At 70.3% G+C, this 57,671-nt stretch carries 49 protein-coding genes and 1 pseudogene (1 of these 50 running past the window's edge); 28 read left to right on the top strand and 22 right to left on the bottom strand.

The genetic code is table 11. From position 1 onward, the window contains the following. The first annotated feature begins 206 nt into the window (after positions 1 to 206). Positions 207 to 956: a transposase gene (locus ACZ619_RS20460; RefSeq protein WP_469600654.1), complete on the top strand. Its 750-nt coding sequence runs from the start codon at positions 207 to 209 to the stop codon at positions 954 to 956. A gap of 38 nt (positions 957 to 994) precedes the next feature. Here the strand turns inward: ACZ619_RS20460 and ACZ619_RS20465 are convergent, their stop codons facing one another. Next, positions 995 to 1,726 (bottom strand): hypothetical protein, encoded by a 732-nt coding sequence (locus ACZ619_RS20465; RefSeq protein ID WP_469600658.1) that lies wholly within the window; start codon positions 1,724 to 1,726, stop codon positions 995 to 997. Positions 1,727 to 2,246: 520 nt separating this feature from the next. Between ACZ619_RS20465 and ACZ619_RS20470 the strand changes: the two genes are divergently transcribed. From ACZ619_RS20470 to ACZ619_RS20550, 17 genes are all read left to right on the top strand, one after another. Continuing rightward, positions 2,247 to 2,984: an SRPBCC family protein gene (locus ACZ619_RS20470; protein ID WP_469600664.1), complete on the top strand. Its 738-nt coding sequence runs from the start codon at positions 2,247 to 2,249 to the stop codon at positions 2,982 to 2,984. Between the two features lie 5 nt (positions 2,985 to 2,989). Further along, positions 2,990 to 4,390 carry an aldehyde dehydrogenase family protein gene (locus tag ACZ619_RS20475; RefSeq protein ID WP_469601221.1) on the top strand — a complete coding sequence of 467 codons (1,401 nt, stop codon included), beginning with the start codon at positions 2,990 to 2,992 and terminating at the stop codon, positions 4,388 to 4,390. A 65-nt stretch (positions 4,391 to 4,455) separates the two neighbouring features. After that, complete coding sequence (locus ACZ619_RS20480) at positions 4,456 to 5,517, top strand: zinc-binding dehydrogenase (RefSeq protein WP_469601224.1); 1,062 nt, start codon at positions 4,456 to 4,458, stop codon at positions 5,515 to 5,517. Beyond that, on the top strand, positions 5,514 to 6,308 hold the full coding sequence (locus tag ACZ619_RS20485; protein WP_469600669.1) for an MBL fold metallo-hydrolase: 795 nt from the start codon (positions 5,514 to 5,516) through the stop codon (positions 6,306 to 6,308). Before ACZ619_RS20480 ends, ACZ619_RS20485 begins: the two co-directional genes overlap by 4 nt. 9 nt (positions 6,309 to 6,317) lie before the next feature. After that, a complete protein-coding gene (locus tag ACZ619_RS20490; protein WP_469600671.1) occupies positions 6,318 to 7,082 on the top strand; it encodes an SDR family NAD(P)-dependent oxidoreductase in 765 nt (254 codons plus the stop codon). Between the two features lie 10 nt (positions 7,083 to 7,092). After that, complete coding sequence (locus ACZ619_RS20495; protein ID WP_469600674.1) at positions 7,093 to 9,459, top strand: xanthine dehydrogenase family protein molybdopterin-binding subunit; 2,367 nt, start codon at positions 7,093 to 7,095, stop codon at positions 9,457 to 9,459. After that, positions 9,456 to 10,187, top strand: a complete 732-nt coding sequence (locus ACZ619_RS20500) for an enoyl-CoA hydratase (protein WP_469600677.1) — start codon at positions 9,456 to 9,458, stop codon at positions 10,185 to 10,187. Before ACZ619_RS20495 ends, ACZ619_RS20500 begins: the two co-directional genes overlap by 4 nt. Positions 10,188 to 10,203: 16 nt before the next feature. Next, entirely contained in the window at positions 10,204 to 11,040 is an 837-nt protein-coding gene (locus ACZ619_RS20505) for an FAD binding domain-containing protein (RefSeq protein WP_469600682.1), read from the top strand. A gap of 28 nt (positions 11,041 to 11,068) precedes the next feature. Further along, the gene (locus tag ACZ619_RS20510; protein WP_469600684.1) at positions 11,069 to 11,578 is read left to right on the top strand and encodes a (2Fe-2S)-binding protein; all 510 of its coding nucleotides are present in this window, start codon (positions 11,069 to 11,071) and stop codon (positions 11,576 to 11,578) included. 10 nt (positions 11,579 to 11,588) lie between these two features. Continuing rightward, the gene (locus tag ACZ619_RS20515; RefSeq protein ID WP_469600687.1) at positions 11,589 to 12,707 is read left to right on the top strand and encodes an XdhC family protein; all 1,119 of its coding nucleotides are present in this window, start codon (positions 11,589 to 11,591) and stop codon (positions 12,705 to 12,707) included. Between the two features lie 549 nt (positions 12,708 to 13,256). Continuing rightward, a complete protein-coding gene (locus tag ACZ619_RS20520; RefSeq protein ID WP_469600692.1) occupies positions 13,257 to 14,060 on the top strand; it encodes an SDR family NAD(P)-dependent oxidoreductase in 804 nt (267 codons plus the stop codon). Positions 14,061 to 14,099: 39 nt separating this feature from the next. Further along, complete coding sequence (locus ACZ619_RS20525) at positions 14,100 to 15,269, top strand: sulfotransferase family protein (RefSeq protein WP_469600696.1); 1,170 nt, start codon at positions 14,100 to 14,102, stop codon at positions 15,267 to 15,269. Between the two features lie 37 nt (positions 15,270 to 15,306). Continuing rightward, positions 15,307 to 16,359: a hypothetical protein gene (locus ACZ619_RS20530; protein WP_469600702.1), complete on the top strand. Its 1,053-nt coding sequence runs from the start codon at positions 15,307 to 15,309 to the stop codon at positions 16,357 to 16,359. After that, entirely contained in the window at positions 16,356 to 17,270 is a 915-nt protein-coding gene (gene cysD / locus ACZ619_RS20535) for a sulfate adenylyltransferase subunit CysD (RefSeq protein WP_469600708.1), read from the top strand. The genes ACZ619_RS20530 and cysD overlap by 4 nt, the downstream gene beginning before the upstream one ends. Continuing rightward, positions 17,270 to 18,547, top strand: coding sequence for a sulfate adenylyltransferase subunit 1 (locus ACZ619_RS20540; protein WP_469600710.1), 1,278 nt, complete (start codon positions 17,270 to 17,272; stop codon positions 18,545 to 18,547). The genes cysD and ACZ619_RS20540 overlap by 1 nt, the downstream gene beginning before the upstream one ends. 25 nt (positions 18,548 to 18,572) lie before the next feature. Further along, a complete protein-coding gene (gene cysC / locus ACZ619_RS20545) occupies positions 18,573 to 19,763 on the top strand; it encodes an adenylyl-sulfate kinase (protein WP_469600711.1) in 1,191 nt (396 codons plus the stop codon). Between the two features lie 13 nt (positions 19,764 to 19,776). Then, positions 19,777 to 20,562, top strand: coding sequence for a 3'(2'),5'-bisphosphate nucleotidase CysQ (locus ACZ619_RS20550; protein ID WP_469600713.1), 786 nt, complete (start codon positions 19,777 to 19,779; stop codon positions 20,560 to 20,562). 190 nt (positions 20,563 to 20,752) lie between these two features. Here the strand turns inward: ACZ619_RS20550 and ACZ619_RS20555 are convergent, their stop codons facing one another. From ACZ619_RS20555 to ACZ619_RS20570, 4 genes are all read right to left on the bottom strand, one after another. Next, positions 20,753 to 21,838: a hypothetical protein gene (locus tag ACZ619_RS20555; protein WP_469600716.1), complete on the bottom strand. Its 1,086-nt coding sequence runs from the start codon at positions 21,836 to 21,838 to the stop codon at positions 20,753 to 20,755. A gap of 176 nt (positions 21,839 to 22,014) precedes the next feature. Next, positions 22,015 to 22,590 (bottom strand): UGSC family (seleno)protein, encoded by a 576-nt coding sequence (locus ACZ619_RS20560; RefSeq protein WP_469600718.1) that lies wholly within the window; start codon positions 22,588 to 22,590, stop codon positions 22,015 to 22,017. 308 nt (positions 22,591 to 22,898) lie between these two features. Continuing rightward, a complete protein-coding gene (locus ACZ619_RS20565; protein WP_469600721.1) occupies positions 22,899 to 23,330 on the bottom strand; it encodes a nuclear transport factor 2 family protein in 432 nt (143 codons plus the stop codon). Between the two features lie 413 nt (positions 23,331 to 23,743). Further along, on the bottom strand, positions 23,744 to 25,297 hold the full coding sequence (locus tag ACZ619_RS20570) for a class I adenylate-forming enzyme family protein (RefSeq protein WP_469600725.1): 1,554 nt from the start codon (positions 25,295 to 25,297) through the stop codon (positions 23,744 to 23,746). Between the two features lie 227 nt (positions 25,298 to 25,524). On the opposite strand from ACZ619_RS20570, the gene ACZ619_RS20575 reads away from it, so the two are divergent. Next, entirely contained in the window at positions 25,525 to 26,154 is a 630-nt protein-coding gene (locus tag ACZ619_RS20575) for a TetR/AcrR family transcriptional regulator (protein ID WP_469600729.1), read from the top strand. Between the two features lie 619 nt (positions 26,155 to 26,773). On the opposite strand, the gene ACZ619_RS20580 is transcribed toward ACZ619_RS20575, so the two are convergent. The 14 genes from ACZ619_RS20580 to ACZ619_RS20645 form a co-directional block, all read right to left on the bottom strand. Next, a complete protein-coding gene (locus ACZ619_RS20580) occupies positions 26,774 to 26,902 on the bottom strand; it encodes a hypothetical protein (protein ID WP_469600732.1) in 129 nt (42 codons plus the stop codon). Positions 26,903 to 27,205: 303 nt separating this feature from the next. Beyond that, the gene (locus tag ACZ619_RS20585; RefSeq protein ID WP_469600734.1) at positions 27,206 to 28,588 is read right to left on the bottom strand and encodes an amidohydrolase family protein; all 1,383 of its coding nucleotides are present in this window, start codon (positions 28,586 to 28,588) and stop codon (positions 27,206 to 27,208) included. Next, positions 28,585 to 29,703, bottom strand: coding sequence for a CoA transferase (locus tag ACZ619_RS20590; protein WP_469600736.1), 1,119 nt, complete (start codon positions 29,701 to 29,703; stop codon positions 28,585 to 28,587). The genes ACZ619_RS20585 and ACZ619_RS20590 overlap by 4 nt, the downstream gene beginning before the upstream one ends. Beyond that, positions 29,696 to 30,700 carry an enoyl-CoA hydratase/isomerase family protein gene (locus ACZ619_RS20595; RefSeq protein WP_469600739.1) on the bottom strand — a complete coding sequence of 335 codons (1,005 nt, stop codon included), beginning with the start codon at positions 30,698 to 30,700 and terminating at the stop codon, positions 29,696 to 29,698. The genes ACZ619_RS20590 and ACZ619_RS20595 overlap by 8 nt, the downstream gene beginning before the upstream one ends. Before the next feature lie 71 nt (positions 30,701 to 30,771). Continuing rightward, positions 30,772 to 31,389 (bottom strand): EthD domain-containing protein, encoded by a 618-nt coding sequence (locus tag ACZ619_RS20600; RefSeq protein WP_469600742.1) that lies wholly within the window; start codon positions 31,387 to 31,389, stop codon positions 30,772 to 30,774. A gap of 11 nt (positions 31,390 to 31,400) precedes the next feature. Beyond that, the gene (locus ACZ619_RS20605) at positions 31,401 to 32,327 is read right to left on the bottom strand and encodes a cyclase family protein (protein ID WP_469600744.1); all 927 of its coding nucleotides are present in this window, start codon (positions 32,325 to 32,327) and stop codon (positions 31,401 to 31,403) included. An 85-nt stretch (positions 32,328 to 32,412) separates the two neighbouring features. Continuing rightward, positions 32,413 to 33,213, bottom strand: a complete 801-nt coding sequence (locus ACZ619_RS20610; RefSeq protein ID WP_469600747.1) for an SDR family NAD(P)-dependent oxidoreductase — start codon at positions 33,211 to 33,213, stop codon at positions 32,413 to 32,415. 109 nt (positions 33,214 to 33,322) lie between these two features. Then, positions 33,323 to 33,751 carry a nuclear transport factor 2 family protein gene (locus tag ACZ619_RS20615; RefSeq protein ID WP_469600749.1) on the bottom strand — a complete coding sequence of 143 codons (429 nt, stop codon included), beginning with the start codon at positions 33,749 to 33,751 and terminating at the stop codon, positions 33,323 to 33,325. Between the two features lie 50 nt (positions 33,752 to 33,801). Further along, complete coding sequence (gene trxB, locus ACZ619_RS20620) at positions 33,802 to 34,755, bottom strand: thioredoxin-disulfide reductase (RefSeq protein WP_469600751.1); 954 nt, start codon at positions 34,753 to 34,755, stop codon at positions 33,802 to 33,804. Positions 34,756 to 34,880: 125 nt separating this feature from the next. Then, complete coding sequence (locus tag ACZ619_RS20625) at positions 34,881 to 35,291, bottom strand: Zn-ribbon domain-containing OB-fold protein (protein WP_469600754.1); 411 nt, start codon at positions 35,289 to 35,291, stop codon at positions 34,881 to 34,883. Next, the gene (locus ACZ619_RS20630) at positions 35,288 to 36,451 is read right to left on the bottom strand and encodes a thiolase domain-containing protein (protein WP_469600756.1); all 1,164 of its coding nucleotides are present in this window, start codon (positions 36,449 to 36,451) and stop codon (positions 35,288 to 35,290) included. Before ACZ619_RS20630 ends, ACZ619_RS20625 begins: the two co-directional genes overlap by 4 nt. A gap of 345 nt (positions 36,452 to 36,796) precedes the next feature. Then, positions 36,797 to 37,882, bottom strand: coding sequence for a hypothetical protein (locus ACZ619_RS20635; RefSeq protein WP_469600759.1), 1,086 nt, complete (start codon positions 37,880 to 37,882; stop codon positions 36,797 to 36,799). A 178-nt stretch (positions 37,883 to 38,060) separates the two neighbouring features. Further along, entirely contained in the window at positions 38,061 to 38,636 is a 576-nt protein-coding gene (locus tag ACZ619_RS20640; RefSeq protein WP_469600762.1) for a UGSC family (seleno)protein, read from the bottom strand. A 625-nt stretch (positions 38,637 to 39,261) separates the two neighbouring features. Then, complete coding sequence (locus ACZ619_RS20645; RefSeq protein ID WP_469600765.1) at positions 39,262 to 39,933, bottom strand: TetR/AcrR family transcriptional regulator; 672 nt, start codon at positions 39,931 to 39,933, stop codon at positions 39,262 to 39,264. A gap of 88 nt (positions 39,934 to 40,021) precedes the next feature. On the opposite strand from ACZ619_RS20645, the gene ACZ619_RS20650 reads away from it, so the two are divergent. Genes ACZ619_RS20650 through ACZ619_RS20665 form a run of 4 tightly spaced genes read left to right on the top strand, consistent with a single transcriptional unit; the run spans position 40,022 to position 43,450 of the window. Beyond that, positions 40,022 to 40,219, top strand: coding sequence for a ferredoxin (locus ACZ619_RS20650; protein WP_469600768.1), 198 nt, complete (start codon positions 40,022 to 40,024; stop codon positions 40,217 to 40,219). Continuing rightward, on the top strand, positions 40,216 to 41,418 hold the full coding sequence (locus ACZ619_RS20655) for an NAD(P)/FAD-dependent oxidoreductase (protein ID WP_469600770.1): 1,203 nt from the start codon (positions 40,216 to 40,218) through the stop codon (positions 41,416 to 41,418). The genes ACZ619_RS20650 and ACZ619_RS20655 overlap by 4 nt, the downstream gene beginning before the upstream one ends. 35 nt (positions 41,419 to 41,453) lie before the next feature. Further along, positions 41,454 to 42,665 carry a cytochrome P450 gene (locus ACZ619_RS20660; protein WP_469600772.1) on the top strand — a complete coding sequence of 404 codons (1,212 nt, stop codon included), beginning with the start codon at positions 41,454 to 41,456 and terminating at the stop codon, positions 42,663 to 42,665. A gap of 14 nt (positions 42,666 to 42,679) precedes the next feature. Further along, complete coding sequence (locus tag ACZ619_RS20665) at positions 42,680 to 43,450, top strand: SDR family NAD(P)-dependent oxidoreductase (RefSeq protein ID WP_469600773.1); 771 nt, start codon at positions 42,680 to 42,682, stop codon at positions 43,448 to 43,450. A gap of 147 nt (positions 43,451 to 43,597) precedes the next feature. Here ACZ619_RS20665 and ACZ619_RS20670 read toward each other — a convergent pair. Next, positions 43,598 to 44,059, bottom strand: a pseudogene (locus ACZ619_RS20670) (transposase family protein); the annotation flags it as partial. A gap of 722 nt (positions 44,060 to 44,781) precedes the next feature. On the opposite strand from ACZ619_RS20670, the gene ACZ619_RS20675 reads away from it, so the two are divergent. Together ACZ619_RS20675 and ACZ619_RS20680 are read left to right on the top strand one after the other, a co-directional pair. Beyond that, positions 44,782 to 45,651: a TauD/TfdA dioxygenase family protein gene (locus tag ACZ619_RS20675; RefSeq protein ID WP_469600775.1), complete on the top strand. Its 870-nt coding sequence runs from the start codon at positions 44,782 to 44,784 to the stop codon at positions 45,649 to 45,651. Beyond that, a complete protein-coding gene (locus ACZ619_RS20680) occupies positions 45,648 to 47,465 on the top strand; it encodes a flavin-containing monooxygenase (RefSeq protein ID WP_469600777.1) in 1,818 nt (605 codons plus the stop codon). Before ACZ619_RS20675 ends, ACZ619_RS20680 begins: the two co-directional genes overlap by 4 nt. 1,142 nt (positions 47,466 to 48,607) lie before the next feature. Here ACZ619_RS20680 and ACZ619_RS20685 read toward each other — a convergent pair. Then, a complete protein-coding gene (locus tag ACZ619_RS20685; protein WP_469600780.1) occupies positions 48,608 to 49,276 on the bottom strand; it encodes a TetR/AcrR family transcriptional regulator in 669 nt (222 codons plus the stop codon). 292 nt (positions 49,277 to 49,568) lie between these two features. Then, the gene (locus ACZ619_RS20690; protein WP_469600782.1) at positions 49,569 to 51,458 is read right to left on the bottom strand and encodes a propionyl-CoA synthetase; all 1,890 of its coding nucleotides are present in this window, start codon (positions 51,456 to 51,458) and stop codon (positions 49,569 to 49,571) included. Between the two features lie 558 nt (positions 51,459 to 52,016). On the opposite strand from ACZ619_RS20690, the gene ACZ619_RS20695 reads away from it, so the two are divergent. The 3 genes in view from ACZ619_RS20695 to ACZ619_RS20705 are tightly spaced (at most 58 nt apart) and all read left to right on the top strand, a layout consistent with a single transcriptional unit that may run on beyond the window. After that, positions 52,017 to 55,052 carry a helix-turn-helix transcriptional regulator gene (locus tag ACZ619_RS20695; protein WP_469600787.1) on the top strand — a complete coding sequence of 1,012 codons (3,036 nt, stop codon included), beginning with the start codon at positions 52,017 to 52,019 and terminating at the stop codon, positions 55,050 to 55,052. Positions 55,053 to 55,110: 58 nt separating this feature from the next. Next, positions 55,111 to 55,281: a hypothetical protein gene (locus tag ACZ619_RS20700; RefSeq protein WP_469600789.1), complete on the top strand. Its 171-nt coding sequence runs from the start codon at positions 55,111 to 55,113 to the stop codon at positions 55,279 to 55,281. A 39-nt stretch (positions 55,282 to 55,320) separates the two neighbouring features. Continuing rightward, positions 55,321 to 57,671, top strand: partial view of a S8 family serine peptidase gene (locus tag ACZ619_RS20705; RefSeq protein ID WP_469600792.1) — the 5' portion only. Its footprint extends 1,162 nt past the window's final position; only the first 2,351 of its 3,513 coding nucleotides appear in the window; the start codon lies at positions 55,321 to 55,323; its stop codon lies off the right edge, out of view.

The raw sequence follows: 57,671 nt of genomic DNA on the forward strand, positions 1-57,671 counted from the left end.
CACAAGCGGCAGAGCGTTTTGAACCACACCCGGCACCCCTGGGTGGGTGAACCATACGAAGGGCTCACCACATCCCGCAGAACAACGTAGGGAGCTGTTTCAGAGGGGCCACCGATGGGGTGACGGCGTCGAGGTCGCAACGCACGAGGCACCTGCGCCGTTGAGGGAGATGTTCGAAGTCTCAACTCGTCAGCGCAGGTGCCTCGTTGATTCGCCATCCTGCCGTACTCGACCTCCCGCATGCGCTGGTCGAGTGGGTCACCATGCTCATCGTCACCCGTGAGGGTGACCGCCGCTGCAAGCTCCCTCCGCACCAGCGTGCCCTGGTCGCCCTGGTGTACCTGCGCAAGAACGAACCTCTGCCCCAGATCGCCGCGGCTTTCGGGATCTCTGTCGGTACCGCACACGCCTACACCACCGCGGTCATCGGCCTGCTCGCCGAGCGCGCCCCGGGACTGCTGAAGGTCTTGCGTGAGACCGACCCGGAGTACGTCCTGCTCGACGGAACCCTGGCGGAGTGCGACCGGGTCGGCGACAGCCGGGCCGACTACTCCGCCAAGCACCGCCTGCACGGAGTGAACCTGCAGCTGGTTACCGACCCGGCCGGCGCACTGCTGTGGATCTCGCCCGCACTGCCGGGCCGTACGCACGACCTGACCGCCGCCCGCACCCACCGGATCATCCGGATCTGCGAACGCCAAGGAGTCCCGATCCTGGCCGACTGTGCCTACATCGGCGCGGGACCGTGGGTGACCACGCCCCGGCGACGCCCGCCGGGAGGCGAGCTGTCCCCTACGCAGCGGACCGTCAACCGAGCGCTTTCCCAGGCCCGCGCAGCGGTCGAGCGCGGCCCGGCACGACTCAAACGATGGCGGATCTTCCGCAAGGCGCGTTGCAGCCCGAATCGAATGACGTCAATCGCGGCAGCCGTTCTCACTCTGGAGCGGCAACGCTGAAAGAGCTCAGTGCGTCCGCCGGACGGTCTGTCAGTCGATCAGAGCGGTGCGATCGTCCTGCTCATGGAGGTTCCCGAACGGGGGCCGCCGTGGACCGCGCCCGCCGGCCGGCGTGCCGCGCGTGCGGCTGGTAATCGCGGAGACTTGTGGACCAGGTCGACGTCGGTCACGCCGACGGCGAGACCTTCCGCACGGCCGTCACCCAGGAGCGACGGGAGTTCGTTGACCGTCCTCCATGGATGAGCCGCCGTCTCGGCCGCGTGACCGCAGGCCCACGGACGGCGGTCGAGCCCGGTACCGCCCCGGTGCGAAGCACGCGGCTTCGCGAACTGGCCGAGGCCGGCGCGCGTCTGCTCACGCGTGCAGGGGCTCAGTACGTGGAGGAACCTGGCCTCGGCCTCCTTGACGTCGCCCCTCGGGAGCCGACCGTGGCCGGTCTCGCCGTCGATCCCGAGGGGGCGAACGGGCGGATTACCGACGCCCGCGTTCGCGACGGCCTCCTCGTGGGAGCGCGCCTCGGTCGCGGAGACGCGTGCCGCGAACGGCGTCGGCGGGTCGTGATCCGGCATCGCCGTCACGAAGATGCCGGAGACGCCGACGCCGAGAACGTCGTCAACGGTGAGTGGCGTCCGCACCTTTGCCGCGAAGGTCACCTCATGTTCCGCGACCTCCACAGAGCCGGCGGGAACCCCGAGGGCCCGACCGAGCAGGTCGGTGGACGGTGCCTCGTCGCGTGTGGTGGGAGCCGGGCTGCGGTCCGAAAACGGCATGACACTCCTTCCTGCCGACGCTGCCACAGGGCCGATTAAACTGGTGTACCACATAACTCGTCGGGCGAAAAAGGGTCGTGCTCCAGGGCGCTTCACCAGGTGCCATCGCCGCGGCCCTGTAGGTGCGGGACTTCGCCGAACCGGCCGGGCAACCCGCCGGCCGCCCCGGGGAAGCCGACGACCTGCGGCCGGGCAACCTCGGACACCCCGGCGTGGAAATCCAGTCGCACGAGACCATCCCGCTTCGACACGCACCGACCTGAGGCCCGGTCAGGACCACACGCAGGGGCTGGCGGTCCGGACCAGGCCTTCCGGTTTCGCCGCGTCCGTCAACGGCATGTTCGCGGAGGGTTGCGAACTGGCGCGGATCCTCCGCGTCGACGGCCGCATTCCCGCGGGTGAGGCCCTCCGGACCGAGGAAGACCCGAGCGTGCACCGAGATTTCCCGATCCCGATGTTGGACGGCGGGTCGCGCACGCCTGTAGGCTGCTAACTAACGCTAATTAGCCTGGAGGGATGAGTGGAGCTCACCAACACCTTCACTGTGGGAGTCCCACTGGAGGAGACCTGGAGGGTCCTCACCGATCTGGAACGGATAGCCCCCTGTCTGCCCGGCGCCGCGCTGCTCGGCAAGGACGGCGAGGACTACCGGGGTGCCGTGAAGATCAAGGTCGGCCCGGTGTCCGCGACGTACCGGGGCACCGCGCGGTTCCTCACCTGCGACGGTGCCGCGCACCGCGCCGTCATCCGGGCCGAGGGCAGGGACACCGGCGGCCAGGGCAACGCGGCGGCGACCATCACCGCCGATCTCTGTGCGCAGGGTGACGGCACTCGGGTGGACGTGCTCACCGACCTCGCGCTCTCCGGACGGGTCGCCCAGTTCGGGCGTGGAGTCCTCAGCGACGTCAGCAACAAGCTGATGAAGGAGTTCGTCAACCGTCTGGAGAGCGAGCTCGCTTCCGGTGCACCGGTCGCGGCCGTCCCGGGCGCCCCCGCGTCGGCACTGGCGGACGTGGCACCGCTCGACGTGATGGACAACATGAAAGGCGTCATCGCCAAGCGCGCGATCCCGGTCGTGGTCGTGGTTCTGGCGGCCGCTGCGGGGGTGTTCCTGCTGCGCCGGAACAGCCGGCCCACGTGGCCGCGGGAGCAGCCCGGATGGGGGGCGGCTGCCGGCGGCGCGGTCCCGGTGGTCATCAACCTCACGCTTCCGACCGCGGTACATCGTCCGACGAACGAGGGGTTGGAACTGCCGTGACCGATGTGATCCGCGAGAACAACCTGTACATCGACGGCACATGGGTGCCCGGAAGCGCCGGTGAGCGAGAGGTCGAGAACCCTGCCACCGAGACGACGGCCGGTGTGGTCACCCAGGCCGGCGCACCCGAGGTGGACGCCGCCACCGCGGCCGCCGCCAGAGCGTTCCCGGCCTGGGCGGCCACCCCCGTCGCGGACCGGGTGGCCCTCCTGGGCCGATTGCACGCGGTCATCACCGAGCGGGCGGACCGCTTCGCCCACCTGGTCAACCTTGAGCAGGGTTCCCCGCTCAGGGTCGCCCGCACCCTGCACGTGGACGTACCGCTGGGCGTCATCGCCAAGACCGTCGAGGCGACGCAGGAGTTCGAGTTCCGCCGCCGACTGGGCAACTCCGTCATCCTGCGTGAGCCCACCGGCGTGGTCGCCGCGATCACCCCGTGGAACCTGCCGCTGCACCAGGTCGTCGTCAAGGTCGTACCGGCGCTCGCCGCGGGCTGCACCGTGGTGCTCAAGCCTGCCGCGCTGACCCCGTTGAGCGCCTTCGAACTCACCCGCGCCATCGAGGCCGCGGGCTTCCCGGCCGGTGTGTTCAACCTGGTCACGGGGGCAGGACACGACGTGGGGGACCGGCTCATCCGCAGCCCCGCGGTCGACCACGTGTCCTTCACCGGCTCGACCGAGGTCGGCAGGCAGGTCGCCGTCGCGGCGGCCGGGACCGTCAAGGGCGTCACGCTGGAACTCGGCGGCAAGTCGGCGAGCGTCGTACTGTCCGACGTCTCCGAGGCGTCATTGGCCAAGGCGGTCAAGGTCACGGTGGCCAACTGCTTCCTCAACGGCGGTCAGACCTGCACCGCGCTGTCCCGTCTCATCGTCCCGGCCGACCGGCTGGCCGCGGTGGAGGAACTGGCCGCGCAGGCCGCCGCGAAATACCTGCCGGGTGAACGGCTCGGCCCGCTGATCTCCGCCGGGCAGCGCAAGGAGGTGCTGAGCTTCCTGGAGCCGGGCACCGGGGGCACGGACGCGCGCAGGATCACCCGGGATCTCCCCGTGCCGGAGCAGGGACACTACGTCTCACCGGCCGTGTTCAGCAGTGTCGATCCGGCCTCGCGGCTCGCCCAGGACGAGATCTTCGGGCCGGTGCTGTCCATCATCGCCGCCGACTCCGACGACCGTGCGATCGAGCTGGCCAACGACTCGGTCTACGGGCTCGGCGGGGCTCTGTGGACGGACGACACCGACCACGCGGTGGAGTTCGCGGCCCGCCTGCGCACCGGTCAGGTCGATGTCAACGGCGCCCCGTTCAACCCCAGGGCCCCGTTCGGCGGTTACAAGCAGTCCGGGATCGGACGCGAGATAGGCGACTACGGCCTCGAAGACGTTCTGGAGATCAAGGCGGTCCAGCTGTGAGCGGAGAAACCCAGGGCTACCGGGTCGAGGTCCAGGCGGCCGTGCTGCGCGCGCCCGGCGAGCCGATGCGGGTGGAGCGCATCCGCCTGCGCGACGTCGGGCCGTCCGACATCAGGGTACGGATCGACGCCACCGGTGTGTGCCACTCCGACCTCTCCCTCGCCCGGGGCGTGCTGGCCCAGCCGATGCCGGCGGTGCTCGGACACGAGGCCTGCGGCACCGTGCTGGAGCGGGGCAGCGAGGTGACGGAGCCGGCCGTGGGCGACCGGGTCATCCTGCTGTGGATCACCCCGTGCGGCACATGTGCCCCCTGCACACGCGGCGAACCCCACCTCTGTGCCAAGGGTTCGGCGCGCGGGCAGGAGCCGTACGCCCTCGACGAGCACGGTGAGCCGGTCTACCCCGGCCTGACGGTCGGCTCCTTCGCCGAGCAGACCGTGCTGCCCGCCGCGGCCGCGGTGAGGGTTCCCGACGACATCAGCACCCGCGACGCGGCGCTGCTCGGCTGCGCGGTCACCACCGGCGTGGGGGCCGTCACCAAGACGGCAGCCGTCGCCAGGGGCTCCTCCGTGCTGGTCGTCGGCCTCGGCGGGGTCGGCCTGGCAGCCGTCCAGGGCGCCCGGCTGGCCGGTGCCGCCACCGTCATCGCGGTGGACCGCAACTCCGACAAGGCCGAACTGGCGACCAAGCTGGGCGCGGACCACTTCGTTCCCGCCGACGAGAACACCAAGAGGACCGTCAAGGACCTGACCGGCAAACAGGGCGTGGACTACGCCTTCGACTGCGTCGGCTCCGCCCGCACCATCCGCGACGCCTGGAGCATGACCCGGCGCGGCGGTACCGCCTGCGTCGTCGGCATCGGCGGCAAGGACGACACCGTCACCTTCAGCGCGCTGGAGCTGTTCCACTTCGCGCGCACCCTCGTCGGCTGCGTCGCCGGTTCACTCGACGCCCACACCGACCTGGCTCGTTACTTCGACCACGTGCGCCAGGGCCGGCTGGACCTCTCCGCCATGGTCACCGGCGGCGGCACGCTGGTGGACATCGAGCCCGCGCTCCGGGAGATGGCCGCCGGCCGCGGAATCCGTACCCTCATCACGCCCGCGGGAGCGGTGAGCGGGTCATGAGGGTCGGCGCATGGGACATCGTGCCGCTCCTGGACGGGCACGGGCGGGAGCCGGCGCGGACGTCGCTGACCAGGCCGGGCACCGCCGACCCGTGGGCCTGCCACGAGCACCTCCTCGACGGTGCGGGCAACCTGGCCCTCACCGTGGGCGGGTTCCTGCTGCGTGCCGGCGAACGAACGATCGTCGTCGACGCGGGAGTGGGCACCATCGACAACGGCCGGTACCAGGGCGGACGGTTCCCGGAGAGCCTGCGCCGGGCCGGGGTCACCCCCGAGGACGTCACCGACGTGGTCTTCACCCACCTGCACTTCGACCACGTCGGCTGGGCGACCCAGAAGGGCGAGGTGTTCTTCCCGAACGCGACATACCGTGTGCACGCCGCCGACTGGCACCACTTCCTGGACGGGGAGCAGGCGGAGGCCGGCGCGGTGCGCAAACTTTCCCCGCTGGGCGACCGGTGGTCCCTGTTCACCGAGGACGGCACCCTGGCGCCCGGCCTGGACACCAGGCACACTCCCGGGCACACCCCCGGCACGACCGTCTTCGTCGTCTCCGGCGAGGGGCAGCGGGCGCTGTTGCTCGGGGATGTCGTCCACTCGGTCGTGGAGCTCACCGAACCCGACTGGGAGGCCGTCTTCGACGTCGATCCCCGTGCTGCCAGGGCCGCCCGCCACGCCCTCGGCGACGAGGTCGTCGACCGGCCCGACGCCGTCGTCGGCGCGCACTTCCCGGACCTGCGTTTCGGACGGCTCGTCACGACGGCGGGCGAGCGCCGGTTCATCCAACTCTAGGAGTCAGCAATGGACTTGAAGCTCGCCGGGAAGACCGTACTGGTCACCGGAGCCGGCCAGGGCCTGGGCCGGGCCATCGGCCGGGCCTTCGCCGCCGAAGGCGCCGCCGTGGCCTTCCACCACAACTCCTCCGCCGCCGGGGCCGAAGCCGCCGCCAAGGAGGTCGCCACGCTCGGCGGCAGCGCCATCGCGGTCGGCGCCGACCTGCGCGACGGCACCGCCGTCCGACAGGCCGTCGACGAGGTGCGCGACCGGCTGGCGCCGATCGACATCCTGGTCAACAACGCCGCGATGACCCAGAGCAAGCCGTTCCTGGAGACCACCGAGGACGACTGGGAGCCGCAGATCGAGGTGACCGTCGCGGGCACCCTGCGCGTCACCCAGGCCGTGGCCCGGCAGATGGCGGACAACGGCGGCGGATCGATCGTCAGCCTCATGGGTGACTCCGGCCGGGTCGGTGAGTCCCGCCTGCTGGTCACGGCCACCACCCGCGCCACCACGGTCGGCCTCACCAAGTCGCTCGCCAAGGAACTCGCACGCCACAACATCCGTGCCAACGCGGTCTCCATCGCCCTGGTCCGGACCGACAGCCTCGACGCGCACACCGGGAACGCCGACGACGCCAGGATGAAGAAGATCCTCTCCGCCTATCCGCTTCGCCGGCTCGGCACCCCGGACGACGTGACTCCGACCGTACTGCTGCTCGCCTCTCCGCTGTCGTCGTGGACCACCGGCCAGGTCGTGTCGGTCAACGGCGGCTACGCGATGCCCTGACGGGGACGACATGCGAAACGAGACCCACGACTCCCCCGTTCCCGTCACCGACGCGACGGACGCTCCGGTGACGGGACGGCGTGTCCGGCGCAAGGAAGACCTGCGTCTGCTCACCGGGCACGGCCGCTACGTCTCCGACCTGCAACTGCCCCGGATGCGCCATGTGGCCTTCCTGCGCAGCCCGTACGGGCACGCCCGGATCGACCGCGTCGACGCGTCCGAAGCCCGCGGGCTGTCCGGCGTGCACGGCGTGTTCACCGGTGACATGCCGGAGTTCCAGGCGGTCGTGCTGCGCGCCCGTTCCGCTCTGCCTGGCTACGTGGAGACCGACCAGCCCGTTCTCGCCTGGGAGAGGGCGCGGTTCGCCGGAGAGGCGATCGCCGCGGTCGTCGCCGAGGACCGCTACCGTGCCGAGGACGGCATCGAGCGGATCGCCGTGGACTACGAGCCCCTGCCGGCCAGTGTGACGGCCTGGATCCCGCCCGAGGCCCCGGTCCACGAAGCGGCACCGGACAACGTCCTGCTGCTCCGCACGTTCGACACCGGCGACGTGCCGCGGCACATGGCGGCCGCCCACCTGGTGGTGGAACGTGAACTGATCACCAACCGGCACGCCGGCAACCCCATGGAGTGCCGCGCCGGGGTCGCCTTGTGGGACGCCGCCGACGACCGGCTCACCTTCTGGTCGGGCACCCAGATCCCGCACCTGGTCCGCAACATGCTCGCCGAACTTCTCGGCCTGCCCGAGGGCAACGTGCGGGTCATCGCCCCCGACGTGGGCGGCGGTTTCGGAACCAAGGCCGTGCTGTATCCCGAGGACGTCGCCCTGTGCCTGATGGCCCGGCAGATGCGGGGCTGTCCGGTGAAGTGGGTCGAGGACCGCACGGAACACCTGCTGGCCGCGACCCACGCACGGGACCACCGCTATCTCGTCAAGGCCGGTTTCTCGTCCGACGGCCGCCTGCTGGCCCTCCAGGCGGACGTCACCTGCAACGTGGGCGCCTATTCGGTCTACCCGTGGACGGCCGGCATCGAGCCCCTGATGGCCGGCGGACTGCTGTCCGGTCCGTACCGGCTGCGGCACTACCTGTGCACCGTGCGAGGCGTGTGCACGAACACCTCGCCGTCCGGGCCGTACCGGGGGGTGGCCCGGCCGGCCAGCGTGTTCGCCATGGAGAGCCTCCTCGACGGGGCTGCCCGTGAACTCGGCGTCTCCGCCTTGGAGATCCGCAGGCGCAACCTCATCCAGCCTTCCGACATCCCCTACCGCATGCCGTCCCGGCTGGTGGACGACTCCGGCTGGTACGGCGAATGCCTGGAGAAGGCGATCGAGGCGATCGGCTACGAGGCGTTCCTCAAGGAGCAGAGACACCGCCGGCAGACCGGCGGGAACCCGATCGGGCTGGGACTGGCCTGCTACAACGAACTCACCGGGCTGGGGCGCGCCGCCGCGGCCGGTCCTCGTATGCCGTTCCGCACCGGGCATGACGCGTGCACCGTCCGAGTGAACCCGGACGGCCGGGTCACCGTCCTGTCCGGGGTGACGGCACAGGGCCAGGGACTGGAGACCACACTCGCCCAGGTGGTCGCCGACGCGGTCGGTGTCCGCTACGACGACGTCGACGTGCGGATCGGCGACACCAACGAGTCGCTGTGGGGCTTCGGTGCCTTCTCCTCCCGGCAGGCCGTGATCGGCGGCGGAGCGGCACACCGCTCGGGGGTCGCGGTACGTGACAAGGCCCTGGACCTCGCCGCCAGGCTGTTCGACGTACCGGCGGAGGAACTGCGGCTGGTCCGGGGCGAAGTCCGACGGGCCGGCGAGGACAAGCCGCTCGCGCCGCTGGCGGAGATCGCCCGGATCGCCTACCTGGAATCCAACCGGTTGCCCGAGGGCGTGGAACCGGGTCTGGAGGCCACCCGGTTCTACGATCCGATCCGCGGTGCGTTCGCCGCGGGGGCGCAGGCCGTGACGCTGGAGATCGACCGTGCCACCGGCGAGTTGCGGATCCTGCGGTGGGTCTGCGTCGAGGACGCCGGACGGGTGATCAACCCGATGATCGTGGACGGTCAGATCGCCGGCGCCATGGCCCAGGGCCTGGGCGGCACGCTGTACGAACATCTCGTCTACGACGAGGCGGGCAACCTGTCCACCGGCACTCTGATGGACTATCTGATGCCCACCTCCGCCGAGGTCCCCGAGCTGACGATCGGACATGTCAGCCACCCCGCGGACAACCCGATCGGGGTACGCGGCGTGGGCGAGGGCGGCACGCTCGGCCCCAACGCGTGCGTGGCGGGCGCCATCAGCGACGCCCTCGGCATCACCGTCACCCGACTGCCCATCACCCCAGGCCGTGTATGGGAGGCCCTGCGATGATCACTGCCGAGCTGGCCGACGACGCCGTCGGTCTGATCACCCTGCGTCGGGAGGACCGCCGCAACGCGCTCGACCTGGAACACTGCCGGGCCCTGGCCGACGGAGCGGACGAACTCGTCGACAAGGACGCCCGGGTACTGGTCATCACCGGCGAGGGCACCACTTTCTGCGCGGGCGCCGACCTGGACGGTACCTACGACGACGAGTTCCGCACCGTGCTGTACCGGATGCTGCACGGCGTCTGCGCGCTGCCCGTTCCGGTGATCGCCGCCCTCAACGGCCCCGCCGTCGGCGCCGGAACCCAACTGGCGATCGCCGCGGATCTGCGGGTCGCGGCGCCGTCGGCGTTCTTCGCCGTGCCCACCGCGAAGAACGGCCTGGCGGTCGACCCGTGGACGGTGCGCCGGCTGGCGCTGCTGGCCGGCGGAGGCCCGGCCCGGGCCATGCTGCTGGGCTGTGAACGGATCGACGCCGGTCGAGCCCGGGAACTCGGGTTGGCCGACCGTGTGGGGTCGCGGGACGACGCCCTGGCGTGGGCCGCCGAGATCGCCGCCATGGCACCGCTGTCGTTGCGCTACGCCAAGCACGCACTCAACTCACTGTTCGAGGAGACGGACCCGGTGGAACAGCTGGAGGACGAGTTCACCGCCTGCTGGGGAAGCGAGGACGTCGCCGAGGCCAGACTGGCCCGGCAGGAACGCCGCGCGCCGCAGTTCCGCGGCCGTTGAGGCGGCGGGCACCACGGTGAAACCCGCTCCGTTCGACTATGTCGCCGCGACCAGCGTCGCCGAGGCCACCCGGGTCCTTGCCGGCGCAGCCGGCGACGGCAAGATCATCGCCGGCGGGCAGAGTCTGCTGCCCGTGCTCGCCCTGCGCATGTCCCGTCCGGCCGTCCTCGTCGACATCAACCGCGTCCCCGGCCTGTCGGGGATCACCCGGCTCGACGGGCAGACCGTCCGGCTGGGTGCCCTGGTGCGCCACTCCCGGCTCATGGAGCAGCCCCATCACGGGCTGCTCGCCGAGGCGGCCCGCTGGATCGGACACACCGCGATCAGATCACGCGGCACCAGCGGGGGCAGCATCGCCCACGCCGACCCGTCGGCCGAACTGCCGGTCGTGGCCACCGCTGTCGACGCGACCGTTCATGTCGCCGGCCCCGGCACCGTCCGGCAGGAGGCCGCCCGTGCGTTCTTCACCGGCGCACTGCAGAACTCGCTCGCGGAGGACGAGATGATCACCGCGGTGGACATGCCGATCCCCAGCCGCTGGGGATTTGCCGAACTCTCCCGCCGCCACGGCGACTTCGGCCTGGTCACCGTGGCAGCCGCGGAGATCCAGGGGCGCTGGAGCATCTGCGTCGGCGGAGTGAGCAGCGTCCCGTACCGGAGTGCCGAAGCCGAGGAACTGCTGAACGACGGCGCGGCCGACGCCGTCGGGAAAGCCGCAGCGGCCGTTGCCGCCGGTGTCGCCCCGTCCGGCGACCTGCATGCCTCGGCCGAGTACCGACGAGCGATGACCGCGGAATTCACCCGCCGCGCGCTGCTCCAGGCGATGACCGGCCGGCAGAGCGGAACGACCTGATGATCGGCCGCCAGAGAGGAACGACCCGATGCGCGTCACCTTCACCGTCAACGGCAATCGCCAGGCCATCGACGTCGAGCCACGCCGCACCCTCGCCGATGCGCTGCGCGAGGACCTCGGTCTCACCGGGACGCATCTCGGTTGCGAGCACGGGGTGTGCGGTGCCTGCACCGTGCTGGCGGACGGAGAACCCGTACGGGCCTGCCTGATGCTGGCTGTCCAGGCCGCGGGCAGCTCTGTCACGACCGTCGAAGGCATGCGCGGTGACGACGGCACCCTGCACCCGCTGCAGGAGGCCTTCGCCGACCACCACGGGTTGCAGTGCGGCTTCTGCACCCCCGGCATGCTGATGTCGGCCCTCGACCTGCTCCACCGCCAGAGCGATCCGGACCGCGAGCAGATCCGTACGGAACTGTCCGGCAACATCTGCCGCTGCACCGGCTACATGGGCATCGTCGACGCCGTGCAGGCGGCCGCGTGCAAGCTGCGGGAGTTCAACGGGCCGGCCGACGCTCCCACGACCGCATCCGCACCGTGACGAGGTGGCCATGCACGATCTGCTTCCCGAACTGTCCCGGTGGTTCGCCTCCGGAGAGCGATTCGCGCTCGTCACCGTCGTGAACACCTTCTCCAGCGCACCCCGGCCGCCCGGCGCCGCCATGGCGGTGTCCGCCACCCGCGGAGTGGTCGGCAGCGTCTCCGGCGGCTGCGTCGAAGGCGCGGCCTACGACCTGGCCCAAGCGGTGACCTCCTCGGGTGTCCCGGTGCTCCAGCGCTTCGGGGTGTCCGACGACGACGCGTTCGCCGTCGGACTGACGTGCGGCGGCGTCATCGACCTGTACGTCGAACCGGTGGATGCCGGGTCCTTCCCCCGGTTCCCCGCGGTGGCCGAGGCGGTGGCCCACCAGGAGCCCATCGCCGTTGCCACGTACCTGGACGGACCGGGCCCGCTTGGTCGGCACCGGCTCATCACCACCGGGGGCGCCGAAGGCAGCCTCGGTTCCGACGGGCTCGACGCCGCGGTCACCGAGGTCGGCCAGGGACTGCTGGAGGCCGGTGAGAGCCGCACGGTGTCCTTCGGGCCCGGCGGCGAGCGCATGCGACGGGACGCGACGGTGTTCATCCGGTGCTTCGCCCCACCGCCCCGGATGGTCGTCTTCGGCGCCATCGACTTCGCGGCCGCCGTCGTGCGTATCGGCAAGTACCTCGGTTACCACGTCACGGTCTGCGACGCCCGTCCGGTCTTCGCCACGCGAGCGCGGTTCCCCGACGCCGACGAGATAGTCGTCGACTGGCCGCACCGTCACCTCCTGGCCGACCCGCCGGACGAACGAACCGTACTGTGTGTCCTGACCCACGACCCGAAGTTCGACGTCCCACTCCTGGCGAAGGCGCTGCGCGGACCGGCCGCCTACATCGGAGCCATGGGGTCGCGCCGCACGCACCAGCGGCGCCTGGACGAGCTGCGCGAACGCGGCGTGACCGAGGAACAGCTGGCCCGCCTCCATTCCCCTGTCGGCCTCGATCTCGGCGGACGCACCCCGGAGGAGACAGCGATCTCCATCGCCGCTCAGATCATCGCCTGCCGCAACGGAGCGTCCGCACGCCCGTTGTCCGTGACGCCGGGCCCGATCCACCGTCGGACGACGGCCACTGCGTCCAGTTGACCTCGGACAGGTCCGGCGCCGGGCCGGCCGAGGATTCCGCGCACGATGCGCGCCCGGGGGGCGCGGCCCGATCAGGCCTGTGCAGACGCTCGCCTCGCCCTGACCTACCGCAGGAGACGGACGCGGCGGCCCCGGTGAAGCGTCGGCAGAGGCAGGACGTGGATCCGGTTTCCGTCGGCGGAGTGGCTGCCGCACGGGCCCCTTCTCCCGCGGCCCCCAGGCCGCATGGCGCATGCGGACTGCCACCGCACATCGTTCTGCGACGACCGCTCGGTGGGGGCCGAGGCCGGTGTCCCGCCGGGATCCGGTGCATCGGCCGCCCGCCCGGCCGTCCGAGGTTCCGGGATGTCCCAAAGCCCCGGGGCGGCACCGTGATTGACAGTGCCACACCACCCCCGTAAAGTAATATACTACTTTACTGGAAGCGGTTAGGGCCGTGTGCACGACAGGTTCGCCGGGATCTCCTCAGATCGTCCGTTGCGAAGTCCGCCTACGCTGAACAGTCCGAAGGAGCGCTCAGTGCCGTCGTCCCTTCCTCCATCAGAACCGTTGCGTCAAGAGTCGCAGCCGCGAAGGCCGGATCCGTTCGAGTCCTTCCGGCTCGACGGGCGTACGGCGCTCGTCACCGGTGTCGGGCCGGGGATCGGCGAACATGTCGCACGGGCGTTGTCGGCCGCCGGCGCGAACGTGGTCCTTGCCGCCCGAAGCGCCGAGCGGATCGGGCGGGTGGCGTCGGAGATCAAGGTCTCCGGCGGTCAGGCCGTCGCGGTTCCCACCGACGTCGCCGTCCCCGAGCAGCGTGAGGCCCTGGTCGCCGAGGCCCGGTCGGCGTTCGGCGGTGTGGACATCCTGTTCAACAACGCCACGGGGGGCGGGTTGCCCGCGTCCTCGACATCGCCGTCGTCGCCATGGGAGCTGGACGACGCCGTCTGGGAGACCGCTGTCGCGGTCAACCTGCGGGCGCCGTTCCACCTTGCGAAGATGCTGGTGCCGGGGATGCGGGCGCGCGGACACGGCAGCATCGTGAATCTGCTCTCCTGCGCGGCGTTCCTGCCCATCGCCGGCTCCGTCGCCTACGGCGCGACGAAGGCCGGACTCCACATGATGACCCGGCACCTCGCCAAGATCTGCGCGCCGGAGGTGCGGGTCAACGCGATCTGTCCCGGGTCGATCGCCCCCGAGGGCGAGTCCATGGCGAGATTCGCCCCGCACGTGGCGAAGAACGCCCTGCCCCGCGTGGGTCGCGCGAGCGAGGTCGTCGGCGCCGCGCTGTTCCTGGCCTCGGACGCGTCCAGCTACACGACGGGCAGCGTGCTGTTCGTCGAGGGCGGCCGGATCGGAACGATCGGGTGATCGCACCTGCACACCGTCAACGGAGAGGGAGCAGTTGAGATGACGACAAGCAGGGCCATCGACACGGCCGAGTCGCAGGACGGCGCCGTGGGCCTCGCCCTTCTGCTGGACGAGGCCGTGCAGGAGGCCGGCCTGGATGACTTCGGTGACGACTCCTTCCGCGCGGGCCTGCGCATCCTGCTCAGGGCGATCGACGAGTCCGAGCTGACCGTCGGCGACCGTGCGCGCCTGATACGGACCTGCCGGGAGCGGCTCGTCGTCCGGCTCCGGATCGTCGAGGGGGCGAAGCGGCGGGCCGAGCCCGCGGCGGACATCGTGTCACCGCTCGTGGTCACCGGCCTGCCGAGGACCGGCACCACCGCACTGGTGGACCTGCTGGCACAGGACCCCGGCACGCGGTCGCCCACGCAGTGGGAGATCAAGCACCTCTGCCAGGAGCCCGCACAGCCGTCTCAGGAGGCAGCGGCTCCGGGCGTCTGGATCCCCGACCCCACCGTGCACAACCGACAGGTCGTCGCACTGGGTCTGCACACGTACGGCAAGAACCTCCCGGCGGAATGCACGACGTTCATGGCGCTAGAGTTCCGCTGGGGCTTCGTCGAACGGCTCCCGCGCTGGACGACATGGCGCCGGACGACCACCGCGCCCAACCCGTACTGGAGCCACGAACTGGTCCTGCGGCACCTGGCCGGCGACGGCCCGGGCCCGCGCTGGGTGCTCAAGTCGCCCCACCACCTCTACATGCTGGATGCCCTCGCCGCCCGCTACCCGACGGCCCGGTTCGTCCAGACGCATCGAGACCCCGCGAAGGTCCTGCCTTCGCTCTGCGGCCTGTACGCCACCTACCGTGGCGTGGACGTCTCGGATCGCGAAGCCGCCGGCCTCATCGGGAAGGAACTGCTCGACGACTGGGCGACGGCGATGGAACACGCGCTCGCCGCACGGCTCGATCCCGATATCGAGGCACAGATGATCGACGTGTCCCAACGCGACCTGATCGACGCTCCCCTGCAGGTCGTACACACGATCTATGACGCCGCCGGGATGAAGTGGTCGGAGGCAGCGGAGAAGCAGATGCGCGCGTGGCTGAACGCACCGAGCCAGGAGTTCAGCCGGGTGAAGTTCTCCCTGGAGGACTTCGGGCTGGACCGCGAAACAGTGCTGCGGAGGTTCGAGGCCTACATGGACCGTTTCGGCAGCTTCCTCTGAGCGGGCGATGAGACGGCAGAAGGCGTCAGGAGAAGACATGGAGCTGGTGCAAGACCTGTGGGACGCGTGCCCCGATGACGTCGATCGCATACCGCACAGGTCGGAGATCGATCCCGCCTTCCGGTTCGGCGCGAACATGTGGGTCTTCGGCGAGACGGGGGCGGTCGGCCTGCCGCGGTTCGCCGTCGAGGCGGTCGCCGGCCAGTGGGAGCACGCGGGACTGCAGGCCAACGTCGTCGTTCCGGGCAGGTTCGTGCTGAACGGAGCCGGACCCGTCGACGACTTCGCCGTCGCCGATCTCCCGGACGGCGCTCGCCGGATCCTCGCCGGGCCGCTCCGGTTCGAGCAGCGCGAGCCGCTGCGGCGGTGGACGGCCGCGTGGAACGGACCGATGCGGCTGACCGACAGCACGTCGCAACGTCGTGGATCACCGCCGGAGGGCGATGCCGATGTCGTGTTCGAGATCACGGCGACGATGGCGGCCCCTCCGTGGTTCCAGGCCTCATCGCGGGTCGGCGCCGCCGGGGGCGGCCGTCTGACGCAGTTCTTCCGCAGCACGGGCGACATCGTCATCGACGGAACGGAACACTCGCTCAGCGGTACGGGGCTTCGGGTCCTGCGGACGGGCATCCGTGCCGGGGGCACGTTCGACGGCCACGTCTGGCAGGGCGCGCTGTTCCCTGACGGGTCGGCGTTCGAACTGCTCGTCTACCGTTCGGTGCCCGGCGGCCCTCCGAAGTTCTCGGGGGGCTTCGTGCTCCGGGACGGCAAGCGGACGGACGCGGTGGTGCGCGAGGTCCGGTGGCTCAGCCCGGAGCCGGACGCGGACGGCGATGTGAGCCTCGTCCTCGACACCGACGGCCGCGAGGTCCACATCAGTGGCACCGTGCACGGTGAGTCGTTCTCACCGGCCGGTGGGTCGCTGTTTCCCGGATGGACGGTGAACGGCGTGCGGCGCACCAACCGGACGGACTTCCAGCAGGCGATGGTCCGCTACGAGTGGGACGGTCAGACCGCCTACGGCCTCCTGGAACGCTCGTGCCTGCCCAGCCCGGCCCGCTCTGCCGAGAGGACGGCTCTCGTCTCATGACCCAGACCCACACCGACTACCGGCTGAGCCAGTTGGACCAGCTGGAGGCGGAGTCGATCCACATCTTCCGTGAGGTCGCCGCCGAGTTCGAGCAACCCGTGCTGATGTTCTCCGGGGGCAAGGACAGCATCGTGATGCTGCGCCTGGCGGAGAAGGCGTTCTACCCGGCGAAGATCCCGTTTCCGGTCCTCCAGGTCGACACCGGCCTGGACTTCCCCGAGGTACTCGCGACGCGCGACAACTGGGTCGGCCGGCTCGGCGTGCGGCTGCACGTCGCGAGCGTCGACGAGGCGATCGCGAAGGGCATCGTCGTCGACGACGGCAGGACCAGTCGCAACCGTCTCCAGATCGGCACTCTGCTCAACGCCCTGGAGGAGGGCGGCTACACCGCCGCCTTCGGCGGCGGCCGCCGCGACGAGGAGAAGGCACGCGCCAAGGAGCGCGTGTACTCCCACCGCGACGAGTTCGGCCAGTGGGACCCGAAGAACCAGCGTCCCGAGCTGTGGAGCCTGTACAACGGCCGCCTGCACGCGGGCGAGCACATGCGGATCTTCCCGATCTCCAACTGGACCGAGCTGGACGTCTGGGACTACATCGGCCGCGAGGGCATCGAGATCCCGAGCATCTACTTCTCCCATCGGCGCCGGGTCTTCGAGCGCGACGGGATGCTGCTGAGCGAGACCGCGCACAACCCGCTGCGCCCCGGCGAGACCGCCGAGGAGCGCACCGTCCGCTTCCGCACCGTCGGGGACATCACCCTGACCGGATGCGTCGAGAGCACCGCGAGCACCGTCCCCGAGATCATCGACGAGGTCGCGACAGCCCGCGTCACCGAGCGCGGCGCCACCCGTGGAGACGACCGCTTCAGCGCGGCGGCGATGGAGGACCGGAAGAAGGAGGGCTACTTCTGATGGCGACCGGCACCGACAGACCGGGCATGGACCTGCTGCGCTTCGCCACGGCGGGCTCGGTCGACGACGGCAAGTCGACCCTCATCGGACGGCTGCTGTACGACAGCAAGGCCATCTTCGCCGACCAGCTGGAGGCGGTCGAGCAGACCTCGAAGCAGAAAGGCTACGAGTACGTCGACCTGAGCCTGCTCACCGACGGCCTGCGCTCCGAGCGCGAGCAGGGCATCACCATCGACGTCGCCTACCGCTACTTCGCCACCCCGAACCGCAAGTTCATCATCGCCGACACCCCGGGCCACGTGCAGTACACGCGGAACATGGTGACCGGCGCCTCCACCGCCGACCTCGGCCTGGTGCTCGTCGACGCGCGGCACGGCCTGACGGAGCAGTCGCGCCGCCACGCCGTGCTGTTGTCGCTGCTGCGGGTGCCGCACCTGGTGCTCTGCATCAACAAGATGGACCTCGTCGGCTACGACCAGAACGTGCACGACGGGATCCAGCGCGAGTTCACCCGGTTCGCCACCAAGCTGAACGTACCGGACCTGGAGGTCATCCCGATCTCGGCGCTGCAGGGCGACAACGTCGTGACCCGCTCGGAGAACACGCCGTGGTACTCCGGTCCCACGCTCATGCACCACCTGGAGCATGTCCACGTGGCCTCCGACCGCAACCTGATCGACACCCGCTTCCCGGTGCAGTACGTCATCCGGCCCAAGTCCGACGACCACCACGACTACCGCGGGTACGCGGGTCAGGTGGCCGGCGGCGTGCTGAAGAAGGGCGACGAGGTCATCGTACTGCCCAGCGGCATGACCTCGAAGATCACCGGCATCGACCGCTTCGACCAGGAGATCGACCAGGCCTTCCCGCCCATGTCGGTCACCATCCGGCTCGAGGACGACGTCGACGTCTCGCGCGGCGACATGATCGCCCGGGTGAAGAACGCTCCGACCCCCACGCAGGACGTCGACGCGATGGTCTGCTGGATGACCGGCACCCCGCTCACCCCCGGGCGGAAGCTGGCCGTCAAGCACACCAACCGCACCGCGCGGGCCCTGGTCAGGGACATCCAGTACCGCCTCGACGTCAACACCCTCCACCGTGACCAGGACACCCACGAGCTCGGCCTCAACGAGATCGGCCGCGTCCGGCTGCGCACCACGGTGCCGCTGCTGGCGGACCCCTACGCCACGAACCGCACCACCGGCTCGTTCATCCTGATCGACGAGGCGACCGGCGTCACCGTCGGCGCCGGCATCGTCAACTCGGTCGGCTGACGTGGTCGCCCGGCATGTCGCGTCGGTGTCGGAGACGGAGGACCTGCGTCTGCTGGTCTGGGGGGCGTTGACGCCGAAGCGCCGCTACGTGGGCCCCGGTGCCATGACCGCACTTCACGTCGATCCGTCGGTGGCGGCCGCGGCGGTGCGGGCGGGCGTGCTCGACGTGGTCGACCTCGAAGGCGCCCCGCTGGCCACCGTGGACATCGAGAGCACCTACGACACCGGGGCGGGCCTGGTCGGGGTCGCCGGTGAGGTCAGAACGACGGTGCTGCTCGGGTCGGGTGCCTTCCGTCGGCTCCAGCTCGCCCCCGAGGAGGTCCGCGCCGAAAGGGGCGACGCCGCCTTGACGGTGGTGGTTCAGCGCCAGGTCACCGCAGGCGACCTGGCGGAGATCACGACCGCCGCTATGGGCTTACCCGTCACCCTCCTGGTCATCACCGGGGCCGGTCGCCGGCCGGCCGACCAGCCCCGGCTGATCCGCTCCGCGCTCGCGGCGGCGGCCAGGTTGTCGGGCGCGCAGGTCGTCACCGTCCCGGTCCCCCGCAGGAGCGATGCCGAGTGCGATGCCGAGGTCGTCCGCCACGTCGTCGGCAACTACGCGGCCGACGGGGTGAAGTGGCTGGCTCCGGTCGGCACGGGATCCCCGGTCGAACCCGGGCGCCCGGGCCCGGCGGGTCTGGTCCTTTTCTTCACCGGTCTGTCGGGGAGCGGCAAGTCCACCCTCGCCACGGCCGTACAGGAGTCGATCCTGGAGTCCACCGGGCGCGCCGTGACCAGCCTGGACGGCGACGTCGTGCGCCGGCATCTATCGGCCGGGCTCACGTTCTCCCGCGCGGACCGGGACGCGAACGTCAGGAGGATCGGCTGGGTCGCGGCGGAGGTCGGTCGGCACGGCGGCATCGCCGTCTGCAGCCCGATCGCGCCCTTCGACGCTGTGCGCAGAGAGGTCCGGGCGGAGGTGGCGGAGGCCGGCGGGACCCTCGTCCTGATCCACGTGGCCACGCCGCTCGAAGAGTGCGAGCGCCGCGACCGCAAAGGGCTGTACGCCAAGGCGCGGGCCGGCCTGATCCCGGACTTCACCGGGATCTCCTCGCCTTACGAGGTACCCGAGGACGCCGACATACGGGTGGACACGACCGGCATGACCCTGGAGCGGGCACGCGACCTCGTCCTCGGAGACCTCCTCGCGCGTGGCCTCCTTGCCTTCACATGAGAGGGAGTACCCCATGAACGACGTCACCGCTGCCATAGGCAGCCCTTCCGCCGTCGGCGACGACCACGCGGTCGCGACCCGGGTCGCGACCGCGGTCGGTGAGCGGCTGCTGGAGGTCCGGGACACCGCCCTGGAGGGGCGAGAACTGAAGGACCGTGGTGACCTGGCGGCCCACGAGCTGGCGGTCCGGCTTCTCGCCCGGTACCGACCGGATGACGTCGTGCTGAGTGAGGAGGGAAGGGACGACAGGGCGAGGCTGCGCGCTCGGCGGGTCTGGATCGTCGACCCGCTGGACGGTACGCGGGAGTTCTCCGAGCGTCCGCGCGACGACTGGGCGGTTCATGTGGCCCTGTGGGAGGACGGCGACCTGGTCGCGGGAGCGGTCGCCCAGCCCGCCCTGGGTGTCACCTTCGACACGGCTGAGCCGCCGCGGCTGTCCGCGGCACGGGGGACGCGGCTCAGGATCGCCGTGAGCCGGACCCGGCCCCCCGCCTTCGTCCTCCGCCTCGCCGAGGAGCTGGATGCGGAGCTGGTGCCCATGGGGTCGGCGGGTGTCAAGGTGGTCTCGGTGGTCCGTGACGTGACGGACGCCTACATCCACGGCGGTGGTCAGTACGAGTGGGACTCGGCGGCGCCCGTCGCCGTCGCGCGTGCCTCGGGACTGCACACCAGCCGGATCGACGGCTCCCCCCTCCGCTACAACCAGCCCGATGTCTACCTGCCGGACCTCGTGGTGTGCCGGTCCGAGCGGGCGTCTGTGATCCTGGAGACCATCGCCCGGGTCGGCGTCGCGGACTGATCCGGTCCTTCGCCGCCTGAGCAGGCGCGACCCGGTTCACGGCGCGAGGACGCGTGCGGCGCCACGGTGGAGCACGTGCTCGCGGGAGGTGGCGGGCGCACCGCGGACCGGGTGCGCCCGGCGAACGCCGGCCGACGCCTCATGTGCCGACGCGGAGCGGGTGGCCGCGACGCTTCCGGCAGCGGTCTTGTCAGACGTCCGTCGCGGGCTTGAACGACCGCGTGACGGGACGCTCGAACGCCCAGCCGTGACAGACGATGCCGTGAAGTCCCGACTCGCCGCCCGCGACCACGATGTTGAACCTGTCGGGGCTGTTGGTCATGGCGACCATGCCGCCCGGAAGGATGAGACTTTCGTCCGTAGCACCCAGCGGGGAATACGCTGTGCGCTCGTTCAGAGCCTTCTGGATATCCTTCGAGAACTCCCGCAGGGGCACCTGGCTCTCTCGCCAGAGGAATTCCTTGACGTCCGCGAGATCCGTGAATCCATCACGATAGATGACATCGGCCCAGTTGCCGTTGAGTACGATCGTCATCGGTGAGCAGCCCACGATGATCCACGAGCCGGCCGTGGTCCGCATGCTGTGCGCGATGGACGTCAGGAATCCCTCACCGCTCTGACTCCAGATGTCACCGATCTCCAGGATCGAGTTTGCGCTCAACGCCGTCACGCAATTCTCATCGGCACTGAAACCGTGCTGCACATGTATCGGGCCCCACGGGTTCCGCTCATCCCACTCACCGATGCACATCGAGTACCGCGCCGGCGAACCGTGGACCGACTTGCTGACCGTACGCGGGATGGAGCCCGCGATATTGATCATCACGAGTCGGAGCGCCCGCCCGATGGTCGCGTTCGCCCTGCCTCCGGGACCGAAGCACTGAAACCCGTAATTGATGCCCAGGCGATCCCGCGCCGGTCCGTTCACGACGAGGAACGGCGTAATGGGATTGCTGTTCACCGCCATGTCGGCGAGCCTGAACACCGGATCCGAGGCGGCTTCCACGGCCGCGAGCACAACCGGGAAGTAGTCCGGGCGGCAACCCGCCATCACGGCGTTCGCGGCGACGGCCTCGACCGTCGCCGTTCCTCCGCGCGGCATGAGAGTGGCCACCACCTCGTCGGCCGACCGGTCCACGGTGCCGAGCATCGCCGCCACCCGGTCGGGTGTCGGCGGGATGAGCGGCAGGCCGTCCCCGAGGTTCTCCCGCTCCGCGTATTCGTAGAAGCTTTCTGGAGAACCGTCGATCCGCAACTTGAGTTGAGCAGATGCCATGCCTTCCACCTCTCTCGGCCACCGTCCGCTCGTCGGCCGGTGGGCGGCTCTCGACCAGCCACCGCCGGTCTCACGGTGCGACTGGGCGATGGACAAGCCGCCGGGCGACGATCCGCGGCCTCCTGCGGACCCTGGCCACCGGCGGCGCCCGCCGGTGGCCAGGGTCCGCAGGAGGCCTACGAGCCGGACCGTCCCGTCAGCGCGGTTTCCACATCGCCCACGCGCTCGGCCGCGATACGCACGATCTCGTCCTCGCTCATGACCTCGTAGGCCGCCGGCAGTGCCACCACGGGCACCTGCCCCTGGCCGCGGAACTGCAGGGTCCTCTCCGCCAACGTCCGGAACCCGGCGGTCGCGACAACCGTCACCGGCATCCCCCGGGAGGCGAGTTCGGCCGCGGCGGTCGCAACGGAGGCCGTACAGGACCCGCAGTTGCCGAGGCCTACGACTGCGACGTCGGCGTTGCGCGCGATGTCGTCGTAGCGCTCGGTCAGATACGGCCTCTCGTCCTCCCACCGCTGGTGGGCTATGCCGTGGTCCGGCAGTGAAAGGTAATCCTCAAGGCTGTCGCGGAAGTAGGTCCACGATCGCCAATGACCGTGCGTCACGATCGCGACCTTCTTGCCTTTCAGGCTGTCCGGGACAGCGACCCCGACGCTGCCTTCCTGAGCCCCGGTCGTGCCGCGTGGATCGATGATGGTCAGGTACTCAAGGGGTTCCGTACCAGCGATCAGAGTCTCCGTCACGGTCATCCCGTTCACCTCTTCTTCGCCTTCGGCCGCGTATTCCTTGCCTTTTGGCCGCACATGTTTACCAACCAACCATCATTAGTGCGATTCCCGCAAGAGCGTAGGACGCCTGTTCCAGTCGGTCAATGGGACAGCCCGCCGCCCTGTGCCCGATTCTCGCGGCGGGACGGCGCGACCACCACCCATACCCGCGACAGCCCGAAATGAGCCCGGCCTGAACCCCGCGCCGGCACAAAGCCTCGACGAATCCACCCGGCATTGTCCCCCGCACCGGGATCCCGCTCCTCGGGTCACCGGCACCGGTATGGGGACTAGACGGAATGAACCCGGCGGCTGCGGAACAGCCACCGGCCGTCCACGTTGACGAGCTCGTCCCGGTAGTAGCCGGTGACGGTGATCTCGGCACGCTCACCCGGAGTCTTGACAAGCATGAAGTAGCACCGCCCGGTCACCCCTGTCGCCGTCGAGTTGATCTCGGCGTTTCCGCACCAGTGATACCCCTTGGCGCTCACGGAGTTTCCCTGCACCATCGCGCGCAAGGCCTCACGGCCCTTCCTCACCGAAGAGCGCCGGGCCAGTTCCGGGTTGTCATCCGCCGGCCCGAGCTCACCGTCCTCGGTGAAGCATTCGAGCCAGGTATCGATGTCTCGCAGATCGATCGCGAACGCGTACCTGGTGTACAGCTGTTGGATCTGGACGTAGTCCTCCAGGGTCAGCCCCGACCCTTCGGTTGCCGTATTCAAAACGCGGACTCCTTCACTGCGCGTTGTCGAAGTCGCCGGAGCGTCGACCATCCTCGCGGTCGCACCCCGGCCCGCCGGCTGGTACCACCGAGCCCCACCGCACCACGCACCACACGCCGGACCGCGCCATCCTGCGGGCCGCTCGGCACGTCGACGTGACACGCATTGTAGTACACTACTAAGCTGGTCGACCCTGTCGAGCGCGAGAGATTGCGCGGCGGGGCGGTCGACGCGGTACGGGACGACGAGAAGGCCAGTGGACCGTGTGCACCGACGTCGTGACGAGATCCACGCTCGGTTCGTCCTGCTGGGCGGCGGCGTGCCGCAGCTTTCCCGCAAAGCCCGGGTCGCCGAATCAACTCACGTCTCCTCACGCGCGATCCGTCACCCTGCCGGCCTGTGCGTCACCGCTTTCAACCGGATCGTTCGCGCAGGCGGAACCGCAGGATTTTCCCTGATCCCGTGCGGGGAACGGCATCGGTCTCGACGATGTCGGCCGGCACCTTGAAGCGCGAGAGCCGACTTCGGCAGTGCTCCAGAAGGGCCTCCCGGTCGAGTTCGCCGGGTCTGTCGAGCACGACGAACGCTATCGGCTCTTCACCCAGGTCGTCATGGTCTCGCGCGACGACGGCGGCATCCGTGACACCTTCGGCCGCCAACAGCACTTCCTCGATCTCGGCCGGGTAGATGTTCTCGCCGCCACGAATGATCAGTTCCTTGACCCGTCCGCTGATCGTCAGGAACCCGTTGCCATCCCGACGGGCCAGGTCACCGGTGCGGTACCAACCACACCGCAGGACGTCCTGAGTCGCCTCGGGCAGCCGGTGATAGCCGGCCATGACGTTGGGGCCGCTGACCCATAGCTCACCCTCCTGCCCGGTCCCGACGTCCTCGCCGGTCGACGGATCGACCAGGCGCACCGAGATGCCCGGCAGCGGCAGCCCGCAGGAACCGAGCTCGCGGCTTCCGGACAAGGAGTTCATGGTGACCATGGTGGAGGTCTCCGTGATGCCGTATCCGTCCAGGAGACGCACGCCGAAGACTTCCTCGAACTCGGCGTTGAGGGGGCCGGACATGATGGCTCCTGCGGTCACGCACGTCCGGAGTCGACCTTTGTACTCGGCCTCCGGGCGCTGCTTCGCGCCGCGGAGAAGGTACTGGAACATCGTCGGCACACCGGGGAGGACCGTGTAGCGGCCGGAGCACAGCTGATCCAGCACCCCGCTCGTGGAGAACCTCGGAAGAATCCGTTCGCTCGCTCCGACGGCGAAGACCGCGAGCACGCACAGATCAAGAGCATAGGAATGGAAGAGCGGCAGAGCGCACAGCAACTCGTCGTCGCAGGACAGTTCGACGACGGCTGCCCAGCAGGCGGCGACCACCCAGAGGCAGGAGCGCTGGGTGAGCAGCACACCCTTGGGGCGCCCGGTCGTACCCGAGGTGTAGAGCATCCATGCGACGTCGTCCAGGCCGAGGTCGTCACGCGGCTCAGCGTCGGGCTCTTGGGACACCAGGGTGTCGTACGCGAGCAGCCCCTCGCTCCCAGCGCTCTCCCCGGCCAACACGATCCGAACGGACTCGGGATCCGGACCGGCCTCCAGGAGGTCACGGACCTGCCTCAGGTGTTCCGGGTCTGTGATCACCGTCCTTGCCCCACTGTCGGTGACCATGTGAGCGAGCTCGGCAGTGGCCGCGAGCGGGTTCACACAGACACCCACCAGGCTCGCCCGGGTCAGCGCGAGGTAGCACTCGGCGACCTCCACCCGGTTGTCCATGAAGACCAGAACCCGGTCGCCCGGCGCCAACCCCCCGGCCACGAGGTGCCCGGCAAACCGACGTGTCCGCTCGGCGAGGTCCGCGTAACTGATCGAGATCCGGTCGTCCCAGAACGCCACTTTCGGCCCGTAGCGCACGGCATGGCTGGTGAGGAGCTCCGGGACGGGACGGATCAAGTCGACGTTGAGCACAGCACCCCCAGACGCTAACTAACGATAATTAGTGATGTGAATATAGGTAGGCCCCAAGCGGGACACAAGAGTCTGGAACGGCCCACTCGGTCCGGGTGGCAGCGCCGACGATTTCGGCGCGCCCCTCACGAGCGGCAGGCGGCCGCTCGGACGAGTGCGCGGCGCAGGTTGTCAAGATCATGAGGGCTGCGACCCCACCGCGCACCGTGGGCCGTAGGCTGTAACGCATGGCGATGACGCGATCCCGATCGGCCGAGTCCCGTGAGACGCGGGGCGCGGTGACTCCGGCAGCCGTGCGCGACGCGGCGCTCACCCTCTTTGCCCGGCGCGGATACCACGGCACGGCGCTGAGTGAGATCGCAGCCGAGCTCGGAGTGCGCACGCCGAGCCTCTACAATCACATGAATTCCAAGCAGGACCTGCTCGATGCGATCGTCTCGGAGACAACGGAACAGGTGTGGGCCGACTACGAGGCGGCGGCGGCGGACAGCACCGGTCCGGTGGACACACTGCGCAGTGTCGTCAGGGCGTACGCACTGCGCCACGCCCTCCATCGTCGTGAGGCGCTTGTCGTCAGCCGGGACATCTCCAGCCTTGAGGACGGGGCATATGAGCGGGTCCTCCACCTGCGCCGGCGCCACGAGGGTGCCATCCGAACCCTCATCGTCGATGGTGTGGGCGGCGGCGTGTTCCATGTCGAGAAACCCTCTCTGGCATCGTTCGGGATCCTGGAGATGTGCGTGAGCATCGCCCGCTGGTTCCGGGAGGACGGCGAGCTGTCTGCCGAAGAAGTCGCGGACCAGTACAGCGAGTTCGCCCTGCGCCTCGTCGGTTTCCATGGTGCGGACGCGCCCTGACCGGGCCACGTCCCCCTGTGAGGGTGCCTGCGATCAATCCTCCGTGGCGTTCGGAGCATGGGGAAGCGCGGTGGTGAAGTCCGCCCGCTGAACCGAGTTCAAGCGGCACGCGATCGTGCTCGTCCGGTCCTCGCCGCATCGGAACGTCACCGAGGTTGCCCGGGAGCCGGGAGTGAGCCCCGAGGGGCTGGGTCAGGCAGGACAGGACCGACCGGGGCGAGGGGCCGAAGGGCGCGCTCACGACTGATGAGCGCGAGGAGTTGCGTCGCGTTCGCCGCGAGTCGGCCGAAGCCAAGAAGGCGAACGAGGTCTTGGTGAAGGCCGAGGTCTTCTGTATCTCTTCATCGGTGCGGAGAGGGCCACGATGGCTATGGCGTCGCGTGGCTGTGCCGCGTGCCGGGCATCAACCGCTCCAGCTGTTACTCGTGGCTCGCCGCGCGGCCGGCGCCGAACGGCATTGCGCTGAGGGCGGGTTGGCCGGTCGTATGCGCGACATCCGCGGGACCACCCGCCGTCGCCGCCAGACGAAGCACGACGCCAAGGCCGCCCCGGCCCCCGGACTGCTCGGCCGCGACTTGACCGCCAGGAAGCCCGGCACGAAACCGGTCGGGGACATCACTCACCTGCCGACGATCGGGGGCTGGTGATGCCTGGCGACCAGCACCGCGCCGGACTGGTCACCGACGCCCCGCGCATGGCCGCCGGGCGCGGCGGCCTTCAGCCCGGCTGCATCAGGGACAGCGATCACGGAAGCGAGTACACGAGCAGTGAATTCCGATGCGAGACAAGGCGGTTGAACCTGCGACAGAGCAGGGGAAGAACCGGCACATATTATGATAATGCTCCAGCCGAGAGCTTCTTCGGACTGCTCAAAGCGGAGATCGGCACCACCAACTCGACTCCGACGGAGCGGAAGACGTCGGCCCGGGCGGCCTCGTGGTGCTCCCGGGAAGGAATTGAGGACGCACCGAGCCTCGCCGACGTCGTTGCCGACGGCTCGCTGTGCGCCCAGGGCGTCGGACGAGAGGCCTCTTGAGGCTTCCAGAGGTTTCTAGCGGGCGGTCCGGGGTGACACCCGCACGCCTCGGACCCAGGTGGCGACGGGGCGACACGTTTCCGGGGTGCGCAGTGTCCTGGCGAGGTCCGTCTTCAGCAGGACCAGATCGGCGGGCGCCCCGGCCCGCACCCGGCGGGCAGGACCTCCCGGGGCATCGGCGGGGCTGAGGTACCCGGCCAGCGCGACCCGCGCGGGGACGCGTTCCCCGGGACCCAGGGAACGGTTCGCGGCCGAGGCGATCACCTGCCACGGGCCGACCTCCCCGTACGGCGCGTCGCTGGAGGCGCAGACGGGGACCCCGGCGTCGCGCAGGGAGGCGTACGGATAGAGGTGCGGGAGGTCCTCGGCCTCGACCTCGCGCGCGTAGACACGGCCCCGGGTGCGAAGGAAGTCGGGCTGGGTCACCACCCGTACGCCCAGGCGCGCCATCCACTCCGCCAGCGCCGGCGGCGCGACCGACGCGTGCTCGACGCGGTCGCCGGGACGCACCCCGACCTCCTCCAGGACCGTCAGCGTCAGGACGAGCGACTCCAGCGTCACACAGTGGACGGCGACGGCCCGCCTCGTGTCGTGGACGGCGGCGACCGTGGCGGCCAGTTCGTCGAAGGCCGGCAGGTCGTGGTCGCGCAGCAGGAGTTTGCGCGGTCCGGAGGTGATCCCGGCGGGCAGGCCGACGCCTTCGGGGGCGCCGAGGACGGTGAGATGCTGGGGAAGTGCGCCCGTCGCCCGCGCGGTGGCGAGCAGGGCCAGGGCACCGGGGGTTAGGTCGGGTGTGGCGTCGGTGATTCCGGTGATGCCGTGGTCGGCCAGGCGCTGTCCGACGGGGGCCAGGTCCGGGGGGTGGTCCGGCAGCGCGGGGCGCAGCCGGGAATCGTAGCGCCACAGCCGCCCGGTCGGGACGCCGTCGTGGTCGCGCTCGACGTCGGCGCTCGTGTCCAGGACGTGTGCCACGCGCTCCAGGGCACGGGAGTTCAGCATCCACAGGGCCCCGCTGCGGTGCTGGACCCGTACGGGTACGTCGGCGATCCATCGGTCGAGCACCTGCCGGTCGAGCGGGCCCGCCACCGCGTCGTGATAGCCCGTCGCGCGGATCCAGCCGGACCGGGGCGTGGCCGTGCGCAGGGCCTCGGCCAGGGCGGCGGGGCCGTCCACGGCCTCGGGGCCGACGTCCACCGACTCCCACGCCGCGGCGAGCGCCAGGACGTGGATGTGGTGGTCGTGAAGCCCCGGCAGCAGGGCACCGCCGGCTCCGTCCACGCTCTCCTCGTCGGTCGCGGTGGCGCGCAGCCGGGGTCCGACCTCGGTGACCCGGCCGTCGGCCACGCGCACGTCGACCCGCCTGCCGTCGACCGCGACGTCCCGGATCAGCAGGCTCATCGGGGGCGCGGCCCTTCGATCGGCACGCGGCCTCCGTCGTACTCGACCCACCACTCGCCTCGGTGGTGGACGACCCGGTGGGGGACGGTGCCGTGGTCGACTGTCGCCGCGGCGGTGTGCAGCATGGACACGTCGATCAGCCGGGCCTGCGTCGACCGCAGGGCGTCGGCCGCCGCGACCGCCGCCGTCACCCCGGCGAGCGGGTCGGCGATCGCGTCCCCCACGGGCAGCAGGGCACCGGCGTCCGGAACGACCAGGCCGGCGCAGGCCGCCACGTCGTCGCCGAAGCCGACCGCGTCGTCGTGTCGTCCCCGTGCGGTGATCGAGAGCCAGGACGTGCCCGCCTCGACGGCTTCCTCGGCGAAAATGCCGAGGTGGCGCAGGGCCCTGGGCCGGGAGGACTCGACGACCAGGTCTGCCTCCCGGATGAGGTCGCGGAGCCGTCCGGTCTCGGTGGCCAGGTCGAGCACGATCCGCTCGTGACCGCCGTGGAGCAGCTCGAAGAACGCGGCCGGGCCGCGTCGGGCCCCGTCGGGCCGCTGGCGGGACTCGACCTTGACGACACGGGCGCCGCCCAGGCCGAGCAGGTGGGCGCAGAGCGGCCCGGCCCACAGGCTGCTCAGGTCCAGGACCAGCGGCTCGGCCGTGGGGGTGCGGCTGCCGAGGGCCGTGGTCACGACGCCGGGCCGACGGTTGCGTCCCGGTTCCGGAACGGCGCCGCCGGGCAGGGAGAGCAGGGCCAGGCGTTCCGCCGCCGCACGGGTGGGACGACCGGCCGCCCACGCGCCGACGGCCTGCCACGGCTCGTCGACATCGCCCTCGACGAGCGCCGGGAGCAGTTCGAGGTCCGCGGGGCGGACCAGCGACAGTCCGAGGTGTCCGTCCCCGGTCGGCAGCACGCGGAAGGCGCCACCGCACGACCAGGGGCCCTGTCGGGTGAGTCCCGCGTAGGCGGCCCGCTCTCCGAGGATCCCCGGAAGGGTCAGACCGAGGTGGGCCAGGTGCTCACGGACGACGGTGGCGGCCCGGCCGGGGGGCAGCCGCGGCGGGCCGTCGGGCCGCCCGGTCAGGGCGAAGGCGCCCGACCGGGCCCAGTCGAGGACGGGGTCAGACACGGCTGTCCACCAGACCCCAGGCCAGAGCGGTCGGTACGTCGATGCGGTCGCCGCTGAGTGCGAGATAGGCGGTGCGGTGGCGGCCGATTCGGCGGGTGAGCGAGACGGTGCCGCCGGCTCCGGGGACGAGCCCCATGGTCAGCTCGGGCAGTTGGAAGAAGGCGTCGTCGTGTGCCGTGACGCGGGCGGCGAAGGCGGGCACCTCGATTCCGGCGCCGATGCACGCGCCGTGCAGCTCGGGGACGACCCGGTCGCGCAGCCGGTGGACCAGGTGGCCGGCACTGCGTCCGAGGCGGGTCAGGTGCGCGGACACGGGGTCGGCGGCGGTGCCGAACTCGTCGAGGTCGCCGCCCGAGCAGAACGAGCGTCCGGCGCCGCGCAGCAGGACCTCCTTGACGCTGTCGTCGAGCAGGGCGACGGTGAGGGCCTCGATCAGACCGTCGCGGACCGCGCGGCCGAACGCGTTGTGCCGTTCGGGCCGGTTCAGCGTGACCTCCAGGAGCGCCGCGTCACGGTGCACCAGGACCGGCTCGGACGCGGCTCGTGGGGCGCGTGATGGCGTGGCCGCCCGCCATGCGGCGAACTCGGGTCCGGCCAGGAGGACGGAGTAGGCGAGCGACTCCGTCCGGAGCCCGTCGAGGACGTCGGCCCGGGCGTTCGCGGTCAGCAGGTCGGCCAGCGTGAGTGCCGCCCGGGGCGCCCTGGCCGTGGCCCGGGTCAGCCGTGGGAGTCCGTCGTCCACGGCCACCCAGGCCCGTCCGGGCCCGCCGGGCGCCACCGTACAGGTGAGGGCCTCCATCACCGGGGCCGCCGCGCGGCTCACCGGCCGCTCGGCGTACCCCACGGTGACGACGGTCGGCCCGGCCAGCGCCCTGAGGGCCCCGGCGATGTCGCCCGGCTCGGCCGGGGTGTCCAGGTCGACGACGGCGAGCGGCGCCTGCGCCGGATCACCGGACAGGGCCACGGCGCCGTCGGCCACGTCGCGGACGCTCAGCATCGGCCCTCCTCGGGTACGGGCCCGTACGGCCGGGTGGCCGCACGCGCGTCCCGCGATCTTCTCAGAGCAGGTCAACTCGTGGGCGGCTCGGCCGTCGGAGTGATCTGCCGGTACTCGTCCACGCTGAGGACGTCCACACCGTCGGGCACGTCGTGCGGCGCGACGCCCCAGGCCATCCGGATGACGGCGATGTCGGAGGGGAGGCTGACACGGCCTCGCTCGGCCATCACCAGTTCGCCGTACACGTGGTTGTCGACCACCTTCCGCGCGTCCACCGTATGCCTTTCGGCGGCGGCGACGCTCCGATAGAAGAGGACGGTCTTCCGCTCGGGCGACTTGGTGCCCAGCGGGGCGTCGGGGAAATCCCCGCCGACGACCGATTCCTCGCGGCATACGAATACGTGCGTCTTGGTGTGGTCGATCAGGGTCCTGTCGTCCTCGAAGACCTTACGACGATCCTCCGGCGAGTCGTAGTTCTTCGTGATGTCGAGGAAGTCCACGACATTCTCCACCCAATGCTCCGTGACGGCATTGGGGCCGTCGGTGCCCGTGACGATGTTCACCGAATAGCCGTCCATCATTCGGCACAGTTCTCGGCCCAGCACCGCGTGGTGATTCACGTAGTGATCCGCGAAGTCCTCCGGGCTTCGTCGGGTCACACGGTGGAAGAGCCAGATCATTTTCTCCATGACGACTCGTCTCAGAAGGTGGCGATCGGGTTGACCGCGCTTCCGGAGGTCTTCTCGAACCGGATCGGGGCGACCGAGATGAGGAAGTCCCACTGCTGCAGGCGTTCGGCGGTCTGCGCGCAGGCGTAGAGGTCGCAGTGGTCGATGAGCCACAGGCCCATGGCCGACTGGGCCACCGTGTGGATCGGCAGCATGATCGAGTCGTAGCCGGACGGGATGACGTCCTGGCCGGTGTCGCAGCCGACGTAGGCGACGTCACGCTCGCGCAGCCAGGGCAGGCAGGCCGCGTGCCAGCCCTGCTGGCCGCTGGTCGGCGAGAGCCGCTGGTCGGTCTCGTGCCGCATCCGGTCGTAGCCGGTCCGCAGCAGCACGGCGTCGCCGGACTGGACGGTCACCCCCTGGCGCTTCTCCGCGGCTTCGATGTCCTCCGGGAGGACGGGCTCCCCGAACTCCAGCCAGTCGACGCCGCGCGCCGCCGGGATGTCGAGCAGCACCCCCCGGGTCACCAGGCCGGCCGCGGCGACGTCGATGCTGCCGAAGGAGATGCCTCCGTCGGCGCTGACGACGTCGGTCACGTCGCGGTCGTTGTAGAGCTTGCCCTTCCAGAAGATGTGGGAGACCGCGTCGAGGTGGGTGAACGCCGAGTCGTGACAGTCGTAGCGCACGTGCTCCGCGATGCCTCCCCACTGGAGTTCCGCGGGCGGGAAGTTCTGCACCGCCGTGTCGCGCGCTGCCGACGCGGTCGCCGTCGGGACGTCCCACGCGCACGACACGCTGACCCCGTGCTTCACCGCCGCCGTGCCCCGCAGGCGCGCTTCCGGGGTGATGAGGTTCAGGGTGCCGAGCTGGTCGTCGTCGCCCCATCGTCCCCAGTTGGACAGCTCGTGGTGGAAACGCAGGACGTCGTCGGTCGTGGGCAGGTTCGGGCGGTCGTTCATGGTGATCCTCTTTCGGAGGCGCCGGTCGCGCGGGGTACGGGGATGCGTCGTGACGAGGGTGTCGGGGCGACACCGTGGACGTGGCTCAGCTCGTGCGCTGCCGTGTGGTGAGGCCACCGTCGACGGGCAGGTGGACCCCGGTGATGAACCGGGCGTCGTCGCTGGAGAGGAACAGTGCCGCGCGCGCGATGTCCGACGGTTCGCCGGCGTGCCCGAGGGGGCACTGGGGGCCGAACGGGTAGGTGTCGGGGTCGTACCCCATGTCCCGCATGGTCTGGCGGCGCAGCGGGGTGTCGATCATCCCCGGCGAGACCGTGTTGATCCGGATGCCGTCGCGGCCGTGGGCGTTCGTGATGTCGACCATCAGGCCCAGGAGCGCCGCCTTCGACGACGCGTAGGCGGCCTGCCTGCCGTCTCCGGAGCGGATCGAGGAGACCGAGCCGATATTGACGATCGATCCGCCGCCCACTTCGGTCATCACCGGGATCGCCGCCCGGCACATCATGAACGGACCCAGCGTGTTCACGGCCATCACCCGGGAGAACAGCTCCGGCGTCGTCTCCGCCACACCGACGAGCGGGGTGTAGGCGGCGTTGTTGACCAGTGTCGTGACCGTCCCGAACACGTCCACCGCCGCGACGACCGCCCGCTCGCAGGTGGCCTCGTCGGAGATGTCACCATCGACCGCGACCGCCTCGCCTCCCACGTCGGAGATCATCTTCTGGGTGGCGGCGGCGCGCTCCGCCTCCAGGTCGACACACACCACGCGCGCGCCCTCGCGGGCGAAGAGCAACGCGATGGCCTGCCCGATTCCGGTGCCCGCGTCGCTGGAGCCCGCTCCGACGACGATCGCGACCTTGCCTTTCAGCCGTCCATCAGTACCCATGTGTCATTCCTTCACGCTGAAGCAGTTGATGTCTTGGGGAAAGTTTCCCGAGCATTCCACCGGAACCGGTGGCTGCATAATGTGCACACAGCCCTGCCACCCTCACGGGTCATTCGTAGAGGGAGTGCATCAGCCGTCGCCGAAAAAGCCACACGCCGTCCAGCTTGACCAGCTCGTCCTTGAAATGGCCGACGATGGTGATCTCACCGGTTCCTTCGGGTGCCTTGAGCAGCATGAAATAGCACTCCCCCAGCACACCGGTATCCGTCGGCGTCATCACGAGATTCGTATTCCAGTGGTATCCCGGGGCGGCCGGGCTGTGCGCCATGGCGTCGCCCTGGGCGCGCAGCGCGTCATGGCCCTTGACGACCTTTCCCTGGGCGCGTCCGAGTTCGCCGTCCGCCGTGAAGCAGGCGACCCATGCGTCGATGTCCCTCAGATCGATGGCGAAGGCGTATCGCGCGTACAGCTGCTCGATCGCGTGGTAGTCCTCCGTCGGCAGGGTGCGCGACGCGGGGGACGTGGGAGATGCGGACAAGGTGGGTTCCTCTTTCGGTTTCGGCCGTGCTGTCCGGTGCGGGGCGCGCGTCACGCGCTCGCCACGACCTGCCCGGTCGGTGCGGAGCGCCCCGCCAGGTAGTGCTGGGCGTCCAGGGCCGCGGCGCATCCGGAACCGGCGGCGGTGATGGCCTGGCGGTAGGTGTGGTCGACCAGGTCGCCTGCCGCGAAGACTCCGGCCAGGTTGGTGCGGGTGCCCTCGCCGGTGAGCACATAGCCGTGGTCGTCCAGGTCGACCTGGCCGCGGACCAGTTCGCTGCGCGGTTCGTGGCCGATGGCGACGAAGAGGCCGGCGGTGGCGAGATCCCGTTCGGTACCCGTGCGGGTGTCGCGCAGCCGGATCCCGTCCACGGCGTCGCCGCCGAGGATGTCGACGACTTCGGAGTTCCAGACCCAGCGGACCTTGTCGTTGGCCTTGACCCGGTCGGCCATGATCTGGCTCGCCCGGAGCGCGTCGCGCCGGTGGATCACCGTGACCGACGACGCGTACCGGCTGAGGAAGTCGGCCTCCTCCATGGCGGTGTCGCCCCCGCCCACGACGGCGACGTCCATGTCCCGGAAGTAGGCGCCGTCGCAGGTGGCGCACCAGGAGACGCCGCGTCCCGAGAGTTCGGTCTCACGGTCGACGCCGAGATGCCGATAGGCCGAGCCCATCGCGAGGACGACCGCGTCGGCGGTGTGCTCGGTGGTCCGGGTGCGCACGGTCTTGACCGGGCCGGTGAGGTCGACCTCGACCACGTCGTCGCTCGCCAGCTCCGCGCCGAAGCGCTCGGCCTGGGCACGGAACTGCATCATGAGTTCCGGCCCCATGACCGGGTCGGAGAAGCCCGGATAGTTCTCGACCTCGGTGGTGTTCATCAGCGCGCCGCCCAGTTCCATGCCCTCGAACACCAGGGGCCTGAGGTCCGCCCGGGCGGCGTAGAGGGCGGCTGTGTAGCCCGCCGGGCCCGATCCGATGATGATGACGTTGCGGTGGTTGGTCACGGATGTCTCGTTCCATTCGATGTGCGCTGACTGGGGACCGCTTCGGGTGGTCGCGCCGGACGGTACCCGGGCCGGCCCCGGGTTCGGGCCCGGGCCGTGTCACCCGCGGGGCCGCCCGCGGGGACCTACGTGAGGCGGAAGCGCGGCAGCGCGGTGACGCCGCCCTCGGTCGGGCAGAAGACGACCTCGACCCGGCTGCCGATCCCGATCTTCGAGAAGTCGTCCGTGAGGATGTTGGTCAGGATCCGCGGGCCCTCGTCGAGTTCGACGTAGGCAAGTACGTAGGGAGCTGCGTCGGCGTAGTCGCCCTGGCCGCGGCGGTTGACCGTGTAGGTGTAGACGGTCCCGCGCCCGGACGCCTCGGTCCATTCGGTCTTGTCGCTCCAGCACACCGGACAGATCGCCCGCGGGTACCAGATCACCCCGGAGCAGTCGGCGCAGCGTTTGAGGATCAAGGTGCCCGCCCCGGCGGCGTCCCAGAAGGGCTGTGTCTCGGGGTTGATCTGCGGTTCCGGTGCGGGGAGTGCCGTGCTCACGCATCCTCCCGGCCCAGGATCAGGGTCGCACTGCCCATCCTCGTGCCCAGGGTGCCCCCGGTGCCGTGGGCCAGCGCGAACTCGCAGTCGGGCACCTGCACCTCGGTGTGCGCTTCACCGCGCAGTTGGCGGACGGCTTCGACGACCTTCGTCACGCCGCCGCGGAAACCCGGATGGTTGTTGGACAGGCCGCCGCCGTCGGTGTTCAGCGGGAGCCTTCCCCCGGGCGCCCGCAGGCCGCCCTCGGACACGAACCGGCCCCCCTCGCCCTTCGCGCAGAAGCCGAGGTCCTCGATGGTCTCCAGCACGGTGATCGTGAAGGAGTCGTAGATCGACGCGTAGTCGATGTCCGCGACGGTCACCCGGGCCTCCTCGAACGCGCGCGGACCCGACCATCTAGCGCCTGTGCAGGTCAGATCGTTTCTTCCGTTCATCGCGTACTTGGGCGACTCACCGTGCCCGAGCACCTTGACCGTCAGCCGGCCGAGGTCCCTGGCGACCTCGGGCGACACCACGACGAGGGCACCGCCCCCGTCGGTGACGACACAGCAGTCGAGCCGGTGCAGCGGGTCGCTGATCATCGGCGACTCCAGGACCTCCTCGACCGTGACCTGCCGCGGCAGCAGCGCGTGCGGGTTGAACGACGCGTGGTACGAGGACGCCACCTTGACCTCCGCCAGCTGTGCGCTCGTCGTCCCGTACTCGTACATGTGCCGCCGCGCCGCCAGCGCGTACAGGGATGTCGTGGTGAGTCCGTAGACATCCTCGAATCCGGCCTCGGGACCGTTCGAACGGGGCCGGCTGACCCCGCCGAGCGAGCGCGGCAGCCCGGCGAGCGTGATGAGGGCGACGTCGGCCTTGCCGGCGGCGATGGCCGCCGTCGCGTGGCCGACGTGACTGAGATACGAGGAGCCGCCGAACTCGGTGGAGTCCAGATATCTCAGATTCCTCAGGCCCATGTACTCGGCCATCGACACCGGACCGAATCCCGGAGCGTCGGCGGCGCAGAAGTAGGCGTCCACGTCGTTCACCGTCAGTCCGGCGTCCCGCAGAGCACCGAGCGCCACCTCAAGATGCAGCTGCGGCACGGACTTGCCGGTGATCTTCCGTTCGGGGTGCTCGTAGGCACCCGCGATATGGGCTTTCCCGCGCAGGCTCACAAGGCCCTCGGCACGAATCGGAGTGCGGTGCTCGCGGCTTCTTTCCGACGGCACCGGGATGGAATGCATCCACCACCGGGCCCGGCCACACTTCGCTGTGATGGCATAAGGTTCCTCCACGCCGCCTTCGGCAATCCCGTGGCCGAAGGCTAAACGAGCGGTGATTCGCCGGTCTAGAGGCTGTCACCAAAATAGTGGCCTACTTTTCCGCCGGTGACACGGTGTGCGCCGGACATCGACCCGCGGTCATATCCCGGTCGCCCGCACGACCGTATGCGCACCGGGCGTTTTCGAGCACGCGGAAAAGGCCGAGCCTCGGCGGCCCGGCCGATGTGGGCCGTACTCTCAGCCGGACTGCGCGAGTTCGAACGACCGGGTGACGGGGCGTTCGAACGCCCAGCCATGGCACACGACTCCGTGCAGACCCGACTCGCCGCCGGCCACGACGATCTCGAAGTTGTCGGGGCTGTTCGTCATGGCGACCATGTCGCCGGGAAGAATGAGACTCTGGTCGGTCGGACCGTCCGGCGAATACGCCTTCTTCTCGCTCAGGGCCTTCTGGATCTCTTCCGAGAAATCACCCAGCGGTACCTGGCTCTCCCTCCACAGGAACTCCCGGACGTCCGCGAGATCGGAAAATCCGTCGCCATGGATGACTTCGGCCCAGTTCCCGTTGAGCACGATCGTCATCGGCGAGCAGCCCACGATGATCCACGATCCCGCGGTGGTCCTCATACTGCGGGCGATGGAGAGAAGGAAGGACTCGCCGCTCCGACTCCAGATGTCGCCGATCTCCAGGAAGGAGTTGGCACTGAGCGCCGTCACGCAATTCTCGTCGGCCCGGAATCCGCGTTGCACGTGCAGCGGGCCCCAGGGATTTCTTTCCTCCCATTCACCGATGCACATCGAGTACCGCATGGGCGATCCGTGCACCGATTTGCTCACCAGCCCCGGGACGGCCCCCCCGAGATTGATCATCACCAGCCGCAGCGCCCGGCCGATGGTCGCGTTCGCGCGGCCACCGGGGCCGAAGCACTGGAACTGGTAGTTGACGCCCAGAGCGTCGCGGGCCGGCCCGTTCACCACCAGAAGGGGGGTGATGGGATTGCTGTTCACCGCCATGTCACCCAGCCGGAAGAGCGGATCCGACGCCGCCTCCACCGCCGCGAGCACCGCCGGGAAGTAGTCCGGGCGGCAGCCCGCCATGACCGCGTTGGCCGCGATGGCCTCGACGGTCGCCGCCGCTCCACGCGGCATCAGGACCGCGACCACGTCGTCGGCCGCCCGGTCGACGGTGCCGAGCATCGCCTCGACCCGCTCGGGCGTCGGGGGGACGAGCGGCAGACCGTCCCCCAGGTTCTCCCGCTCCGCGTAGTCGTAGAAGCTTTCGAGCGAACCGTCTATATCGAGGTGGAGCTTGGCCGATGTCACGCGCACAACCTTTCCGGACCCCGCCCGTACCGGTCGGTGGCCACATACACGGGCAGCTCGACGCCGGTGCGCCGCCCCGCTCCCACCGCGGGGCCGCAGCCGCACCTGCGCTCCGTTCACAAGTCATGCCATCGGCCGAAGTCGCCCTCGCGGCACGACTTCTCCGACGCGTACGACGCTAGGACGCCCCGCGACCGGTGAGCGCCGCCGTGACGTCGGCGACCCGCTCCCCCGCGATGCGGACCATGTCCTCTTCGCTCATGACCTCGTACGCCGCGGGCAAGGCGACGACGGGCACATGACCCTGGTTCCTGAACTCCAGGGTCTTCTCGGCCAAGGTGCGGAAACCGGCCGTCACGACCACCGTCACCGGCAGTCCCCGGGACGCGAGTTCGGCAGCCGCGGTGGCGACGGCCGCCGTGCAGGACCCGCAGTTGCCCAGCCCGAGGACCGCGGCGTCGGTACCGCTCGCGATCTCGTCGTACCGCTCGGGCAGATGCGGCCGGTCGTCCTGCCAGCGCTGGTGCGTCGCCCCGTGGCCCGGGAGCGACAGATGCTCCTCCAGGCTGTCCCGGAAGTAGGTCCACGACCGCCAGCGCCCATGGGTGACAAGGGCTACCTTCCTGCCCTTGAGGCTCCGCGGGCCCGCCGACACGGCCCCTTCGCCCTCCTCCGCCGCCGCTCCGCGCGGATCGACGATCACGAAGCGCTTGAGGGTCGCACCACCACGGCCAGGGATATCCGTCCCGATCATCCCGTTCCCTTCTTCCACGCCCGGGCCCGCGGCGCAGGGAATCCACCGCATCACCATGAGCGTGTTTACTAGTGCACTACTTACATTAACGCTGGCGTCGCGCCAGGGTCAATGACCGTGCCGACCGAGCACATGACTCAGCCTCCGCACGCTCCGCACACCCCTGTCGGCCCGGCCCGTCCATCGCACCAGGAGCCCGGGGGCGGCGTCCCGAGCCGCGCCGCGACGGGAGGACGGGCGGCACCGTATGCGGCGCCGTCTTCCATGAGGTCGTTCACAAGTGGTGCGCCGCGCGGACCGGGGAACCGGCACGTCGCCTCGGCCGCCTTCACCCCGGTGCGGTGCAGGCCCATGCCCTGGAGTGCCTCGTCCAGGTCGGCGGCGGCAGGCGACCGGACCGGGAGGGGCTGGGCCGTCGGCGCGGTGCGCAGTGCGGCGCGGAACAGGCGCAGAGGGCGGCGCCGAGCCTCGGGTGGTCATGGCGGCGAGAGCCGGAACCGCGCGCCCCGGGACGGCCAGCGCCAACACCGTGTCCACCCGCACGCCCCACCCCGGCACGGGCACTGTGGCGGATCCCGATCCCGGCCTGGTCGGCATCGGCTCCAGACCGCGCGGGTTCGCCACGTCACACCTCTCCGTCACCACCGGATGTGAGACAAGGCCTGCTTCCTGATGGACCCGGCGCGCCGGCGTCCACGCGGTAGAGAGCCGCGAGCAACGGCCATGCCAGAGCGGCCATCTCTTGAGGCGTCCGGGGGCAGCCGTGCTGGAGCCACTCGGTGGCGACGCCGAGCAGGGCGCCCGCGGTGAAGTCGGCGGGCACATCGTGGGGAGCGTTGCCGGGAGAGGTGCCCTCCTGCCCATGCTCAGGACGGGGAATGCTTCGTATACGCGCGGCGATGCGACAGCGGACGTAGTCGATGATGCGGGCGCTTCCTCGCGGGCCCAGAAGACTGCGATACAGGTTGGCGTGCTCGGCGAAGCTCTCGAAAAAGGTGCACAGCGCCGCGGTGGACCGCTGTTCCAGGCCGTTCGGCGCGTGGGGGACCACGGGGACCGTGGCGATCAGGTCATCGACCATCGTCGCGCACGCGGCCTCCGCCAGTTCGTGAACGTCCTGGTAGTGGTCGTAGAAGGTGGAGCGCCTGACGCCCGCCCGCTCTGTGACATCGGCGACGGCGAGACGCGCCAGGTCCTGTTCCTCGACGAGGTCCATCAGAGCGCGCTGCAGGGATTCCCGGGTGCGACGCACACGCCGATCCGTCACCGGTCCGTTTCCGCTCTCACTGATACGCACACCTCTAGCGTACGGTAACAGACATCTGTACGTTTACGGTCACCTGTACGTTAACGTTCGGGTGTGCCTCAGTGACGGAGGACAGCAGATGCGGGTGGAAGCCGATGTCCCGAAATGCGTGGCGTCCGGGCAGTGCGTGGTGGTGGCTCCCGAGGTCTTCGATCAGCGCGACGAGGACGGCGCGGTGGTCCTGCTCGACGAGACGCCGCCGGAGACGCTGACCGAATCCGTGACGAGAGCGATCACGGTGTGTCCGGCGGCAGCCATTCGGTCGGTGGAATCGTGAGACGTTTCGTTGTCGTCGGCGCCTCGGCGGGCGGGCTGGCCACGGCCGAGGCGTTACGCAGAATGGGCCATGACGGTCCCGTCACTCTCATCGGCGCGGAACCTCATGCGCCCTACGACCGGCCTCCGCTGTCGAAGCAGATCCTGACCGGGGAGTGGGGACCGGAGCGGTTGCCCCTGAGGCGGGAGAGCGACCTCGCGGAGCTCGGGCTCGACGTTCGGCTGGGTGTTGCCGCGAGCGGTCTGGATCTTTCAGGTCGGGTCGTCGAGCTGGCCGACGGCGAACAGGTGCCGTACGACGGCCTGGCGATCGCCACAGGTGTCCGCCCCCGCACGCTTCCCGCGGGTGAACGCCTGGCCGGGGTGCACACACTGCGCACGGTCGAGGACGCACTCGCACTGAAGGCGTGTCTTCGGCCCGGCCGCCGGCTGGTGATCGTCGGCGGAGGCTTCCTCGGATCCGAGGTCGCCGCCGTGGCGCGGCGGTTCGGAGTGGAGGTGACGCTGGTGGAAGCCGGTGCCCAGCTTCTGGCGGAGGCCGTTGGCGAGGAAGTCGGACACTTCCTCGCGCGACAGCACACCGAGCATGGCGTTCGGCTGAAGACCGGGGCGACGGTCGTCGAAGTCCTCGGCGCCGGCGACAGGGTCTCCGGTGTGGTGCTGGCAGACGGGACCTCGGTGCCGGCGGACGACCTGGTCGTGGCCATGGGATCGCTGCCCAACACCGAGTGGCTGGCTGGCAGCGGGCTCGACGTGGCGAACGGGCTGGTGTGCGACGAATACTGCGCCGCCGCCACCGGCGTCTACGGCGTGGGCGATGTGGCCCGCTGGTACAACCGGCAGTTCGGCGTCGACATGCGGATCGAGCACCGTACCAACGCGACCGAGCAGGCCCTGGCCGTGGCTCACAACCTGCTGCGTCCCGAAGCGCGGCAGCCGTTCGCCCCCGTGCCGTATTTCTGGTCCGACCAGTACGGGATGAGGATCCAGGCCTATGGCAGCCTGCGGGCGCATCACGAAGCGGCGGTCATCGACGAAGACCCTTCGAGGCCCTGCCTGCTCGTCGCGTACCGAAAGGCGGATCGACTGGTCGGTGTCCTGGGCATCGGCGTTCCGCCCAAGGCCCTGCGCGCCTGGCGAGGACTCGTCGCGGCCGGCACCGCGTGGGACGAAGCCGTGTCCGGAGCCCTCACAGCCTGATCGAACACCATGCACACGACAACATGGGAGATTTCATGTCGATCACAGCAAAAACGAGTGACCTTCCCGACTTTCCCGTCGCCCGCGATCGCGGCTGCCCCTTCGCGGCACCCGCAGAGTACGCCGACTGGCGCCAGGCGGAGGGACTGCAGCGCGTCAGGCTCTTCGAAGGCTCCACCGCCTGGGCGATCAACCGGTACGAGGACATCCGTGTCGCGCTGAGCGACCCACGCTTCAGCGCGGACCACCGGAACCCCAGTCTCCCTTCCCTCCGCCCGATCCCCGCGGACGAACCGCCCACGATGCCCCGCATGGACGACCCCGAGCACGCTCGGCTGCGGCGCATGCTGACCAAGGACTTCATGGTCAAACAGGTCAACGCGAAGCGGCCGTTGATCCAGGACGTCGCGAACCAGTTCCTCGGCGAGATGATCGACAAAGGACAGCCCGCGGACCTGTCGCACGACTTCGCGTTGCCGATCCCGTCACTGGTGATCTCCCTGCTGCTCGGTGTGCCCTACGAGGACCATGAGTTCTTCCAGCACAACAGCGATGCCGCACTCGCCCAGACCTCCACGGATCAGGAGAAGGACCAGGCGATGGGGGAACTGCTCGGCTATCTGGCCGACCTGTCGCACCGGAAGGAACGCGAACCGGCCGATGACATCATCAGCCGGCTGGTCCAGAACCAGCTGGCCGCCGGCGAGCTGACCCGCGAGGACCTCGCGATGATGGGCGTCACGCTCCTCGTCGCCGGGCACGAGACCACGGCCAAGATGATCACACTCAGCGCCATGGTGCTGATGGAGCACCCTGAGGCCAAGGCCCGCATCCGTGACACCGAGGATGCGGCCGTGATCGCCAACGCGGTCGACGAACTGCTGCGCTACACCACGCTCGCGGAGACCGCGATCTTCCGCGTGGCCCTTGAGGACGTGACCATCGCCGGACAGGTCATCCGGGCCGGGGAGGCCATCGTGGCGAACGCGTTCTCCGGCAACCGTGATCTGTCGGCCTTCGGCACCGCCGACACCCTCGACATCGACCGGGACACCAGCGGTCATCTCGCGTTCGGATACGGAGTTCACCAGTGTCTCGGACAGACACTCGCCCGAGCCGAGCTGGAGATCGCGCTGCCCACGCTGTTCCGCAGGCTGCCGGGGCTCAGGCTCGCCGTACCGATCGAGGAGGCTTCGTTCCCGTACCACATGGGCACCCCCCTCCCCGGCATCCCGGTTGCGTGGTGATGAGGGTGGGCGACATGACACGTCTCCAGGACCTGGTCGTCGTCGTGGCCGGCGCGGGAGCCGGTATCGGTGCCGCTACCGCGGCCCGGCTCGCCGCCGAGGGGGCGAGGGTCGTGGTCGGTGACCTCAACGCCACGGGCGCGAAGGAGACGGCGGACAGGATTCGGCGCACCGGGGCGGAAGCGATCGAGGTGACCTTCGACATCTCGGACGAGGCGTCGGTCAACACCTTGGTCAAGACTGCTGTCGAAGCGTACGGACGGCTTGACGGAGTACATGCCAACGCGGCTGATCTGTCGGAGGCCACGGTGGGTCGCGACACCAACGCCGTGGACATCGACCTGGCTGTGTGGGACCGCACGATGGCCGTGAATCTACGCGGATATCTGCTCGTCGCGAGGGCGGCCATTCCGGAGCTGCTCAAGTCCGGTGGCGGAGCACTTGTGTTCACTTCCTCGGCGAAGGCGTTCACGGGGGACGACTCTCTCGTGGCGTATTCGGCGAGCAAGGCGGCAATCAACGCACTGGTTCGACACATTTCCGGCCGATGGGGCAGCGAAGGAATCCGTTCGAACGCTGTCGCGCCGGGTTTTGTGCTCACCAAGGCCAATCAGATCGCCGTGAGCGACGAAGCCCAGGAGCAACTCCTCCAGATGTCGCGAAGTATCCGCAACGGCAGGCCGGACGACATCGCGGCGATGGTCGCCCATCTCATGTCGGTCGACGGTGAATGGATCAACGGCCAGACCATCGCCGTCAATGGAGGCCTTCACCTGCTCGGCTGACCACAGATGACCAGGAGAGCCCTCGACTCCACTGTCCGGACCGGAGCGGCGGCCGCCGAGCCCTCTGCTCCGGTCCGGCGAGCGACACCACGGGCCGACCGGGCCGGCGATTCCTTCCCGGTGACCTGTCGTGACGCTTCGCGATCTTCAGGCTGCACGTTCGTCTTCCAGCGGCAGGAGGAAGAGGGTGGCTCGGGCAATGCGAGTGATGGCCGCTGGGGTGGGACTGGCCCCGCGCAGGGTCTTGACGGTGACTTTCAGCAGGGCATCGTCGCGCTCGGCGACCGCGTGGACGCCACGGATCACGGCGTTGAACGCCTTGTCGGGCTCGGCGAGTTCGTTGCCCTTGGGCTTCTTGACCGGGTGGCGGAGGCCGTCGCCCACGTTCTCGTGGCCGAGGTCGGCCAGGGTGGGGATGCCCAGCGTGGCAGCGATCCGGTTCAGGGCATCGACCAGGCCGTGGGAGCGAGCGCAGGAGGTGTCGTGCCCGCGGCCCGGGCGGACCGGGCAGACCCGGCCCGGCCGGCCGTCCAGGGCGGCGATGATCCCCACGTTCCCGCCGTGGTGCGTGTGTTTTCCGGACCACCACAGGTCCGCGCCGTCGGAACCGGCGATGGACAAGCCGGGCACGCGGTCGGGGCACCGTCAGCCCTTCGGTCACGGGCCGTACTCGTCGTCCGGCAGGCTCGGTCCTATGAATTCCCGTTCCGGATCCGTCAGTTGCGCTCGCGGCAGGCCGGAAGATCTACCGGTCCCGGCCCTGCCGCGAGAACAGACCCCGCAGATTGGTCATCACCGAATACGGGTGCCATAGCGCAGTACGGACAGTGTCGGCAGGGCGGCGGAATTCACGGTTGACGCCTCCCCGGCGCCAACGGCAACTCCTCTTTCCGGCGTCCCTGTTGACAGCGACATGAACCATCAATCATTGTAGTGTACTAGATAAATCAGTCCATGGGGTCGCGTACGAGCCGAAGCGAAGGCGTCCCCAGTCGGTGGGCGAAGACAGACCTGGACACCCTCGCGACCACGCCCCGCCCCGCCCCCGCATCGACGATGTGCTGAAGGTTTCGCCGGAACTGCCGCCGCGGCGCCCCCGATCGGGATCGCGCCGACGCTGAGCGATGCCCGACTCCTCACGCCGGTGGTCATGCCACACCGCTCGGCCGCACATCCGGGCGCCGCGGACCGCGCCGTACCGATCGCGACGTCCGCCGCCTGTTCCCCGCCTTCCCGGCCGGTCCCACTCCAACAAGCGCCTGCGGGCGGCGCCGCCACTGCCACCCGCGGCGAAGTCAATGGTGAACGAGATCCACGACGAGGAGATCCACTTGATAGTCACAGCGAACGAGGCCACACCCGGTGCGGTCGTCACCCAGCTTCCCCCTGACCTGACGGCCATGGACTCCTCGGACCAGGACGTGCTGCGCGAGGCCTACGCCACCTACGCCCTGCTGGTCCTTCGCGGCCGTGAGATCACGGTCGAGGAGCAACTCGCGGTCGGCGAGACCCTGGGGGTCGTCATCGACCAGGCGGCAACCGGCCGGCGTTGGTTCAACATCACCAACCAGAACGGCGGTTACGACGGCCAACTCTGTTTCCACGCGGACTTCTCCAACTCCCATGACCTCCTCACCGGCGCCAGCCTCTACGCGAGCGTGCTTCCCGACGGCCCGACCGCGACGATCTTCGCGCACACCGGATCGGCTCTGGAGCGTCTCCCCGAGGCGCTGCGTGAGCGTATCCGCGACCGTCAGGTCCGCCACTCCGGCATCCTCGGCGCGAGGGGGGCCGATCTCCCCGTGCGTCACCAGCTGGAGAATGCCACCGATCCGCGCGCGGACCACGCTGTCGAGTACGTACACCCCCTGACCGGCAAGCCGATGCTCTTCGTCAGCGACATGCAGAGCGAACGCATCGTCGGCCTGCCCACCGAGGAGAGCACCGCGCTGCTGGACGAGCTGACCGGCTGGGTGCAGCGGCCGGAGTTCGTCTACCGCCATGTGTGGCGGTTGCACGACCTCGTGGTGTGGGACCAGATCGTCATGCAGCACAGCCGGGCCGCCGAGCACGTCACCGGTGAACGCACGCTGCGTCGGGTCTCGTTCACCCACCCTGTCTTCGCCGAGGGCTGTCAGGCGTTCTTCGACGCGATGGGCGGCCGTGCGGGCCGTTCCGGCAGCCAGAAGGTGGTCCAGTGAGGACCGGTGCGGGAGCGGGTGGAGCCCCGCGGGGGGAGACGGGCCTGACCGACGCGGAGATCGAGCGGCTGAGGCTCAGGTACGAGCAGGAGCGCGACAAGCGCCACGACCCGGAAGCCCGCCGGCGATACCGGCTGGCCGAGCCGTCGGCGCCCGAGCGGATCAACGATCCGTTCATGGAGCAGAAGGAGCGTGAACCACTCCAGGACGAGGTCGACGCCATCATGATCGGCGGCGGCTTCGCGGGGCTGGAGGCCGGTGCCCGATTGCGCGAACTCGGTCTCGCCAGGATCCGCATCATCGACAAGGCCGGCGACGTGGGCGGCACGTGGTACTGGAACCGCTACCCCGGCGCACGCTGCGACATCGATTCCTACTGTTACCTGCCGCTGCTGGAGGAAACCGGCTACATACCCAGCGAGAAGTACGTCCTCCAGTCCGAGATCTTCGAGCACTGCAGGAGGATCGCTCGGCAGTACGACCTCTATGAAGACGCCTGTTTCCATACCGCGGTGACCCGCGTCGAGTGGAGCGAGGAGTCGTCGCGGTGGATCGTGGAGACCAACCGCGGAGACCGCATGCGCACCCGCCTGCTCTTCAACGGCCCAGGTCCCCAGCAGCGCGCGCACCTGCCCCTCATCGACGGCATCGAGTCGTTCGAGGGCCACCGGTTCGTCACGAACCGCTGGGACTTCGACTACACCGAGGGCGACGTCAACGGCGGCCTCACGGCACTGGCCGACAAGCGCGTCGCCCTGATCGGGACCGGGGCGACGGCCATCCAGGCGATGCCCGTTCTCGCGCAGCACTGCGAGCAGCTCTATGTGGTCCAGCGCACTCCCTGCTCGGTGGGTCCGCGTGACAACCCGCCGACGGATCCGGAATGGTTCCGCACGCTGAAGCCAGGCTGGCAGGCCGAACGCCGCCGGAACTTCGCCGGCATCACGACGTCCGGCCTGCGGCCCGAACAAGACCTGGTCGACGACGGGTTCAGCCGCTACTTCGGCGCTGTCGCCGCTGCCGTGTCACAGGCGTCCGATCCGCAGACAGCCGGCCGGCGCGCCCAGTTGGTCGACCTGGAGACCCAGGACGCCCGTCGGCGCCATATCGAGGACGTCGTCGAGGACCCCACGCTGGCAGAGGCGCTCAAGCCGTACTTCTGGTTCTTCTGCAAACGGCCGACGTTCAGCAACACCTACTACGAGGCGTTCAACCGGCCCAACGTCGCCCTCCTCGACACCGACGGCAAGGGCCTCGACGCCATCACACCGAAGGGCATCGTCTGCGGCGGGCAGGAGTACGAGGTCGACTGCATCATCTTCTCGACCGGCTACGAGATCGCTCGTGACTACCACACGAAGGCCGGGTTCGACATCGTCGGACGCGACGGCCTCCTCCTGAGCGAGAAGTGGCTCGACGGGCCGTACACCCTGCACAGCATCCAGACCCATGATTTCCCGAACCTGTTCAACATCGGCGGAGTACAGGGAGGCTTTTACCTCAACCACGCCAACCGCATCAGCCAGGACATCGACCACGCGACGGCCATCGTCAGGGAAGCGCTGTCCAGGGGTGCCTCCGTGGTCGAGGCGACGTCGGAGGCGGAGCAGGCATGGGCAGCGGAGATCGAGCGGAACGCCGTCGACGACAGCGCCTTCCTCGAGACGTGCACGCCAGGTCAGTACAACAACGAGGGCCGGCCGCGCGACATCCCGAAGCGGAGCGGCGGCTACGGACCGGGCCCGATCGCGTGGGAGGAGGTGCTGCGGCGGTGGCGCGAGGCCGGCGGCTTCGACGGCGTCACGTTCAGCTGAGTCGTAGAGCTGTCGCTGGTGCCGGGAGACGTACTTGCCCTGCTCGATCCACGTCGCCGGTGCGGCGAGGAGAGCGTCGCTCACCTGCTTGGGCGTGCCGACCACTCGTGCGCCTTGCATGCAAGAGCACCTGCCTGCCGGTATCGGGCGGCTTGAGCCAGGGGCTCCCGGAGAACCGAATGTCGCTTGGCGGGCATCCTGCCCGCGACAGCGGCCCGCGACCGTGAGGACCACATCGGCACGTTGACTCTCGGTGAATCCCTGACCCGGCACCGGCTCGCCGGCGCGCCCGTATCGACTCACCCGGCGCCGGTGGGCGCCCACCGGCACCTACCCGGACGGTTCGAGAAGGGGCAGGCCGAGAGCTTCTTCAGAACGGCCACCGATCAGGTGACGTCCAGGGACGCGGGTCGGGCCGGCGCGGTGACAGACACCCTGCTCACCGATCGTCGATATCAGAGGCTCCGCACCCGATGGAAGGGCGGCTGAAGAAGCTCACTGACACCGTGTCGGGAACATCGAGCGCCTCGACATCGGACACCTGGACAAGCAGGCACTCCGCCCAGCGGGCTCAGGCCGACGCCGGGTCCGCGTCACGGGCCGCCCTGAGTGTGGAAAACGCCCGCCGGTACACGCGCACCGTACCGTCGAAGCCCTGCGAAGACGCCTCCTCCCGGACGCCGGCCGCGGAGACCATCGGGCTCTACCGGCCCACCGCCGAGGGAGCCGAGATCAGCGGCGACTGGTTCGACGCCCTTTCCCTGCCTTCACCCCGGGTGGCCTTCGTGGTGGGCAACGAGCACACGTCACGCCTGCGACGGAGGCGACCTCGACAGCGGCGTCCAGGGCCTGGCGAGCGACCTCGCCACCCTGTACCGCTCCGGTCAGGAACTGGACACCATCGGGCGCACCCTCCTCGCCAGCTCCGACGGCACCCGGCCCGATGACGGCATCGCCCTCCTCCTCGCCCGGACCCACGCGATCCCAGCCGACTCCACCGCACACTGGGAACTCCCCGCCGACCCGGCCATCGTCGCCGAAGCCCGAAAACTGACCACCCGGCAACTGAACATCTGGAGACTGGACGAACTCGCCTTCACCACCGAACTCGTCGTCAGCGAACTGGTGACCAACGCCCTCCGCTACGCCGGCGGCCCGATCGGCCTGCGCGTGCGGTGCAGGCCCATGTCCTGGAGCACCTCGTCCACTTCGGCGGCGGTGAGCGGCTGGAGCGGCAGGGGCTGTGCCGTCGGCACGGTGCGCAGTCCGGCGAGGAACAGGCACAGAGGGCGGCGCCAGGCCTCGGGGGTGGTCGTGGTGGCGAGAGCCGGAACGGCGCGCCCCAGGACGGCCAGCGCGAACAGCACGTCCTCGACGGTCGCATCGGAGCGGACCGTGCCCTCCTCCTGGCCGCGGCGCAGCAGGAGATCCAGGGTCTCGCGGTTGTGGGCATGCACGGCCTGCAACAGGTCGGCGTCGTTCAGGCAGGCGGCCTCATGGTCTTTCGCGCCGCGGGCGGCGGCCATGGTGGTGAAGACCGCCGTCATGTACCCGGTCAAGCCCGCCCATGCGTCCGCCGCCGCCCTGGCCTCCGTGCCGGCGGCGATCGTGCCGGTCATCTCCTGGTGGAAGACGGCGTCGATGAGGTCGGCCCGGCTGGGAAAGTGACGGTAGAGCGTCGCGTTGCCCACACCGGCCCGGCGGGCGATCATATCCAGCGGCGCCTGCAAGCCCTGCGCGGTGAAGACCTCATGCGCCGCTTCCATCAACAGTTCCCGGTTGCGCCGGGCGTCGCGCCGCAGCGTGCTCATCCTCGTCCTCCAGACCCGAGCGGGGGTGTACGCCCCGGTCCCGATGCTATCGCCGGGCCCGAGGCGTTGATCAGGTCCTGCTGTCACCAGGGCGCGAAGCGAAGATCATCACCTGCCTTCCCCGCACGCGGGTCGTTCCCCGTGCGTTCTCCGCACGGAGTCGGCCCTAACACCCGCGCGGGGCAGACGGTGTGTCACATGGGCCGAAGTCCGCCCCCGACCGTCGGGACGACGGAGAAGGCGGCGCCGTCGGCATCGATGATGGCGTGCTTGCGGCCGCTGAGCGCCGCGGTCACGGCGCCGAGCGGCGGTTTCGGAGGATCGGGGTGAGCGAGTCGAGCACCGAGGCGTCCTCGATGGTCGGCGGCACGGACTCGTCCCGGCCGTCCGCGATCCCCTTCATCGTCCGGCGCAGGATCTTGCCGGACCGCGTCTTCGGCAGAGCGGGTACGACGGCCACGTCCCGGAAGGCCGCCACCGGGCCGACGTCGCGCCGGACGGCCGCGATCAGCTCGGCCCTCAACTGGTCTTCGTCGGGCGCGACACCGGACTTGAGGACGACCAGGCCGAAGGGAACACTCCCCTTGAGCTGGTCGGGGACACCGATCACGGCGCACTCCGCGACCGCGGGATGCCCGGCCAGAGCAGCCTCGATCGCACCGGTCGACAGGCGGTGGCCGGCCACGTTGATCACGTCGTCGGTGCGGCCCATGACGAACAGGTAGCCGTCGTCGTCGAAGTACCCGGAGTCCCCGGTGTGGTAGAAGCCGGGGTAGCGGCTGAGATAGGAGTCCAGGTACCTCTCGTCGTCCTCCCACAGCGTCGGCAGCGCGCCCGGGGGCAGCGGAAGCCTGATGACGATCTCGCCCTCCTGCCCGGGCTTCACCGATTGGCCGTCGCCGTCCACCACCCGCACGTCCCACCCCGGCACGGGCACGGTCGCGGATCCCGGCTTGACCGGCATCGGCTCCAGACCGCGCGGGTTCGCCACGATCGGCCAGCCCGTCTCGGTCTGCCACCAGTGGTCGGTCACCGGAACGCCCAGCTTGTCCGAGGCCCAGTGGAGCGTCTCCGGATCGAGCCGCTCACCCGCGAGGAACAGCGAGGTCAGAGACGAGATGTCGTACTTGCCCACCTCGGCCGCGTCCGGGTCGACCTTCCTGATCGCCCGGATCGCGGTGGGCGCGGTGAAGATCGTCTTGACACCGTACTCCTGGACGATCCGCCAGAACGCGCCGGCGTCTGGCGTCCCGACCGGCTTCCCCTCGTACATGACCGTGGTGGCGCCGACCAGGAGCGGGGCGTACACGATGTAGCTGTGGCCGACCACCCAGCCGACGTCCGAGACGGTCCAGAAGACATCGCCGGCGTGGACGTCGTAGATCGCTCCCATCGACCAGGCGAGCGCGACGGCATGGCCGCCGGTGTCCCGCACCACGCCCTTGGGCTTCCCGGTCGTACCGGACGTGTAGAGGATGTACAGCGGGTCGGTGGCCGACACCGGCACCGGCTCGGCCGGCGCGGCTCCGGGCACGACGTCGTCCCAGTCGACGTAGCCGGGACCGAGATCGGCCCGGAGGGTCTCGCGCTGCAGCATCAGGGTGTGATCGGGTCGGTGGCTGCTCAGCTTCAGGGCCTCGTCGAGAACGGGCTGGTACGCCACGACCCGTGCGGGCTCGATCCCGCACGAGGCCGCCACGACCACCTTGGGACGCGCGTCCTCGATGCGCACCGCCAGTTCCTTCGGCGCGAACCCGCCGAACACCACCGAGTGCACGGCGCCGATGCGGGCGCAGGCGAGCATCGTCATCGCGGCCTCGGGCACCATCGGCATGTAGACGACGACACGGTCCCCCCGGCCGACCCCCAGGTCCCGCAGGGCACCCGCCACGCGGGCGACCTCGTGGCGCAGCTCACGGTAGGTGTACGACTTCTTCCCCGGCACCATCGCCGAGTCCCAGATCAGTGCGGTCCGGTCGCCGAATCCGTTGTCGACGTGCCGGTCAAGCGCGTTCGCGCAGGTGTTGAGCCGACCGTCGGGGAACCACCGGAAGAACGGCGCCTTCGCGTCGTCGAGCCCGCGGGGGGGCTCGACGTCCCAGTCGATCAGCCGGGCGGCCCGGAGCCAGAAGCCGTCCGGGTCCTCAAGGCTGCTCGCGTGGGTCCTCGCGTGTTCTCCCATGGACGGGTCCTGCCTTTCTGGTGGGTCCGCTCCGAACGCCCCGTGAGGATACGGGGATCATGGAGATTCGGGTACGGCTCGTGCGGGTGTCTCTGCCAGGGCTCGGAGGGGTCGGGCGCGCGGAGCGCCACGGGCGACTCGGTCGTCAGGGTGGGTGCCGCAGCGATCGCCGCCGTAGAAGGCCCAGAACATGCGGCAACGAGGATGAAGCCAGCCGACCGGGCGGCGGCCGGTCACGCGTCCCGCGCCGGCACCCGGAGCCGGTCGAGTGGACCAGGAGCCGTGGTCGGGCCGTCCGGTGCGGCCCGTCGCACCGGAAGGGTGGAGGCCGTGGAGTGTGTCGGGGTGACGACGGCTTGCACAACCACGGACCAACTTAGATTACGTCCGTAACTTTAGGCATGGACGCCCTCTGCACCGCAAGCCCCTGCCGCAGGCCGGAGAGTCCTCGAAGCGGTACGGCAGCACCGGCGGATCCCCGCCCGGAAATCGAACGGCCCTGGACAGGCGACACGGGCATGCCAAAATGGCGGAGCCGTTGGGCTGGGGCGACCAGCGGTGCGGGCATACGTCGGTCGGGTACCCGGAGGTGGCAGGTTGGCACGTCGCCCCAGTCGGAGCGCACCGCGAGGGGAGTCGACGGTTCGCCCAGCCCACTCGCAAGTCCCCCGCACCGCACCGGACTTCGCCGGCCGCTCGGACGAGCTCGCCGCCGTGCGCGGCGCGTTGGCGGAGGGGCCGGCTCTGGTCGTGGTGGCGGGCGAGGCGGGGATCGGGAAGACACGGTTCATCCGTGAAGCGGTCGCCGCGGTGCCGGGGCGGACGGCGCTGACCGCGACCTGCCCACCGCTGCCCGAGCCGTTCACCCTCGGGGCGGTGGTCGACGGGATCCGGCGGCTGTGCCCACGACCGGGCTCAGACCTGGAACTGTCCCCGTTGGCCGGTGCGTTACGGCCGTTGTTCCCCGACTGGGCCGACCTGCTGCCGTCGCCGCCCGAGGAGCTGGGCGACCCCAAGGAGACCCGGCACCGGATCCTGAGCGCCCTGACGGAACTGCTGGGGCGGCTGGGCGTCGACGTCCTGATCGTCGAGGACGCCCACTGGGCGGACCCGACGACTCTGGAATGGCTGCTCACGCTCACCGCCACCAGCAGGCCCGGCCTGTCGATCGTGGTCTCGTACCGCCCGGACGAGGTGCCGGGCGGCTCGCTCCTGCCCCGGCTGACCTCTCGGGTACCGGCCGAGGTGACGCTGGTGCGACTGGAGCTGGAGCCGCTGGACCTCGCGGGCACCCGCGAGCTGGTCGCCTCCATGTTCGACACCCCGGAGGTGTCGGCGGAGTTCGTGTCGTTCCTCCACCGGCACACCGACGGGGTCCCGCTCGCCGTCGAGGAGTGCGTCCTGCTGCTGCGCGACCGCGAGGACATCGTGCGCCGCGACGGCACCTGGATCCGGCGGGTCCTGACCGAGCTCAAGGTGCCGGCGACCCTGCGGGACTCGGTGACGGAGCGGGTGGAGCGGCTCGATGTCGAAGCACGGAGGATTCTGGAGGCCGCGGCCGTACTGGACGCGCCGTGCTCCGAGACGCTGCTGACCGAGGTGGCGGAGCTGGCATCCGAGGACGGCCGGACGGGGCTGGCGGTGGCGCTGCGGTCGGGGCTGCTGCGGGAGCAGACGCCCGGAGCGTATGTCTACCGGCACGCGCTGGACTGCCTGGCCGTGTACGGGGCGCTACCCGCGTCGGACAGGCGCCGCCTGCACGCCAGGGCGGCGGCCTGCCTGCGCCCGGCCCGGCCCGAACCCGTCGCGCGGCTGTTCCGGCACTGCCGGGAGGCGGGCGACGTCGAGGGCTGCTGCCGGTACGGGGAGGCCAGCGCCGACGTGGCGCTGGAGTCCGGTCACGACCGCGGCGCGGTCCTGACCCTGCTGAGTCTGCTCACCGTGCCGGACCTCACGACCGCCGACCGGTCCCGGCTCGTACGCAAGATGGGGAGCGCCGCGGTCTTCGGCGCCCGTGACGTCAGCGATCTCGCGGGGGCCGTGCTCGACGCCGTCCGACGAGTCCTGTCGCGCGACGATCTGCCGCGTCAGGACCGCGGTGAGATCAAGCTGTTGCTCGGCCGGCTGCTGCGGGAGATCGGCGACGAAGCCGCCGCCTTCGAGGAGATCGAGGACGGCGTCGGGCTGCTGCGGGACCGGCCCGACCTGGCCGCGACGGCGATGTCCGTCCTGGCCATGCCCCTGGTGCCGGGCTGGTCTGCCGCCCGGCACCGTGACTGGCTGGCGCGGGCGACGGCCCTGATGCCCCGGATCGAGTCGCCGTCCGACCGGCTCCGGGTGGCGACGAACCGGGCCACGGCCCTCCTCATGCTCGGCGAGGAGAGCGGGTGGCAGGCGGCGGACGAGGTCCACGACGCCGTCGGCGCATCGGCGCCGGAGCGCCGGCTGCTCGTCCGCTTCCTGTTCAACGTGGGCCAGATCGCCATCGTCTGGGGCCGCTACGGCGAGGCCCGCGCCCGGCTCACCGCGGCGACCGAACTCGTGGAGGCGACCGGCTACCGGCGGCTGCGGAACACCCTCCGGGTTCCGTTCGCCTATCTGGACTGGTGCACGGGCGACTGGGCCGGACTGGACGCCACGGTCACCGCGCTGGCCGCCGACCGGGACACAAACACCTACGCGGCACGGCTGGCCCGGCAGATCCACGCCGTACTGGCCCTCGCCCGCGGCGACCGCGGTACGGCCGCCCGGCGCACTCTGCGCGACATCGCCGACGAACTCGCCGGGGACGGTGTGTGCGAGCCGGAGACCGGTCTCGCGGCGGCCGTGCTCGCCCGGTCGTACCTGGCCGACGGCGACCACGGCGCGGCGCTGGAGGTCACCGGCCGGGTCGTGGAGCTGATCGAGCGCAAAGGCGTGTGGCTCTGGGCCGCGGACATCCTCCCCGCGCACCTCGACGCCCTGGCCGGCACCGGCCGACTCGACGACGCCACCCGGCTGCTGGGGCGGTACGCGGAGGGCATCCGCGACCGGGACGCGCCCGCCGCGGCGGCGGCGCTGGCGCTCGGCCGGGCGGTCGTCGCCGAGGCGCGCGGCGACCTGGAACCGGCCGCTGCGACCTTCGCGGCGGCGGCATCGGCCTGGGCCGCCCTGCCGCGTCCGTACGACGAGTTGCTGGCCCTGGAGAGAAGCGGCCGATGCCTGCTCGGCCGCGGCGACGCCGACCGGGCCCTCGCGCTCCTCGGCACCGTGCAGCGGCGGCTGTGGACACTGGGCGCGCGCACGGACGCGAACCGGGTGGCCCAACTGCTGCGCGAGCACGGGATGGAGGTGACCCGTGCCTGGCGCGGGGGCCCGCGCGGCTACGGACCTCGGCTCTCCCCGCGCGAACAGCAGGTCGTGGCGCTGGTCGCACAGGGAATGACCAACCGGACGGTGGCCGCGGAGTTGTTCGTCTCCCCGAAGACCGTCGCCACACAACTCAGCTCCGCGATGCGCAAGTTGGGAGTCTCGTCGCGCGCCGCCGTGGTCAGGGCCGCGGTCGAGGCCGGGGTGTTGCCGGTGGAGTCCGACAACTCGGCTCCCCGCGGCTGACTTTTCGGTCAACTGCCTGATCGCCGTGGGGCCTTGGGACCCGCCACGCTTGGGTGCCATGCGAGTCGACCCGCACGCACAACCGCAGGGCGAGGAGTCCACCGAACCCGACCCGCCCGACGTGCTCGGCGCCCCCGACATGCCCGGCGCCCCCGATGTCCCCGATGTCCCCGATGAAGAGGAGCCAGCCGTCAGCAGGCACGACGACGGCCGGTTCGAACCCCTCTGAACCGGTTCCCCCCAACCGCCGTTCTCGGAAAGGATCCTCTTGACACCCCCCACCTCAAGCCACCGCGGCAGACGCCTCGGGCGTCCCTGTTCCCGCCTGGCCGCCTCGGTCGTCGCCGCCGCCCTGACCGGAGCCCTGCTCGCCGCGGCCCCCGTCGACGCGGCGGGCACCGAGCCCGGCACAGCCACCGACCCGACGTCGATCACCCTGATCACCGGTGATGTCGTCCACGTCACCGAACTCGGCGGCGGACGGCGCAGCATACAGGTGACGGCCGGCCAGGGCCGCTCGGACGTCGTCTTCTACCAACGGCAGCATGCCGGGGACTTCAGCGTCATCCCGTCGGACGCGATGGGCCTGGTGGCCGACGGCACCCTGGACGCCCGGCTGTTCGACATCACCGCCCTCACCCGGATCGGGTACGGCGACGCCGGTACCGACTCCCTGCCCCTGATCGTGGAGCACACCGGGGCCCGTACGCCCGCGGTCCTCGCCGACGCCGACGGCGCGACCGTGCGGCACACCCTGCGGAGCATCGACGCCACCGCCGTCGAGGAACGGCACGACGACGCCGCCGCCTTCTGGTCGGACATCGTGCGCGATCCGGGTACGGCGCGCTCGGCGAAGCTGGACGGCGGGCTGGCCAAGGTGTGGCTGGACGCACCGGTCCGGATCCGCGACGACATCGGCAACGCGCAGATGGGCGTCCCGGCGGCCCGCGCGGCCGGTTACACCGGCGCGGGCGTCAAAGTGGCCGTCCTCGACTCCGGCTGGGACCACGACCACCCCGACCTCCAGGGCCGCGTGCTCGCGGAACGCAACCTGATCGACGGCTCGGACGACGCGGACGACGACAACGGCCACGGCACCCATGTGGCCGGCATCATCGCCGGCACCGGGGCCGCCTCGAACGGTCGCCACGAGGGTGTGGCGCCCGAGGCCTCGCTGCTCATCGGCAAGGTGCTCGACGCCGAGGGCAGCGGCTTCAGCTCCGACATCATCGACGGCATGGAATGGGCGGTGGCCGAGGGCGCCGACATCGTCAGCATGAGCCTCGGCAGCACCGTGCCGACCGACGGCACCGACCCGCTGGCCCAGGCGGTGGACACCCTGTCCGCGCAGTCGAGGACGCTCTTCGTGGTCGCGGCCGGGAACGCCGGCCCCGGCGCCGGCACCGTCGCGTCACCGGGCTCGGCCGACGCCGCCCTCACCGTCGGCGCGGTCGACTCCACCGGCGCCCTCGCCTCCTTCTCCAGCCGCGGGCCCCGCCTCGGGGACGGCTCGATCAAGCCGGACGTCACCGCTCCCGGCGTGAACGTGATCTCGGCCCGCGCCAAGGGCACCCCCGTCGGGGACTACGACCCGGTCGGCCCCGACGGCCCGATCGACGACGACTACACCGCGCTGTCCGGCACGTCGATGGCGACACCGGGGGCGGCGGGCGCCGTGGCCCTGCTCGCCCAGGAGCACCCGGACTGGAACGGAGTACAGCTCAAGGCCGCGATCATGAGCGCGGCCGACCCCCAGCCCGCGCAGAACGTCTACGAACAGGGCAGCGGCCTCGTCGACGTGGCCAGGGCCACCAGCCAGCCGGTGACCGCCTCCCCCGCCTCGCTGCGGGTCGGCCCGTTCGCCTGGCCGCACACCTCGCACCCGGCCGAGACCAGGACGATCACCTACCGCAACGACGGCGACGTCCCGGTGGCCCTGGGCATCCACCCGACACTGACCTCGCCCGCCGGAGCGACGGCACCCGAGGGTCTGCTGCGTCTGTCCGCCGACGAGGTGACCGTGCCGGCGCACGGCGAGTCCGCCGTGGACGTGACCGTCGACCCGTCCGCCGGCGTACCGGCGAGCGGAGGATCCTACGCATGGCGGTTCGAGGCGACGACCGCCGACGGCGCCACCCGCGTGGAGACCACGCTCGCGGCGCCGTTCGAGGAGGAGAGCTACGACTTCACCCTCACCGCGCTCGACCGCAACGGACACGCCCCGCTCGCGCCGTACCAGACCACGGTCGTCATCGACGCGCTCGACGGGACCGGCTCGACGGCGGTCGCGTCGGTCAACTCGACCACACCCGAGGTGCGCGTCCGGCTCCCCAGGGGCAGATACGGGCTCACCGCCCTCACCAGCACTGCGGACCCCGACACGAAGGAGGTCACCGACCTCACCCTCGAAGCGCGGCCGTCGGTCACCCTCGACAAGGACGTGGCGATCGAGTTCGACGCCCGCAGGGGCAGGCCGGCCTCGGTGGGCGTGCCGGACGACACGGTCGCTCCCTGGTTCCGTGAGTTCGGCGGGCAGACCACGGCGACCGACTCCACCGGCGTGCAGGAGACGTCGTCCTTCGGGGTCTTCGCCCCGGACTTCTCGACGACCGCCCTGTC

The sequence above is a fragment of the Streptomyces sp. NPDC104367 genome, from assembly GCF_055583825.1.

What these genes read in the sequence shown, in the direction of transcription:
- ACZ619_RS20465 (WP_469600658.1), bottom strand. Translation starts at nt 1,726, where the DNA reads ATGCCGTTTTCGGACCGCAGCCCGGCTCCCACCACACGCGACGAGGCA.
- ACZ619_RS20480 (WP_469601224.1), top strand. Translation starts at nt 4,456, where the DNA reads ATGCGGGTGGAGCGCATCCGCCTGCGCGACGTCGGGCCGTCCGACATC.
- ACZ619_RS20485 (WP_469600669.1), top strand. Translation starts at nt 5,514, where the DNA reads ATGAGGGTCGGCGCATGGGACATCGTGCCGCTCCTGGACGGGCACGGG.
- ACZ619_RS20490 (WP_469600671.1), top strand. Translation starts at nt 6,318, where the DNA reads ATGGACTTGAAGCTCGCCGGGAAGACCGTACTGGTCACCGGAGCCGGC.
- ACZ619_RS20495 (WP_469600674.1), top strand. Translation starts at nt 7,093, where the DNA reads ATGCGAAACGAGACCCACGACTCCCCCGTTCCCGTCACCGACGCGACG.
- ACZ619_RS20500 (WP_469600677.1), top strand. Translation starts at nt 9,456, where the DNA reads ATGATCACTGCCGAGCTGGCCGACGACGCCGTCGGTCTGATCACCCTG.
- ACZ619_RS20510 (WP_469600684.1), top strand. Translation starts at nt 11,069, where the DNA reads ATGCGCGTCACCTTCACCGTCAACGGCAATCGCCAGGCCATCGACGTC.
- ACZ619_RS20515 (WP_469600687.1), top strand. Translation starts at nt 11,589, where the DNA reads ATGCACGATCTGCTTCCCGAACTGTCCCGGTGGTTCGCCTCCGGAGAG.
- ACZ619_RS20525 (WP_469600696.1), top strand. Translation starts at nt 14,100, where the DNA reads ATGACGACAAGCAGGGCCATCGACACGGCCGAGTCGCAGGACGGCGCC.
- ACZ619_RS20530 (WP_469600702.1), top strand. Translation starts at nt 15,307, where the DNA reads ATGGAGCTGGTGCAAGACCTGTGGGACGCGTGCCCCGATGACGTCGAT.
- cysD (WP_469600708.1), top strand. Translation starts at nt 16,356, where the DNA reads ATGACCCAGACCCACACCGACTACCGGCTGAGCCAGTTGGACCAGCTG.
- ACZ619_RS20540 (WP_469600710.1), top strand. Translation starts at nt 17,270, where the DNA reads ATGGCGACCGGCACCGACAGACCGGGCATGGACCTGCTGCGCTTCGCC.
- ACZ619_RS20550 (WP_469600713.1), top strand. Translation starts at nt 19,777, where the DNA reads ATGAACGACGTCACCGCTGCCATAGGCAGCCCTTCCGCCGTCGGCGAC.
- ACZ619_RS20555 (WP_469600716.1), bottom strand. Translation starts at nt 21,838, where the DNA reads ATGGCATCTGCTCAACTCAAGTTGCGGATCGACGGTTCTCCAGAAAGC.
- ACZ619_RS20560 (WP_469600718.1), bottom strand. Translation starts at nt 22,590, where the DNA reads ATGACCGTGACGGAGACTCTGATCGCTGGTACGGAACCCCTTGAGTAC.
- ACZ619_RS20575 (WP_469600729.1), top strand. Translation starts at nt 25,525, where the DNA reads ATGGCGATGACGCGATCCCGATCGGCCGAGTCCCGTGAGACGCGGGGC.
- ACZ619_RS20585 (WP_469600734.1), bottom strand. Translation starts at nt 28,588, where the DNA reads ATGAGCCTGCTGATCCGGGACGTCGCGGTCGACGGCAGGCGGGTCGAC.
- ACZ619_RS20595 (WP_469600739.1), bottom strand. Translation starts at nt 30,700, where the DNA reads ATGCTGAGCGTCCGCGACGTGGCCGACGGCGCCGTGGCCCTGTCCGGT.
- ACZ619_RS20600 (WP_469600742.1), bottom strand. Translation starts at nt 31,389, where the DNA reads ATGGAGAAAATGATCTGGCTCTTCCACCGTGTGACCCGACGAAGCCCG.
- ACZ619_RS20605 (WP_469600744.1), bottom strand. Translation starts at nt 32,327, where the DNA reads ATGAACGACCGCCCGAACCTGCCCACGACCGACGACGTCCTGCGTTTC.
- ACZ619_RS20610 (WP_469600747.1), bottom strand. Translation starts at nt 33,213, where the DNA reads ATGGGTACTGATGGACGGCTGAAAGGCAAGGTCGCGATCGTCGTCGGA.
- ACZ619_RS20640 (WP_469600762.1), bottom strand. Translation starts at nt 38,636, where the DNA reads ATGATCGGGACGGATATCCCTGGCCGTGGTGGTGCGACCCTCAAGCGC.
- ACZ619_RS20650 (WP_469600768.1), top strand. Translation starts at nt 40,022, where the DNA reads ATGCGGGTGGAAGCCGATGTCCCGAAATGCGTGGCGTCCGGGCAGTGC.
- ACZ619_RS20660 (WP_469600772.1), top strand. Translation starts at nt 41,454, where the DNA reads ATGTCGATCACAGCAAAAACGAGTGACCTTCCCGACTTTCCCGTCGCC.
- ACZ619_RS20665 (WP_469600773.1), top strand. Translation starts at nt 42,680, where the DNA reads ATGACACGTCTCCAGGACCTGGTCGTCGTCGTGGCCGGCGCGGGAGCC.
- ACZ619_RS20685 (WP_469600780.1), bottom strand. Translation starts at nt 49,276, where the DNA reads ATGAGCACGCTGCGGCGCGACGCCCGGCGCAACCGGGAACTGTTGATG.
- ACZ619_RS20690 (WP_469600782.1), bottom strand. Translation starts at nt 51,458, where the DNA reads ATGGGAGAACACGCGAGGACCCACGCGAGCAGCCTTGAGGACCCGGAC.
- ACZ619_RS20700 (WP_469600789.1), top strand. Translation starts at nt 55,111, where the DNA reads ATGCGAGTCGACCCGCACGCACAACCGCAGGGCGAGGAGTCCACCGAA.